General features: G+C 41.7%; 55 protein-coding genes (2 of these 55 cut by a window edge). 24 read left to right on the top strand and 31 right to left on the bottom strand.

Annotation, left to right across the window (positions count from 1 at the left end; translation table 11 throughout):
• The 4 genes from ACLI1A_RS05345 to ACLI1A_RS05330 all read left to right on the top strand — a co-directional run.
• On the top strand, nt 1–330 hold the end of the coding sequence (locus tag ACLI1A_RS05345; RefSeq protein WP_411406869.1) for an alpha-L-arabinofuranosidase C-terminal domain-containing protein. 1,650 nt of this gene lie to the left of the window's left edge; the window shows 330 of its 1,980 coding nt (coding positions 1,651–1,980); its start codon lies beyond the left edge, outside the window; its stop codon occupies nt 328–330.
• 83 nt (nt 331–413) lie between these two features.
• The gene (locus ACLI1A_RS05340) at nt 414–2,102 is read left to right on the top strand and encodes a ribulokinase (protein ID WP_411406867.1); all 1,689 of its coding nucleotides are present in this window, start codon (nt 414–416) and stop codon (nt 2,100–2,102) included.
• A complete protein-coding gene (locus tag ACLI1A_RS05335) occupies nt 2,089–2,787 on the top strand; it encodes an L-ribulose-5-phosphate 4-epimerase (protein ID WP_411406865.1) in 699 nt (232 codons plus the stop codon). Before ACLI1A_RS05340 ends, ACLI1A_RS05335 begins: the two co-directional genes overlap by 14 nt.
• An 81-nt stretch (nt 2,788–2,868) precedes the next feature.
• Nucleotides 2,869–4,038, top strand: coding sequence for an aldose epimerase family protein (locus ACLI1A_RS05330; RefSeq protein ID WP_411406863.1), 1,170 nt, complete (start codon nt 2,869–2,871; stop codon nt 4,036–4,038).
• A gap of 373 nt (nt 4,039–4,411) precedes the next feature.
• Here ACLI1A_RS05330 and ACLI1A_RS05325 read toward each other — a convergent pair whose 3' ends face one another.
• The 6 genes from ACLI1A_RS05325 to araA form a co-directional block, all read right to left on the bottom strand.
• Complete coding sequence (locus tag ACLI1A_RS05325; RefSeq protein WP_411406861.1) at nt 4,412–6,334, bottom strand: glycoside hydrolase family 97 catalytic domain-containing protein; 1,923 nt, start codon at nt 6,332–6,334, stop codon at nt 4,412–4,414.
• Between the two features lie 123 nt (nt 6,335–6,457).
• The gene (locus tag ACLI1A_RS05320; RefSeq protein ID WP_411406859.1) at nt 6,458–7,414 is read right to left on the bottom strand and encodes a transketolase family protein; all 957 of its coding nucleotides are present in this window, start codon (nt 7,412–7,414) and stop codon (nt 6,458–6,460) included.
• A gap of 100 nt (nt 7,415–7,514) precedes the next feature.
• Nucleotides 7,515–8,357, bottom strand: a complete 843-nt coding sequence (locus ACLI1A_RS05315) for a transketolase (RefSeq protein ID WP_411407217.1) — start codon at nt 8,355–8,357, stop codon at nt 7,515–7,517.
• A gap of 15 nt (nt 8,358–8,372) precedes the next feature.
• Complete coding sequence (gene fsa / locus ACLI1A_RS05310; RefSeq protein WP_411406857.1) at nt 8,373–9,038, bottom strand: fructose-6-phosphate aldolase; 666 nt, start codon at nt 9,036–9,038, stop codon at nt 8,373–8,375.
• A 24-nt stretch (nt 9,039–9,062) separates the two neighbouring features.
• Nucleotides 9,063–10,769 carry a sodium:solute symporter family transporter gene (locus ACLI1A_RS05305; RefSeq protein WP_411406855.1) on the bottom strand — a complete coding sequence of 569 codons (1,707 nt, stop codon included), beginning with the start codon at nt 10,767–10,769 and terminating at the stop codon, nt 9,063–9,065.
• Nucleotides 10,770–10,867: 98 nt separating this feature from the next.
• Nucleotides 10,868–12,358 (bottom strand): L-arabinose isomerase, encoded by a 1,491-nt coding sequence (araA, locus tag ACLI1A_RS05300; protein WP_411406853.1) that lies wholly within the window; start codon nt 12,356–12,358, stop codon nt 10,868–10,870.
• Nucleotides 12,359–12,724: 366 nt separating this feature from the next.
• On the opposite strand from araA, the gene ACLI1A_RS05295 reads away from it, so the two are divergent.
• The gene (locus ACLI1A_RS05295; protein WP_411406851.1) at nt 12,725–13,864 is read left to right on the top strand and encodes an MFS transporter; all 1,140 of its coding nucleotides are present in this window, start codon (nt 12,725–12,727) and stop codon (nt 13,862–13,864) included.
• A gap of 3 nt (nt 13,865–13,867) precedes the next feature.
• On the opposite strand, the gene ACLI1A_RS05290 is transcribed toward ACLI1A_RS05295, so the two are convergent.
• Together ACLI1A_RS05290 and ACLI1A_RS05285 are read right to left on the bottom strand one after the other, a co-directional pair.
• Nucleotides 13,868–14,323, bottom strand: coding sequence for a hypothetical protein (locus ACLI1A_RS05290; RefSeq protein WP_411406849.1), 456 nt, complete (start codon nt 14,321–14,323; stop codon nt 13,868–13,870).
• A 65-nt stretch (nt 14,324–14,388) separates the two neighbouring features.
• The gene (locus ACLI1A_RS05285; RefSeq protein WP_411406847.1) at nt 14,389–15,858 is read right to left on the bottom strand and encodes a TonB-dependent receptor; all 1,470 of its coding nucleotides are present in this window, start codon (nt 15,856–15,858) and stop codon (nt 14,389–14,391) included.
• An 86-nt stretch (nt 15,859–15,944) separates the two neighbouring features.
• Here ACLI1A_RS05285 and ACLI1A_RS05280 point away from each other — a divergent pair, with 86 nt between their 5' ends.
• From ACLI1A_RS05280 to ACLI1A_RS05270, 3 genes are read left to right on the top strand one after another with little or no spacing between them, the layout of a single operon-like run.
• A complete protein-coding gene (locus tag ACLI1A_RS05280) occupies nt 15,945–16,709 on the top strand; it encodes an MBL fold metallo-hydrolase (protein ID WP_411406845.1) in 765 nt (254 codons plus the stop codon).
• Between the two features lies 1 nt (nt 16,710).
• Nucleotides 16,711–17,208 (top strand): hypothetical protein, encoded by a 498-nt coding sequence (locus ACLI1A_RS05275; RefSeq protein ID WP_411406843.1) that lies wholly within the window; start codon nt 16,711–16,713, stop codon nt 17,206–17,208.
• A gap of 33 nt (nt 17,209–17,241) precedes the next feature.
• On the top strand, nt 17,242–17,736 hold the full coding sequence (locus tag ACLI1A_RS05270) for a hypothetical protein (RefSeq protein ID WP_411406841.1): 495 nt from the start codon (nt 17,242–17,244) through the stop codon (nt 17,734–17,736).
• A gap of 74 nt (nt 17,737–17,810) precedes the next feature.
• Here the strand turns inward: ACLI1A_RS05270 and ACLI1A_RS05265 are convergent, their stop codons facing one another.
• On the bottom strand, nt 17,811–18,770 hold the full coding sequence (locus tag ACLI1A_RS05265; RefSeq protein WP_411406839.1) for a hypothetical protein: 960 nt from the start codon (nt 18,768–18,770) through the stop codon (nt 17,811–17,813).
• A 106-nt stretch (nt 18,771–18,876) separates the two neighbouring features.
• On the opposite strand from ACLI1A_RS05265, the gene ACLI1A_RS05260 reads away from it, so the two are divergent.
• Nucleotides 18,877–20,004: a cysteine desulfurase family protein gene (locus ACLI1A_RS05260; RefSeq protein WP_411406837.1), complete on the top strand. Its 1,128-nt coding sequence runs from the start codon at nt 18,877–18,879 to the stop codon at nt 20,002–20,004.
• 231 nt (nt 20,005–20,235) lie between these two features.
• On the opposite strand, the gene ACLI1A_RS05255 is transcribed toward ACLI1A_RS05260, so the two are convergent.
• Nucleotides 20,236–20,922, bottom strand: coding sequence for an OmpW/AlkL family protein (locus ACLI1A_RS05255; protein ID WP_411406835.1), 687 nt, complete (start codon nt 20,920–20,922; stop codon nt 20,236–20,238).
• A gap of 210 nt (nt 20,923–21,132) precedes the next feature.
• Here ACLI1A_RS05255 and ACLI1A_RS05250 point away from each other — a divergent pair, with 210 nt between their 5' ends.
• Together ACLI1A_RS05250 and ACLI1A_RS05245 are read left to right on the top strand one after the other, a co-directional pair.
• Nucleotides 21,133–23,631, top strand: coding sequence for a M14 family zinc carboxypeptidase (locus ACLI1A_RS05250; protein WP_411406833.1), 2,499 nt, complete (start codon nt 21,133–21,135; stop codon nt 23,629–23,631).
• A 2-nt stretch (nt 23,632–23,633) separates the two neighbouring features.
• A complete protein-coding gene (locus tag ACLI1A_RS05245; protein WP_411406831.1) occupies nt 23,634–24,146 on the top strand; it encodes an O-acetyl-ADP-ribose deacetylase in 513 nt (170 codons plus the stop codon).
• On the opposite strand, the gene ACLI1A_RS05240 is transcribed toward ACLI1A_RS05245, so the two are convergent.
• The 8 genes from ACLI1A_RS05240 to ACLI1A_RS05205 all read right to left on the bottom strand — a co-directional run bounded on the left by ACLI1A_RS05240 (nt 24,135) and on the right by ACLI1A_RS05205 (nt 31,019).
• The gene (locus ACLI1A_RS05240; RefSeq protein ID WP_411406829.1) at nt 24,135–24,956 is read right to left on the bottom strand and encodes a M23 family metallopeptidase; all 822 of its coding nucleotides are present in this window, start codon (nt 24,954–24,956) and stop codon (nt 24,135–24,137) included. The genes ACLI1A_RS05245 and ACLI1A_RS05240 overlap by 12 nt on opposite strands.
• A gap of 56 nt (nt 24,957–25,012) precedes the next feature.
• A complete protein-coding gene (locus tag ACLI1A_RS05235) occupies nt 25,013–26,272 on the bottom strand; it encodes a hypothetical protein (protein ID WP_411406827.1) in 1,260 nt (419 codons plus the stop codon).
• Nucleotides 26,273–26,671 carry a hypothetical protein gene (locus ACLI1A_RS05230; RefSeq protein WP_411406825.1) on the bottom strand — a complete coding sequence of 133 codons (399 nt, stop codon included), beginning with the start codon at nt 26,669–26,671 and terminating at the stop codon, nt 26,273–26,275.
• Nucleotides 26,672–26,850: 179 nt separating this feature from the next.
• Nucleotides 26,851–27,027 carry a hypothetical protein gene (locus ACLI1A_RS05225; RefSeq protein WP_411406823.1) on the bottom strand — a complete coding sequence of 59 codons (177 nt, stop codon included), beginning with the start codon at nt 27,025–27,027 and terminating at the stop codon, nt 26,851–26,853.
• Nucleotides 27,028–28,395, bottom strand: coding sequence for a 30S ribosomal protein S6--L-glutamate ligase (gene rimK, locus ACLI1A_RS05220; RefSeq protein ID WP_411406821.1), 1,368 nt, complete (start codon nt 28,393–28,395; stop codon nt 27,028–27,030). It abuts the gene before it with no gap.
• A 181-nt stretch (nt 28,396–28,576) separates the two neighbouring features.
• A complete protein-coding gene (locus ACLI1A_RS05215; protein WP_411406819.1) occupies nt 28,577–29,068 on the bottom strand; it encodes a hypothetical protein in 492 nt (163 codons plus the stop codon).
• A 255-nt stretch (nt 29,069–29,323) separates the two neighbouring features.
• Nucleotides 29,324–30,124 carry a hypothetical protein gene (locus tag ACLI1A_RS05210; protein WP_411406817.1) on the bottom strand — a complete coding sequence of 267 codons (801 nt, stop codon included), beginning with the start codon at nt 30,122–30,124 and terminating at the stop codon, nt 29,324–29,326.
• A 61-nt stretch (nt 30,125–30,185) separates the two neighbouring features.
• Complete coding sequence (locus tag ACLI1A_RS05205) at nt 30,186–31,019, bottom strand: UDP-2,3-diacylglucosamine diphosphatase (RefSeq protein WP_411406815.1); 834 nt, start codon at nt 31,017–31,019, stop codon at nt 30,186–30,188.
• 167 nt (nt 31,020–31,186) lie between these two features.
• On the opposite strand from ACLI1A_RS05205, the gene aroC reads away from it, so the two are divergent.
• The 4 genes from aroC (at nt 31,187) to ACLI1A_RS05185 (ending at nt 36,125) form a co-directional block, all read left to right on the top strand.
• Nucleotides 31,187–32,248, top strand: coding sequence for a chorismate synthase (aroC, locus tag ACLI1A_RS05200; RefSeq protein ID WP_411406813.1), 1,062 nt, complete (start codon nt 31,187–31,189; stop codon nt 32,246–32,248).
• A gap of 150 nt (nt 32,249–32,398) precedes the next feature.
• Nucleotides 32,399–33,916, top strand: coding sequence for a T9SS type A sorting domain-containing protein (locus ACLI1A_RS05195; protein ID WP_411406811.1), 1,518 nt, complete (start codon nt 32,399–32,401; stop codon nt 33,914–33,916).
• Between the two features lie 265 nt (nt 33,917–34,181).
• On the top strand, nt 34,182–35,093 hold the full coding sequence (locus ACLI1A_RS05190; protein WP_411406809.1) for a T9SS type A sorting domain-containing protein: 912 nt from the start codon (nt 34,182–34,184) through the stop codon (nt 35,091–35,093).
• A 138-nt stretch (nt 35,094–35,231) separates the two neighbouring features.
• On the top strand, nt 35,232–36,125 hold the full coding sequence (locus tag ACLI1A_RS05185; RefSeq protein WP_411406807.1) for an OmpA family protein: 894 nt from the start codon (nt 35,232–35,234) through the stop codon (nt 36,123–36,125).
• Here ACLI1A_RS05185 and ACLI1A_RS05180 read toward each other — a convergent pair.
• Entirely contained in the window at nt 36,122–36,496 is a 375-nt protein-coding gene (locus ACLI1A_RS05180; RefSeq protein ID WP_411406805.1) for a VOC family protein, read from the bottom strand. The two genes, ACLI1A_RS05185 and ACLI1A_RS05180, sit on opposite strands and share 4 nt — an antisense overlap.
• Nucleotides 36,496–37,377, bottom strand: coding sequence for an AraC family transcriptional regulator (locus ACLI1A_RS05175; RefSeq protein WP_411406803.1), 882 nt, complete (start codon nt 37,375–37,377; stop codon nt 36,496–36,498). Before ACLI1A_RS05175 ends, ACLI1A_RS05180 begins: the two co-directional genes overlap by 1 nt.
• A 106-nt stretch (nt 37,378–37,483) precedes the next feature.
• Here ACLI1A_RS05175 and ACLI1A_RS05170 point away from each other — a divergent pair, with 106 nt between their 5' ends.
• Both ACLI1A_RS05170 and recN read left to right on the top strand, forming a co-directional pair.
• Nucleotides 37,484–37,843 carry a DUF983 domain-containing protein gene (locus tag ACLI1A_RS05170; RefSeq protein WP_411406801.1) on the top strand — a complete coding sequence of 120 codons (360 nt, stop codon included), beginning with the start codon at nt 37,484–37,486 and terminating at the stop codon, nt 37,841–37,843.
• A 97-nt stretch (nt 37,844–37,940) separates the two neighbouring features.
• Nucleotides 37,941–39,593: a DNA repair protein RecN gene (recN, locus tag ACLI1A_RS05165; RefSeq protein ID WP_411406799.1), complete on the top strand. Its 1,653-nt coding sequence runs from the start codon at nt 37,941–37,943 to the stop codon at nt 39,591–39,593.
• Here recN and ACLI1A_RS05160 read toward each other — a convergent pair.
• Both ACLI1A_RS05160 and ACLI1A_RS05155 read right to left on the bottom strand, forming a co-directional pair.
• Nucleotides 39,582–40,061: a hypothetical protein gene (locus tag ACLI1A_RS05160; RefSeq protein WP_411406797.1), complete on the bottom strand. Its 480-nt coding sequence runs from the start codon at nt 40,059–40,061 to the stop codon at nt 39,582–39,584. The genes recN and ACLI1A_RS05160 overlap by 12 nt on opposite strands.
• Nucleotide 40,062: 1 nt before the next feature.
• A complete protein-coding gene (locus tag ACLI1A_RS05155; protein ID WP_411406795.1) occupies nt 40,063–40,551 on the bottom strand; it encodes a hypothetical protein in 489 nt (162 codons plus the stop codon).
• A 116-nt stretch (nt 40,552–40,667) separates the two neighbouring features.
• Between ACLI1A_RS05155 and fabV the strand changes: the two genes are divergently transcribed.
• From fabV to ACLI1A_RS05125, 6 genes are all read left to right on the top strand, one after another.
• Nucleotides 40,668–41,861 carry an enoyl-ACP reductase FabV gene (gene fabV, locus ACLI1A_RS05150; protein WP_411406793.1) on the top strand — a complete coding sequence of 398 codons (1,194 nt, stop codon included), beginning with the start codon at nt 40,668–40,670 and terminating at the stop codon, nt 41,859–41,861.
• A 409-nt stretch (nt 41,862–42,270) separates the two neighbouring features.
• A complete protein-coding gene (locus ACLI1A_RS05145; RefSeq protein WP_411406791.1) occupies nt 42,271–46,485 on the top strand; it encodes a GEVED domain-containing protein in 4,215 nt (1,404 codons plus the stop codon).
• A 103-nt stretch (nt 46,486–46,588) separates the two neighbouring features.
• Nucleotides 46,589–47,581 carry a glycosyltransferase gene (locus ACLI1A_RS05140; RefSeq protein ID WP_411406789.1) on the top strand — a complete coding sequence of 331 codons (993 nt, stop codon included), beginning with the start codon at nt 46,589–46,591 and terminating at the stop codon, nt 47,579–47,581.
• Nucleotides 47,578–48,171, top strand: coding sequence for a dephospho-CoA kinase (gene coaE, locus ACLI1A_RS05135; RefSeq protein WP_411406787.1), 594 nt, complete (start codon nt 47,578–47,580; stop codon nt 48,169–48,171). The genes ACLI1A_RS05140 and coaE overlap by 4 nt, the downstream gene beginning before the upstream one ends.
• A 102-nt stretch (nt 48,172–48,273) precedes the next feature.
• Nucleotides 48,274–49,758 carry a sensor histidine kinase gene (locus tag ACLI1A_RS05130; RefSeq protein ID WP_411406785.1) on the top strand — a complete coding sequence of 495 codons (1,485 nt, stop codon included), beginning with the start codon at nt 48,274–48,276 and terminating at the stop codon, nt 49,756–49,758.
• A gap of 7 nt (nt 49,759–49,765) precedes the next feature.
• Entirely contained in the window at nt 49,766–50,491 is a 726-nt protein-coding gene (locus tag ACLI1A_RS05125; RefSeq protein ID WP_411406783.1) for a response regulator transcription factor, read from the top strand.
• A 98-nt stretch (nt 50,492–50,589) separates the two neighbouring features.
• Here ACLI1A_RS05125 and ACLI1A_RS05120 read toward each other — a convergent pair whose 3' ends face one another.
• The 3 genes from ACLI1A_RS05120 to ACLI1A_RS05110 form a co-directional block, all read right to left on the bottom strand.
• A complete protein-coding gene (locus tag ACLI1A_RS05120; RefSeq protein WP_411406781.1) occupies nt 50,590–51,159 on the bottom strand; it encodes a DUF1579 domain-containing protein in 570 nt (189 codons plus the stop codon).
• Nucleotides 51,160–51,532: 373 nt separating this feature from the next.
• Nucleotides 51,533–52,222, bottom strand: a complete 690-nt coding sequence (locus tag ACLI1A_RS05115; RefSeq protein WP_411406779.1) for a hypothetical protein — start codon at nt 52,220–52,222, stop codon at nt 51,533–51,535.
• Nucleotides 52,223–52,509: 287 nt separating this feature from the next.
• The gene (locus ACLI1A_RS05110) at nt 52,510–54,381 is read right to left on the bottom strand and encodes a CocE/NonD family hydrolase (protein ID WP_411406777.1); all 1,872 of its coding nucleotides are present in this window, start codon (nt 54,379–54,381) and stop codon (nt 52,510–52,512) included.
• A gap of 155 nt (nt 54,382–54,536) precedes the next feature.
• Here ACLI1A_RS05110 and ACLI1A_RS05105 point away from each other — a divergent pair, with 155 nt between their 5' ends.
• Nucleotides 54,537–54,767 (top strand): hypothetical protein, encoded by a 231-nt coding sequence (locus ACLI1A_RS05105; RefSeq protein ID WP_411406775.1) that lies wholly within the window; start codon nt 54,537–54,539, stop codon nt 54,765–54,767.
• A gap of 35 nt (nt 54,768–54,802) precedes the next feature.
• Here ACLI1A_RS05105 and ACLI1A_RS05100 read toward each other — a convergent pair whose 3' ends face one another.
• The 6 genes from ACLI1A_RS05100 to ACLI1A_RS05075 all read right to left on the bottom strand — a co-directional run.
• Nucleotides 54,803–55,225 carry a hypothetical protein gene (locus ACLI1A_RS05100; protein WP_411406773.1) on the bottom strand — a complete coding sequence of 141 codons (423 nt, stop codon included), beginning with the start codon at nt 55,223–55,225 and terminating at the stop codon, nt 54,803–54,805.
• 56 nt (nt 55,226–55,281) lie between these two features.
• Nucleotides 55,282–55,653 (bottom strand): hypothetical protein, encoded by a 372-nt coding sequence (locus ACLI1A_RS05095; RefSeq protein WP_411406771.1) that lies wholly within the window; start codon nt 55,651–55,653, stop codon nt 55,282–55,284.
• 3 nt (nt 55,654–55,656) lie between these two features.
• Nucleotides 55,657–55,938, bottom strand: coding sequence for a hypothetical protein (locus ACLI1A_RS05090; protein ID WP_411406769.1), 282 nt, complete (start codon nt 55,936–55,938; stop codon nt 55,657–55,659).
• A 62-nt stretch (nt 55,939–56,000) separates the two neighbouring features.
• Nucleotides 56,001–56,681 carry a signal peptidase I gene (gene lepB / locus ACLI1A_RS05085; protein ID WP_411406767.1) on the bottom strand — a complete coding sequence of 227 codons (681 nt, stop codon included), beginning with the start codon at nt 56,679–56,681 and terminating at the stop codon, nt 56,001–56,003.
• 153 nt (nt 56,682–56,834) lie between these two features.
• A complete protein-coding gene (locus ACLI1A_RS05080; protein ID WP_411406765.1) occupies nt 56,835–57,503 on the bottom strand; it encodes a J domain-containing protein in 669 nt (222 codons plus the stop codon).
• A 29-nt stretch (nt 57,504–57,532) separates the two neighbouring features.
• On the bottom strand, nt 57,533–57,671 hold the 3' portion of the coding sequence (locus ACLI1A_RS05075) for a hypothetical protein (protein WP_411406763.1). The gene runs 53 nt beyond the window's last position; only the last 139 of its 192 coding nucleotides appear in the window; its start codon lies beyond the right edge, outside the window; it ends in the stop codon at nt 57,533–57,535.

Below are 57,671 nucleotides of genomic sequence, written 5' to 3'. Positions count from 1 at the left end.
CTGCTTTCGCTTACTGCCGATGGTAAAGCCATAACAGGTCAGAACGGTATGTTTGCCAGTGCTGTGATAGACAAGGCGAGTAACGAGGTGGTAGTAAAGCTTGTAAACACATCTGACAAAGCGCAGACAGCAAAAGTTGATGTAAAAGGTAAGAAGCTTGCCAAGGAGGGCACTATGACAGTGCTTAAAAATGATAATCTTGATGCTGAGAACGACTTTACTAAAGAGACCGTCGCACCTAAAGAAAGCAAGTTTAAAACAGGTAAAAGTAAAATTGAAGCTGAAATACCGGCATATTCTTTCGTGATTTTACGCGTTAAAATTTCTTAAGCAAAATATTAAGTGTAAAAATTACATTTATTAAAATAGAATCTTATATTTGTAAAAAATAAAACACACAATTATAGGCTACGATGAAAAAGTACGTAATAGGACTTGATTACGGTACTGACTCGGTAAGGGCAGTACTTATAGATACAGAAAATGGGGCAGAACTGGCCTCGGAAGTACATTGGTACGCCCGTTGGAAAAAAGGGATGTACTGCGATGCTCCTTCAAACAGGTTTCGTCAGCATCCTTTAGACCACATAGAAGGACTTGAAAAAACTATAAAATCAGTAGTAGCTACCAGCGAGGTAAATCCTGAAAGCGTGGTAGGTATTTGTATAGATACTACTGGTTCTTCTCCGGTACCTGTAACGCAAGATGGTACACCACTAGCTTTGGTTCCGGGATTTGAAGAAAACCCTAACGCCATGATGGTACTTTGGAAAGACCATACTTCTATTAAAGAAGCAGGCGAAATTAATGCGCTTGCGGCTTCATGGGGTGGAGAGGATTTTACAAAATACGAAGGCGGTATCTATTCGTCTGAGTGGTTCTGGGCTAAGATACTTCACATCGTTCGCGAGGACGAAGCAGTGAAAAACGCTGCCTATACATGGATGGAGCACTGCGACCTTATGACGTACCTGCTTGCCGACCAAAAAGATCTTAAAACCTTTAAGCGCAGCCGTTGCGCCGCAGGGCACAAAGCCATGTGGCACGAAAGCTGGAACGGTTTACCGCCTGAAGAATTCCTTTCGCAACTGCACCCGTACCTTGCTACGCTAAGGGGTAACTTATACGATGAAACCTATACCAGCGACCTTGTAGCCGGTAACCTTAACGCAGAGTGGGCTGAAAAGCTTGGCCTTACTACCAAAACGGTTATTGCTGTAGGTACGTTCGATGCGCACTCTGGTGCCGTAGGAGCTAAGGTAGACGAAAACGTACTGGTTCGTATTATGGGTACTTCTACATGCGATATTATGATTGCTCAGGACAGTGCCATTGGTGCTAATACCGTAAAAGGTATCTGCGGACAGGTAGATGGTTCGGTTATACCGGGACTTATCGGTCTTGAAGCGGGTCAGAGTGCCTTTGGCGACGTACTTGCATGGTTTAAGAACGTGCTTTCTTGGCCAATAGACAACCTTGTGCTTACATCAAGCATCCTTACAGATGAGCAAAAAGTAAAACTTGCCGAGGAAGTAGATGCTAACTTTATACGTACACTTACCAAGCAGGCGGAGGCTATTCCGTTGCACGAAGCGGTTCCTGTAGCCCTTGACTGGGTTAACGGTCGCCGTACTCCGGATGCTAACCAGGAGCTAAAAGCTGCCATGACCGGCCTTTCGCTGGGTACTAAGGCGCCACACATTTTCAAGGCGCTTGTAAACGCGATTTGCTTCGGTTCTAAAATGATTGTAGACCGTTTTGAGTCGGAAGGTGTTAAAATTACTTCGGTAATTGGTATTGGTGGTGTGGCACGTAAGTCGCCATTCATTATGCAAACGCTTGCCAACGTGCTTAATATGCCTATTAAAGTTGCCGAAAGCGACCAGGCACCTGCACTTGGTGCTGCTATTTATGCTGCTGTAGCCGGTGGTGTATATGGCGATGTGATTGAAGCAAGCAAAAAAATGGGTTCTGATTTTGAGGCAGAATACTTCCCTCAAACCGATCAGGTAGAAAAATATGAACTGTTTATGCAGCAATATGCCGAACTTGGTAACTTTGTTGAAAACGTAATCAAAAACAAAGAGCATGTCCATATATAAAGACCTGAAACAGGAGTGTTATGAAGCCAATATGCAGCTTGATGCGCTGAAACTGGTTATCTATACTTTTGGTAACGTAAGCGCGGTAGACCGTGAGCGTGGCGTTTTTGCTATTAAGCCAAGCGGAGTGCCTTACGAAATCCTGAAGCCGGAAGATATTGTAATTGTTGATTTTGACAATAACATTATTGAAGGTACCATGAGGCCGTCGTCTGATACCAAAACGCACGCGTATCTTTATAAGCATTGGGAACATATAGGCGGTATTGCCCATACTCACGCAACCTATTCGGTAGCATGGGCTCAGGCACAGCGCGACATCCCTGTGTTTGGTACTACACATGCCGACCACCTTACGGCAGACATACCTTGTGCTGCGCCTATGGCAGACCACCTGATCCAGGGGAACTACGAGCACAACACAGGTATCCAGATTTTGGACTGCTTTAAGGAAAAAGGCCTTTCTTATGAGGAGGTAGAAATGGTACTGTTGGGCAACCACGGTCCGTTTACCTGGGGTAAGACAGCTGCCAAGGCGGTGTACAACAGCAAGGTGCTTGAAGCAGTAGCTGAAATGGCCTACCTTACATTGCAGATAAATCCTGCGGCGCCACGCCTTAAGGATTCGCTGATACAAAAACACTACGACCGTAAGCATGGCAAAGATGCCTATTACGGGCAGTAGTTACATTTAATTACCGGTGCTGCAACCCGCTATAACTGCAGCACCGGTAAATAATGCTATAACACAAACCAAAACTTTATCATGAAAAACGTGAAAATAGCCTTGTGCACGCTAATGGCTACCTCATTGCTGTTTAGCTGCAAGGAAGAAAAAAAAGAAGAACCAATGACCGAACAAACTGCGCCTGCGGCAACCAAAGCAGGGATTGAAAAATCTGATTACGCCACTACTGCCGAAGGGGTGAAAATTGAAAAATACACTCTTACCAATGCTAACGGTATGAAGATGGAAGTAATCACTATGGGCGGCGACATCCTTTCGCTTACCGCTCCTGATAAGGACGGCAAGTTTGAAGATGTTGTGCTTGGTTATACTTCACCGGAGCTATATCTTACGTCTAACCCGTACTTTTTTGGTGCTATCATAGGCCGTTACGGTAACCGTATTGCAAAGGGTAAATTCAGCCTGGATGGTAAGGAATACCAGCTTACCGTTAATGACGGGCCAAACTCGCTGCACGGCGGTAAAGGCTTTGACAAAAGGGTATGGACTGCCGAGCCTGTAGAGGGCGATGCTCCATCTTTAAAGCTTTCTTACATAGCTAAAGATGGCGAAGAAGGCTACCCGGGCAACCTGAAAGTAACCGTTACTTACGTGCTTACTAATGATAATGCCCTTGAAATTAAATACGAGGCCGAAACCGATAAGAAAACCGTGGTTAACCTTACGCAGCACAGCTACTTTAACCTGAGTGGTAAGTACAAAACCATCCTGGATCATGAGCTTGAAATCAAGGCGGATAAATTCCTTCCGGTAGATAAAACACTTATCCCTACTGGCGAACTTAAAGCCGTTGCGGGTACACCGTTTGACTTTACTACAGCTAAGGAAATTGGCAAGGATATTAATGTTAAAGACGACCAGCTTGAAAAAGGCGGCGGTTTTGACCACTGCTGGGTATTTACAGACAGCAGCAAAAAGGTTAAGGAAGTTGCAAGCCTGTACCACAAGGGGTCAGGCCGTTATATGGAAGTATTTACTGATGAGCCTGCAGTGCAGTTTTACAGTGGTAATTTCCTGGATAATACAAAACCAAGCAAAGCAGGGGGCAACTACGAAAAACGCAGTGGTCTTTGCCTTGAAACACAGCACTACCCGGATTCACCAAATGAGCCGAAATTCCCTACTACAGTGCTAAACCCGGGAGAGAAATATACCTCTACCACCATTTACAAGTTTTCTGCTAAATAATAGCATTTAATGATAGTTTGTTAGGTTAGTTACAATAAGTTTGGGTTACTTATTTGCTAATGATACCGGTCTCTGGCAGGGGACCGGTTTTTTTACGCTTTGATTTGACACAAATTTCACAAATTTTTAATTCCCACCCCGGCTTTCAGCCACCCCTCCGAAGGAGGGGAATTGTAGCACTGGAACAGCAGAGTGGCATTCCCCTCCTTCGGAGGGGTGCCCGCAGGGCGGGGTGGGATTTTTTGCTGACACTAATTATCAAGAAATGATGTATGTACTAATTTTTTATTTTGGAAAAATTCGTGAGATTCGTGTCAAATCTGCATAAAAAAACAGCCCCGAAGGGCTGTCTCACAAGATATAATAATTGGTATTAGAATTTCATTACAAAGCCACCATACGGTTTTAGCTTCACAGTCATTTTAGCTGGTTTTACGGTAGTTTTTTCAAAAAGCTGACTATTGCCATCGGTAATCATAAATCCTTCCTTAGAAATGAAAGAAAGGTCTATAGTAACGTCTTTAACCTTGTTTTCACCGTTAACTCCGGTTATAAACCAGGTTTCACCTTTGCGGCGCGCCATTACCACATCTTTACCAGGATAACCTGCCAGGAGCTTGGTTTCGTCCCACGCAACAGGGATGTCTTTAAGGTATTCCTGTACATAGTCGGGCATTTTTGCCATACCTTCCGGTATTTCAGCAAGGTGTTGTATACCTGAAAGGAATAGGGTAGGCAGTGCCAACTCAAATGCACTGGTTGTCCTGCGGTTGATGTTCGGTATTTTATCCAGGGCCATAGGGGTGAAGTCCATAGGGTCGTACAGGTTGCGTGTAAACGGCAGCAATGCCATGTGCGATGGCGACTCATCGGCAACTTTTTGCTCAAACGAAATGAACTCAAAGCCTTTTATAGACTCCATGGTCATCAGGTTAGGGTAGGTGCGTTGCCAGCCGCGCGGCAGGGTAGCCCCGTGGAAGTTAACCAGTATCTGGTGCTTTAGTGCCGACTTCAGTATCTCGTGGTAATAGGCAATCATGCTTTGCCCGTCGCCACCAAAGAAATCAATTTTTACTCCAGCAATACCTATATCGTGCAGCCATTTAAATTCCTTTTCGCGGCTTTCGGCAGTAAGGAATTTATCTTTAGGTCCGTACGGAACAGTATTCCAGCTTCCGGCCGAGTTGTACCAAAGTATCAGCTTTACATTACGCTCTTTGCCATACGCCACAAGCTCTTTTATCTTGTCGATACCAATACGCTTGTGCCAGTCGGCATCAATAAGGCAATACGGCCAGTGCATTTTCTGCGCATAGTCTATAAACTGTTTGGTAGTTTCGTAGTTAACCGAATTGTCCTTAAGTATCGCCCAGCTCCAAGACGAAATGCCTGGGTGTACAAACGCGGTATCGTCGGTTACGGCCTTATCGGCAAGGTCGGTACCCAGGGTAGATTCAGCCACTTCGTTAAGACTACCTATAGCTATGGTGCGCCAAGGGGTTTCCCAAGGTGTTTTCGATTCAGGGTACAACGCCGCATCTTTAGCGAAACGCTCTGCATCCTGCGGGAATACGATTTTAAGTGCACCAAGCTCTTTATTATAATCAAGGTGCGATGCGCAGTAGTTACTGCCCAGGCCGGTTTCGGTAACGGCAAGCCAGGTATCGCCTTCGTTAACCAGCGCAGGGAAAACCCAACCCTGCCCGATAGGCGATTTGGTATCTACAGGAACGCCCATCTGGTAGTATTCCTCGTATGACGGATTGGTGTGTTCCCAACCGGTTTTGGCCTCACTAAGCGGTTGCAGCCATGCTTTGGCATCTTTTATAAAGTTGAATGAGGTCTTCTCTTCGGTAATGTGCTTTACATCGTCTGAAGCTTCGGGGAAAGCATAGCGGAACGCCACACCGTTGTCTGACACGTTAAAGATAACGTCCATCTTTTCACCCTTATCGTTTTCAAGGTGAATCACCTTTTGGTCTGCCGTATAGGTAATGTCGGTTTTTTTACCCTGCAGCATTTTGTAGCTGTCGGTTATTTTACCGTTATCGGTAGCCGATACCAGCTTCAGGTTTTCGAAGAAAGCAGCATCTTTCCTGATGATGCCCATGGCAGAAGTGTCTATAACGACTTTGCCTTCTTTTTTTACCAGGTACCAGGCTCTGTTGTTTTTGTTTACGCCAATTTCGGTAACAAGCTTACCGTTTGGGCTGGTTACGGTTTCGGTGGTTTTACTGCCCGAACTACAGGAAGCCAGTACTAATAGCAGTGTGGCTACGCTCACGTGTTTTTTCATTGTTTTTAAGAGGTTTGATTAATAAAACGTTTGCGTGAGTTTGATAAAATAAAAGCCACTTTAAAGAACCGTTGGTTCAGTAAAATGGCTTTCGGTTGAATTTAATAAATGGTTTTTCGGATATTATTTTTTGCGTGCAATAACTTTTTGTACGGCTTTAATGATGTGTTCTGCATCAAGGCCGTATTTGGTCATTAGCTGTGCAGGCGTTCCGCTTTCGCCAAAACTGTCGTTTACGGCTACGTATTCCTGTGGCACAGGGTTGTTTGTAGCAAGCAATTGTGCTATGCTGTCGCCAAGGCCTCCAAGGCGGTTGTGCTCTTCGGCAGTAACCACGCAGCCTGTTTTGGCAACTGATTTAAGTACTGCTTCGGCATCAAGTGGCTTAATGGTGTGGATGTTGATGATTTCTGCATCAATACCCATTTCAGCCAGTTTTTCGCCTGCCTGTATGGCTTCCCATACAAGGTGGCCTGTAGCGAATATCGATACATCAACACCTTCGTTTACCATCCATGCCTTACCGATTTCAAACTTTTGATCTGCATCGGTAAAGATAGGCACTACCGGACGACCGAAACGCAGGTATACAGGGCCCTCGTGCTCTGCAATAGCTATAGTAGCGGCTTTAGTCTGGTTGTAATCGCATGGGTTTATCACTGTCATACCCGGAAGCATCTTCATAAGACCGATGTCTTCAAGGATTTGGTGGGTTGCACCGTCTTCACCCAGGGTAAGACCTGCGTGAGAAGCACATATTTTTACGTTCTTGTCTGAATAGGCTACAGACTGGCGGATTTGGTCGTAAACACGACCGGTAGAAAAGTTAGCAAAGGTTCCTGTAAACGGAATTTTGCCACCTATGGTAAGGCCCGCCGCAATGCCAATCATGTTTGCTTCGGCAATACCCACCTGTATAAAACGCTCCGGGAACTCGTTAATAAAGTCCTGCATTTTTAGCGAGGCAACGAGGTCTGCACACAGTGCCACCACGTTTTCGTTTTTCCTGCCCGCTTCAAGCAATCCGGCTCCAAAGCCCGAGCGCGTATCTTTTGATTCTGTATAGGTATATTTTTTCATTTGTTCTTCATTTAAGAATTTAATGATTGAAAGATTTAAAAATTCAGGATGTCATCCATCACTGCGAATCTTTCAATGTTTAAATTTTTCAATCTTTAAATTAATAATCTCCAAGTGTTTCCTCAAGTTGTACAAGAGCAGCTTCAAGCTGTGCATCGTTTGGAGCAGCACCGTGCCATTTGTGAGTACCCATCATGTAGTCTACGCCAAAGCCCATTTCGGTTTTTAGGAGTATCATGATTGGTTTACCCTGGCCTGTAAGCGATTTTGCATGAGCAATAGTCTCTACAAGAACCGCCATATCGTTACCGGCACTTTCTATAACCGTCCACCCGAAGGCTTCAAATTTACCTTTAAGGTCGCCCAGAGAAAGTACTTTACTTGTAGGGCCGTCTATTTGTTGTCCGTTGTAGTCTACTGCACAGATAAGGTTGTCTACCTTATTGTGTGGTGCAAACATAGCCGCTTCCCAGATTTGTCCTTCCTGAAGCTCGCCATCGCCAAACAAGGCGTATACAAGCTTGTTATCTCCGTTCAGTTTTTTGGCAAGAGCAGCACCTACGGCTACACTCATACCCTGGCCAAGAGAACCCGATGCAATGCGAACGCCCGGTAGGTGTTCGTGCGTTGTAGGGTGTCCCTGAAGGCGAGAATCCAGTTTACGGAATGTAGCAAGCTCGGCTTTATCAAAGTAGCCTGCGTGGGCAAGAACGCTATAGAACAGGGGAGAGATATGTCCGTTAGAAAGGAAGAAAAGGTCTTCATTAGTGCCGTTCATATCAAAGCCTTCCTTGCGATCCATGGCGTTAAAGTACAGCGCCGTTACGTAGTCGGCACAGCCCAGCGAGCCACCCGGGTGACCACTCTGGCAGCCGTGTACCATACGCACTATATCTCTGCGTACCTGGCTTACTATTGCCTCAAGTTTTTTAATATCAGTTATCTTTTCCATAAAATATTAAGCGTTTTTAGAAGCCGCTGCCGCATGGTCTGCAAGGAATTGTGCAAGTCCATTATCGGTAAGCGGGTGTTTAAGCAGGGCAGTCATTGCACTAAGCGGGCCTGTCATAACATCGGCACCTATCTTAGCACAGTTTACAATGTGCATAGCGTGGCGCACAGAAGCCGCCAGGATTTGCGTTTCGTAACCGTAATTGTCGTATATAAGGCGTATTTCCTCAATCAGGTTAAGGCCATCTGTAGAGATGTCATCCAGCCTGCCCAGGAACGGCGATACATACGTGGCACCTGCCTTAGCGGCAAGTAATGCCTGCCCGGCAGAAAATACAAGGGTTACGTTGGTTTTTATGCCCTTTTCAGAGAAATATTTAGCGGCTTTTACACCGTCTTTTATCATCGGTAGTTTTACCACTATACGCTCGTGCAGTGCAGCAAGGGCTTCACCTTCGCGTATCATGCCTTCAAAATCTGTAGCAATAACTTCGGCACTTACATCGCCATCGGTAATTTCGCAGATTGCCTTGTAGTGGTTAATAATATTTTCGTGGCCTGTTATGCCTTCCTTAGCCATAAGCGAAGGGTTGGTGGTAACGCCGTCCAGAATTCCCATTTCGTGGGCCTCCTTTATCTGGGCAAGGTTAGCGGTGTCAATAAAAAACTTCATATTGTGTGAGTTAAAGTTCGTTAATTACCAGTATTTTACATACAGCGCCGTTAAGCAAAGCAGTGTTACCACGATAAGCGCCAGTGTAGACGGCTCCACACGGAACATTTTGGTATCCAGTTCGAAAGCTTTAGGGTTGATTTTAGGGCCGCTAAGGCTCATAACAATCATAAGCAGCATAGTGAATACAAATGCCCAGCCCATGCAGATAAGGAATGGTATTTCGAATACACCGTCTGCATTTTTATAAGCTGTCCAAAGCAGCGTTTCAGGTCCGAATACATCTACAGCAAAACTGTTGAAGAAGATAGAAAGTGCAAAACCTGCTATTACACCCGCTACAGCTGCTGAGCCTGTAGTACGTTTCCAGAACATACCCAGTAGGAACATGGCGAATACACCCGGGCTAAAGAAGCCTGTGTATTTTTGGATGAAAGTGAAACCACCTTCGCCACCTATGCCCAGTGCATCATTCCAGGTAAGTGCTACTGAGAATACAATTGCAGCAAGTATGGCAAGACGGCCTACAATAACCAGTTTCTTTTCAGAAGCGTCTTTGTTGATATAGCGTTGGTAAATGTCAAGAGTAAAGATGGTAGAAATACTGTTTGCCTTACCTGCAAGCGATGCCACAATAGCAGCAGTAAGCGCCGCTACCGAAAGCCCCTTAAGACCTGTAGGAAGGAAAGTAAGTACTGCAGAGTATGCGTTGTCTGCCTTAAAGGCTTCGCCTATACCCATTTCAGATTGAAGTGCACCGTTTTTATACAGTACATAAGCAGCAATACCCGGTAGCATAACGATAACCGGCATGGCAAGCTTCATGAAACCTGCAAAAAGGATACCTGTACGCGCTGTTTTAAGATCGGCACCAAGGGCACGCTGGGTAATGTATTGGTTACAGCCCCAGTAGTTAAGGTTTACAATCCAGATACCTGCAAAATACATGGCTATGCCCGGAAGCATAAGGTATTTGTTTATATCACCTTGCGGAGATGCAGCAGTTGGCTTGTCCACCATTAGTTTAAAGTGTTCCGGTGCGTCCTGTACCATAGCTTTAAAACCTGCAAGTGCATCTGGGCCAAGGCCGAAATGTTCGCCTACTTTAGTAAGTGCAATGTATGTAGTGGCAAGACCACCTACTACAAGTACTACTACCTGTATTACGTCGGTAAAACCGATTACCTTCATACCACCCAGTGTAATTACAAGTGAGAATATAGCCATAGCTATTACAATGATGTGGAAGTACTCTGGGCCGGCGATACCGGCTATAGCGATTGCGCCCAGGTACAAAATAGAAGTAAGGTTTACGAATACGTAAAGGAACAGCCAAAATACCGACATGATAAGACTGGTAGTTTGGTTATACCTGCTTTCCAGGAATTGCGGCATGGTGAATATCTTGTTTTTAAGATACACCGGGATAAACCATACGGCCACAATAATAAGTGCCAGTGCAGCTATCCATTCGTAAGCTGCTACGGCTACACCCACCACAAAACCGTTACCGCTCATTCCGATAAACTGTTCTGCAGAGATGTTAGACGCAATTAATGAAGCACCGATAGCCCACCATGTAAGTGAGCCTTCGGCAAGGAAGAAGTCTTTTGAATCAGATACGTTTTCTTCTGTGCTTTTCTTGTTACGGTATACCCAGTAGCCATACCCGGCAACAAGGAAAAAGTACACGATAAAAATTACATAATCTATAGTAGCAAAGTTGCCCATAATTTGTGTGTGTTAAGGATTTTGGTTATAGCGGTGCCTAAGATAGTATTAAAATCTATCATAGGCACATAAATATTTTACATAAATACTACAACGTTTTATTTAAACGAAGCATCGTTCCACCTTAACTCATTTTTAATGCTGTCTATAGTAGTGCCTTTACCTATTCGGATAAACTCTATGCCGGCCATTTCTGTAAAGTCCTGTATTATCTCAGCCGAAAGGTTTTGGCTGTAAGCAGTGTGGTGCGCTCCACCGGCGTAGATCCATGCGGCACAACCTGTTTTCATATCAGGAAGCGGTTTCCACAGTACGCGGGCTACCGGTAGTTTTGGTAGTTCGTTTTCTACTTCTACAGCTTCTACTTCGTTTACAATCATACGGAAACGGTTACCCACGTCTATAATAGAAGCGTTTAGGGCAGCACCACCAGCTACGTTAAACACAAGGCGTGCAGGGTCTGCTTTTCCGCCTATGCCCAGTGGGTGTACCTCAAGGCTCGGCTTAGTAGCTGCAAGCGAGGCATCAATTTCAAGCATGTGTGAACCAAGAACAAGCTCATTGTTCGGGTCGAAGTGGTACGTATAGTCTTCCATGAAGCCGTTACCGCCTGCAAGGCCTGCACCCATAACTTTAAATGCACGTACAAGGGCAGCCGTTTTCCAGTCGCCTTCACCGGCAAAGCCAAAGCCTTCTGCAAGAAGCCTTTGTACCGCAAGGCCCGGAAGCTGTACCATACCGTGCAGGTCTTCAAACGTATCTGAGAAACCTACAAAGCCACCGTCTACTAAGAATTTGCGCAGGGCAACTTCAATTCGGGCTGCTTCGTACACTGATGTGTAACGTGCGCCACCTTCTTTAAGATCGTCTGCTACAGTGTACTCTGCGTTGTATACTGCTATTTGTTCTTTTATCTGCTCATCAGTAACCGCATCGATAAGCGCTACAAGGTCGCCAATACCGTAGCTGTTTACAGAGAAACCAAACTGAAGTTCAGCTTCTACTTTATCACCGTCAGTAACGGCTACAAAGCGCATATTATCGCCAAAACGGGCAATTTTAGCACCTTGCCAGTCGTACCAGCCTGCTGCTGCACGGCTCCAGTCACCTATTTGTTTTTCTACTTCTGGGTCTTGCCAGTGGCCTACAACTACCTTACGGTTTTTACGCAGTCGCGATACCATAAAACCAAACTCACGGTCGCCGTGAGCGCTCTGGTTCAGGTTCATGAAGTCCATGTCTATAGAGTTCCACGGAATATCGCGGTTAAACTGTGTGTGCAGGTGCAGTAATGGTTTTTTAAGCGCAGCAAGGCCACGAATCCACATTTTAGCAGGAGAGAAGGTGTGCATCCACGCGATAACACCTATTACATTCTCGGCAGTATTTGCAGCTACAAGGGTGTCATATATTTCCTGAGTAGATTTTACAGTAGGTTTGTATACAACCCTTACCGGTATGTTTCCGCTGGCGTCAAGACCTTTGGCTAATTCCTGTGAGTGTGCTGCAACTTGTTTTAGTGTTTCCTCACCATATAAGTTCTGGCTTCCGGTAACAAACCATACTTCGAATGTTTTTAAGTTTATCATAACTGATGGTAAAAATTTTGATGTTTGTTTATGGGCTAACAGCCCGAAATTTATCTTGTAATTGTGTGTGTATATAACTGTTAAATAAGTTATAAAATAATAAGTGTCGAAATAACACTAATTTTTCCACATAAACAAGTGTTTTACCAAAAAAATATCGACTTTGTAATTTTTAGCCGAATAATTAACATAACGGAAATAATTGGGCGTATTAGTAGTTTTATAATTGTTAATTATACAGTTAGGAATATCTTTATTTCCTGTTTTACTTTAAATAATTTTTTATGAAAGTAGGGAAGTGGGGTAATAATTGTAAAAGTTACACTTGTAATCCTATCTTTGTAGACTCAATATCATTGTTTCAAAATGACAAAAACCTATCAAGCACAAATTGTAAGAAGAGCAGTTGCTGCCATGTTTTTTATGGCAGGGCTTTGCTTTAGCAGTTGGGCATCGCGTATAGCTACCATACAGGAAAAGCTTTCCATATCCGAAGGGCAGTTTGGTGCCGTTCTTTTTGCTATGCCTGTAGGGCTTATGCTTTCGCTTCCTGTTTCGGGTTGGGGGGTAAGCCGTTTTGGTAGCCGCAAAGTGGTTAGCGTAGCGCTGGCAGCTTACGGAATTTCGTTAATAGGATTAGGGTTTATGCCAAATATGTACCTGCTGGCGCTAAACATTATGGTATTTGGATTTTGTAGTAATGCTGTAAACGTATCGGTAAACGCACAGGCGGTAGCTACCGAACTGCTGTATAGAAAACCGATTATGGCATCATTTCACGGGGTGTGGAGCCTTGCCGGTTTTATAGGCGGGGGTATTGGTACGTTTATGATAGGGCAGCAGGTGCCACCGTTTATACACTTTATACTGATATCAATAGTTACGGTAGGTTCGGTGTTTATATGCTGGCGCTACCTTAATGATGATAAGGGGTCGGGAGAGAAAAAGCAATCGGCATTTACCAAACCCGATTCGGCGCTTATTACCTTGGGACTTATCGCTTTTTGCTCAATGGTGGTGGAAGGAACCATGTTTGACTGGACAACGATTTACTTTAAAAAAGTGGTTAACGCAGCAGATGCTTATGCAGGCTTAGGCTTTACGGCAGGTATGTGCATGATGGCTACCGGGCGTTTTGTAGCCGATGGTTTTTCGGCGCGTTTCGGGCTGAAACGTACACTACAGCTTAGCGGGGTACTTAGTCTTAGCGGACTTGCCATAGCTATAGCATTCCCGTACCTGGTGCCTGCAATAATAGGGTTTATGCTTATAGGTGCCGGTATATCAAGCGTAGTACCTTTGGTATATAGCGTAGCAGGCAGGAGTACTACCATGGCTCCGGGACCGGCTATTGCTGCGGTAAGTACCATAAGCTTTTTAGGTTTTCTTATAGGGCCACCCATTATTGGTTTCCTGGCAGAGGCTTTTAGCTTAAGGGTGTCGTTTTTATTTGTGGCGCTTATGGCGCTGCTGGTTATTGTATTTACGACAAGGGCTAAAGTGTAGTGGTTAACAACCGCATTCGCCATAAAAATGTTTTGTGATTTTTTGTCCGGATTTGTCGGTGATAGTTATCGTTCCTGTTTTGGAGCTAAGTTCATAGTCGATTTGCTTTTTATCTTTGGCTTTGATTTCAACTTTAAATCCGTCGCCCGTTGATGTGAATAGGACTGTTGTGCTGTCGATATCTTTATGCTCAATTTCGGTTAGTTTTACCAGTTTTCCATTTATTTTCATGAATGAAGTAGTGGTAAAATCATTAGCATAAATATATTTATCCTTGTTGAATGCTGCTGAGTCTGATGAAAATAAACATGAGCATCCGTCTATTTCCTCAGGTAAATCATTGAAACTATCTATCGTAAGTTTTTCGCTCTTAATCTCCTCAAGTTTTTTATTTTCTTTTCCACAAGAAGAAATCAAAAAGGAAAGAATAAATAGTGTAGAGAACCATTTAGTTTTCATTGGTTGAATTTTAAGCTAAAATAAAAAAGCTGCCCGAATGAGTAGCTTTTAAGCTTTTATATTTTTTATACCTGTCCTGCAGGCTCCTTTTTCGGGTCGTAACCAAAAAGGTGGTTTTGCTTTATCATTTCAGATATACCCGCCGGTAACATAGGTTCCCAGCCCGGTTTACCTTTGCTTATCAGTTTCAGTACCTCACGGCTGAAAATGTTCAGCAGGTCTTCATCTACCTCAGGTATGTCTATTACCTTACCGTTAAACTTAAAGAACTTATACAGTTCTTTCATACGTGGGTGTACCATAAGGCTTTCAGAGTCTATCACATTGCCTTCCTCATCTTTCATGGGGTATAGGTATACTTTAAGGTCGCGGTAAAATAGTTTACCAAAGGCTTCCAGTATACCCCCGCTAAGGTGGCGGTAGTATTTTTCATCAAATATATCTATCAGGTTGCTTACTCCCATGGCAAGTCCCATACGGGCTTTGGTGTATGCGCTAAAGTACTCTACCACGCGGTAGTACTCCTGGAAGTTAGATATCATTACTGTTTGCCCCATGGAGCACAATAACTCGGCACGATCCAAGAAGTCGCGTTCGTCTATCTCGCCTTCGCTGCGTAGGTTGCTTAGGGTTATTTCAAATACCACAAGGGTATTGGCTTTGTCTACTTTGTTTTCTTCAAGGAACATTTGGTATGCTTTTTCGTACATATCCATGTTTACCTTAGTTACCGGACGGAAACTACCCCTAAGTGCCAGTATGTTCTTTTTGTAAAGTACGGCTGCAGGAAGTACGTTGTGCCCCTCCGGGTCAAACATTACAGCATCGGTCATGCCGTTCTTAACCAACTGCAGGCTCATAAGCCTGTTATCTACATCGGCAAAACGTGGTCCGCTAAAGTTAATGGTGTCTATTTCCAGCTGGTCTTTGTCCAGGTGGTCGTATAGGTAACGCAGTAGCTTTTTAGGGTCGTTGTATTTATAAAATGCACCGTATATAAGGTTTACACCCAGTATACCCAGGGTTTCCTGTTGCAGGCGGGCATCGGTTTCCTTAAAACGTATGTGCAGGGTAATTTCATTGTAATCCTCGTCTGGCTCTATCTGGTAACGTATACCTACCCAGCCGTGGCCTTTAAATTGCTTTGCAAAGTCGATAGTGGCTACCGTGTTTGCGTAACTAAAGAAAACTTTGTTCGGGTGTTTTTCACGGTTTAGCCTTTCTTCCATAATACGCACCTCGTGGCCCAGCATTTTTTTCAGTCGGCTTTCGGTAACATAGCGCCCGTCGGTCTCAGTGCCGTAAATCGCATCGCTGAAATCTTTGTCGTAAGCCGACATGGCTTTTGCAATTGTACCCGACGATCCACCGGCTCTGAAAAAGTGCCTTACGGTTTCCTGTCCGGCGCCAATTTCGGCAAAGGTGCCGTAAATATTCTCATTAAGGTTGATACGCAGGGCTTTATCCTTAATAGATGGCACCAGGGTTATTTCGCGGTCGCCTTTTACTTTGATTTCGTTATCTGAAAATTTCATAGCGCTGAAAGATATGTTGCAAAGTTAGGAAATCACTGCGTTTTATAAAACAAATAATACTATTTTTGTAGAAAAAATACACAGTTTTGAACGTTTGGTTTCTTGGTACCGGTACATCGCAGGGTATCCCCATTATAGGGAGTACACATCCTGTATGCCTTAGTAATGACCCAAGGGATAAACGCCTAAGGGTTTCGGTATGGGTAACCTGGGAAAACTACTCGTATGTAATAGACTGCGGACCCGATTTCCGCCAACAAATGCTTACCAGTGGCTGCACCCAGCTTGATGGTATACTGTATACCCACGAGCATGCCGATCACACTGCGGGGCTCGATGACATTCGTCCGTTTTTCTTCCGCCAGGGCGATATTCCCATTTATGCGCACGCCCGTGTAATAGATGGCCTTAAAAAACGTTTTGACTATATATTTAAGGAAGGCGATAAATATCCGGGCGTACCTACGGTGGCCATAAACGAGGTAAAGGATGACGAGCCTTTTACCATAGGCAACAAAAAGGTGGTTCCCATTAACATTATGCATGGTGAGTTGCCCATTTACGGTTACAGGATAGATGGTTTTGCATACCTTACTGATGTGAAAACTATACCCGACAGCGATATTGAAAAACTAAAGGGATTAAAGGTTTTGGTTATCAGTGCGCTGCGTGTAGAACCACACGACAACCACCTGAACCTGGAGGAAGCCCTGGAAATGATAGCCCGTATACAGGCCGAAACAACCTATATTACACACATAAGCCATATGCTGGGTTTTCATGCCGAAGTTTCGGAGCAGTTGCCCGAAAATGTATTTTTAGCTTACGATAACCTTCAAATTACTATATAAAATGAAGCGACATTTATTTATGTACCTGTTTGTTTTTTCGGTATGCATTAACCTGTTTACCTACATGTACCTTACAGGGCAAAACAAACAAGATGCAAAACGAATAGAATCTATACAGAAGAAACTACAGGCATCAAGAGACAGCCTTGCCACACAAACATCGGCGGCTTCATTTTTTTCTCTTGAAAATAATATCTACGCCCAGGGCTACCTTAAAAGTAATGGGATAGAGGATTTTGACAAATTTGCCATTAAGGTAACCGATGGTATTACCCAGCAAAATGGCAACCCGAACGGTAATCCGCTTGTAGGATACGAATCTCTGGACGACCATAAGTATATAATAAACAGGGTTAAACTACTAAATCACCGCTGGGTTATAGCCGATTTTGATAACGGTTCTACATGGGGTGAAGTGCTTATCCGTTATTTTATTAACGAAGACGGTACCATAAGTTATGAGCGTGCAGATAGTTTGCTGTACCCTAATAACCTTTAAGTTTTTTGTATCTTTATATTTTAAAAGAGGATAATGAAAAAGCCTTTGTTATTATTTGCAGCTTGCTTTAGCCTGGTATCCTGCGATTATATTTTGAAAAAGCAGGATGATACTGCCAAAACCGTGCAGACCGATACCACCAAGGTTATGGGAACTGAAACCGAAACCGATAAAAATGGCTGCGTAATTTCGGCGGGCTATAGGTGGAGTGTGTTAAAAAACGACTGCATACGTCCGGTTGAGGATGCATACAGGCTTAATTCGGTAGAAAAAGTGGAAGACGAAAGCGCAGTTAAAAGTGCTTTTGTAGTATTTGATGAAGAAAAGGAAAATGCCGAGTTATACTTACCTGATACCCAAACTTCGGTGATACTGAAAAAGAAAACGGACAACGTTTACATATACGGAGCCTGGTCATTGCATTCAGATAAAGGATATTCCCTTAAGCACAATGGAGTATTGCTTTATGTAGGTGCCGAACCCGTGCAGGAAGGTCAGGTAACCGGAGATGAAAACCCTGAGAGTTAAAAAAACATTGCCCATATAAAAACAGTAAGCCCCGTTATTGACGGGGCTTACTGTTTTTATATGGCTAAGATATTTTAATATATAAATCTACCTATGTAATACACATCTTCTGAGCCACCGGTAGGGTCGCTTATGTTACCTACAGGTTCAAAGGTTTCACCTGTACCCAGCGTATTGTAAAATACAGCATTTTTCAGGTACATAATATGTACAAGCTCACCATCTACTTCCTGTGTATCAATAATTAGCTGTCCTGATTGGGTAAACCATATTTGTTCCGGTACAGGGCTTAGCACGTTACCATCACAAATAATATCGTCGTCAAGCCCCGAACTACTGTACTTAATAAAACGAAAGTATACTCCGTTAGGGTCCAGTGTTATTGGAGGGTTAGTTATGCCTGTAGTTGTAGGTATACTCGTAGTAGGAATGTTTAGTAGTATTACCTCGTCGGTGGTATTTGTATTATTAAGGAAATATTTTTCACTATTACATTCCGAAAAGCGATTTGAGTCTTCAAGATTTTCGGCGAAATCAAAGTAAAAACCTATTGGTTTTTTTATTTGGCCCACATAGGTGTCCTGTATGCGTATGGTTTGTTCACCTTTAGTAAAGCTTACGTCTATAAGGTTTATAGAGTGGTAGTACACCACCTCACCAGTAGTTTCGTCTATTGTTTTAGTGGTGGTTATGGTTGCCGTACCGCTACCATCCCAGCTTTCGCGCACAGACAGGCTGGCATTATCCAGGCTACCACATACATTGCTTGTACTAAGCCCTGTAGCGTTATATACGCGGTATTCTATATCTCCTTCTGCAAATGTTATGGTATCCTCTCCTTCTATGTTCAGCAGGTCGTCATCGGCAAACTTCAGTATCAGTACCTCATTATCATTTACATTAATATAGGTGTTTTCGGCAAAATCACACGGATCGGGGTCACCGTCAAAGTTAAATGTGCTAAAGGTAAGCTCTCCGTCGTCGCAGGCTGTAAGCAACATCATGCAGGCGATAAGCGCGAATATTTTTTTCATAGGGTTTTATTTTAATGGCAAAAATAATGTTTTTAACGGTTTACAGAAAGCTTTTCGCAATTAGCTTCATGTGGGCACAAAACCAAAATTAGCTAACTTTGCAGCAATGAAAAAAGCTTATCTCGATAACGCATCTACTACGGCGCTACGGCCCGAAGTAGTACACGAAATAGCCCATACGCTGGCCGAATACGGCAATGCCTCGTCTACGCACAGTTTTGGGCGCGGTGCTAAGGTACTGCTGGAAACGGCCCGAAAGGACATAGCCCGTTACCTTAACGCCGAAGCACGTGAAATTATTTTTACCAGCGGAGGTACTGAGGCAAATAATTTTTTATTGCGCAGTGCCGTAAAGGCGCTGGGTATTAAACGCATCATTAGCAGTAAAACCGAGCACCATGCTGTGCTGAATACTGTACAGGAACTTTCGGGGGAATTTGGCATTATTGCCGAATATGTAAACCTACTGCCGGGAGGCCTGCCCGACCTAAAGCATCTGGAAGTACTTTTGCAGGAGGATGTGTCTACACTGGTAAGCCTGATGCATGTAAACAACGAAACGGGTGTGGTGCTTGATTTGACTGCTACAGGTAACCTGTGCCACCAATACAAGGCGTATTTCCATAGTGATACGGTACAGTCGGTAGGGAAAACGGAACTCGACCTGAAAAATATTCCTGTAGATTTTATTACGGCAAGTGCCCATAAATTTCATGGTCCTAAGGGAATTGGTTTTGCATTCATCCGTAAAAATCTGCCATTGCAGCCCATACTTTTTGGCGGCGAACAGGAAAAAGGCTTGCGCCCCGGTACAGAGCCCATACACCAGGTAACAGGCATGGCTAAGGCACTAGAACTTTCATACAAGCACCTTAATGAAGAACGCGCTTATATTACGGAACTAAAAGAATACCTGTATGCACAACTTGATACCCATTTTCCTGGGTATAAAATAAACGGGCAGGGGACAGGGGAGCTGTTTTATAACATAGCCAACATACAGTTTCCGTTACCGGATGAAAAAACCGGTATGATACTCTTTAGCCTCGATATGCAGGGTGTGGCAGTATCGCGCGGTAGTGCGTGCCAAAGCGGTAGCATAAGGCCGTCGCACGTACTGAAGGAAATTTTACCTGAAGATGAGGTGAAGAAACCCTCGCTGCGTATTTCCCTAAGCCATTTTAATACTAAAGAAGATATTGATTTGCTGATAGCGGCATTGCACAAGGTGTAAGCCTCTTCCCTCCCGATAGCTATCGGGACTCCAAAAGAGAGGGAGTAGCTTCACTCGGATATAGTTGATTCGCTATCACGTAATTTTGTGTTGTCAAATTGATACATAAACAAATCAACATATCACAACAATCGAATAACCGCATTACCAAATAACCGTATAGCCAAAAAAGCCGCTCCCCATCACAAGAGCGGCTTTCACCTTACACAAAACCATCATATGGCTATAAAACTAAAATCGGTATCCCATACCTACACCCAGTAATAGTGGGTTAATGTCTACCGAAGCAGGAATGTTTAATCCTGTAGCCAGGTTACTGGCATCTACGGTAACATCGGTTTTAAGGAATATTTTTTTGGCATCTACGTTTATAAAAAATCGGTCGTTTATGTTGTAGTCAAATCCCAGCTGGAATGCATACCCAAATGCATTATCATATTTTACATCTTTTACGGTAGTACCGGCTTCGGCATTGTAAAAAATAGTGTAGTTTACACCCGCACCCACATACGGTTTAAAAGCCTGTCCGGCATTAAAATGGTACTGTAGCGTAAGGGTAGGAGGAAGCAGGTATACACTGCCCAGGTTTACATCAGTACTTGTAGGCCCGCCTATGGCCGAAATATCCGAAGCGGTGGTATGCACGTCGTGCTTGGTAGTGCCCAGTATCAACTCTGCGGCTATGTTTTTAGTAAAAAAATAAGTAAAATCCAGTTCCGGTATGTAGCTGTTAGATATGGCAGCGTCGCCTCCTATAATGCCTATGTTAGCACTTTCGGCAGGGATAACCCCTACGGCACGCATGCGTACCTGCCAGCGATAAAAATCAGGTGTTGTGGTGTTTTCCTGTTGTTGTGCCTGAGTAGTGTTAAATCCGAACAACGCTATGGCTGCTACGGCAAGAGATAGTTTTTTCATAAAACCTGTGTTTTGAATTACAGGTCAAAAGTATGCCGCATAATCAGGGAGAAAACTGATTTTAATCATGGGTGGGCAATAATGTTGTTGCTATTATTTTCATGCCTTTTCATGCTATATTGTTCAAATAAATTAAAGTCAGTCCATTACCTGAAACTCGCGGCTTAACATTTAAATCCTTACATTTGGTAAAACTTTTCCCGATACGCAATGAAGCACATTCTGGCCACTTTATTTTTCCTGTATACCCTGGTTTCTTTAGCCCAACCGAAAAGCCCTGATGACTTTTTGCCCGATTACGGCAATCATGTTACGTATTACCACCAGCTTGAAGCCTATTTTGCACAACTGGTTCAAAATTCTGATATGATAAAGCAACAGGTGTATGGGCAAACTGCCGAAGGGCGTAACCTGAATGTGTACTTTATTTCTACACCCGAAAACCTTAAGGAACTTGAAAATATACGTAAAGGTCACCTTACTGCCGCCGGACTGGAAGACCTGAAGGCTGCTGCCCCCGATAAACTTATTGTATGGCTGAGCTTTGATGTGCATGGAAACGAACCTGCCGCTGCCGAAAGCTCTATGAATGTAGCCTATCAGCTTATTAGTCCCGAAAATAAGGATACTAATGAGTGGCTTAAGGATATGATTGTAATACTGGATCCATGCCTTAACCCCGATGGTTTTTCGCGTTATGGCAACTGGCTGCACAGTATTACAGGAACTAATCTACACCCGGATGCAGATGATCGTGAGCACATGGAACCATGGCCACGCGGGCGTGAAAACCACTACCTGTATGACCTGAACCGCGACTGGGCATGGCAGGTACAACCCGAATCGCAGCAGCGTATAACGTTGTACAACCAGTGGATGCCTATGGTGCATGCCGATGTGCACGAAATGGGGTATGACGATCCGTACTTTTTTCCGCCACCGGCAGAGCCTATGCACGATTTTATTACTAAAGGGCAAAAGGATTTCTATGAAGCAATAGGACAAATGACTTCTAAAAAGTTTGACACCAAAGGCTGGAACTACTATTCGCGTGAGGTATTCGACCTGTTTTACCCAAGTTACGGTGATACGTATCCGAGTTTTAATGGCGCGGTGGGCATGACCTTTGAGCAGGGCGGTATAGGCGCAGGCCGTGCCGTAAAGCTAAACAACGGCAGTACGCTTACCCTTCAGGATCGTATAGATCACCATACCGTAGCCATGCTGAGTGTGGTAGAAACTGCTGCCTGGAAAAAGAGCATGTTGCTACGTAACTTCAGAGCATATTTTAAAGACAGCCGAGAAAATCCTAAGGGTAAGTACCGCACCTATGTAGTAAAGAACAACGGGCGTTTGCCGGAGTTGGCTCAGCTGCTTACCCGAAACAAGATAAAATTTGCCTACGCCGATGAAACAAAAAAACTAAACGGCTACCGCTATACTACTGATAAGGATGATGATTTTACGATAGAACCAAACGACCTTATTGTTACCGCCGATCAGCCTAAGGCAATACTGACCCAGATATTGTTTGAGCCGGTGCAACATCTTAGCGATAGCCTGTCTTATGATATTACAGCCTGGGATATTCCGCATGCGTATGGCGCAGAGGCGTATGGACTGAAAAAATACCTGTCTGTAAAAACCAAGAAAGACTACACCTATAAAGGCAAACTGGAGTATGAAAACGTGTTTGCGTTTTACATTCCGTGGTCAGGGCGATCGTCTGTAAAAGTACTTTCGTTGTTGCATCAAAACAAAATAAAAGTACGTAGTGCACGCAAGCCCGCACTTTTTAGGGGAATAAAAATTAATCCCGGCGACCTGATAGTATTGAAAGGAGATAATCCCCAGATTTCAGGTTTTGCACAGACCATGGGCGTAATGCTCGATGGTAAGAAAGACTACGAAGTGCTGGATAGCGGCTATGCCGTAAACGGTAGCGACCTGGGCGGCGAAGCTTATCCGTTATTAAAAGCGCCAAAAGTATTATTGCTTTCAGGTGACGGTATTAGCAGTACTGATTTTGGGCAGGTATGGTTCTATATGGATCAAATGGTTGGTTACCCTGTAAGTATTATAGACATAAAGAATTTTTCGGGTATAAATCTGGAGGATTTTTCTACGATAGTTTTGCCGGAAGGCTACTATGATTTTTCTGACCTGGATAAAACAAGGTTAGACAGCTACGTAAACCAGGGAGGAAAAGTAATAGCTATAGGTACTGCGCTGGACCTTTTTGAAGACCGTGCGGGGTATAACCTTACACGTTTTGCCACCGAGGAAAGCCGCGAAGCTTCTAAAAAGAAACAGGAAACGGCTGCCCTTGATGCCCGTTTTTATACGTTTGACAATATGGTACGCGAACAACTTTCAAACGGGGTTTCGGGTGCTATTATAGAAAACACGCTTGATGTTTCACATCCGCTGAGTTTTGGGTTGAGCAATAAATATTTTAGCCTTAAAACGTCAGGTACTGCTTACCAGTTGTTAAAGGGAGCAGCAAATGTGGCATATGTACCTAAAGGATATAAAAGCTTTGGTTTTGTGGGAGGAAACCTCAAAAAAAGACTCACAGAAACGGTTACTTTTGCCGTAGACTATAAAGGAAACGGTAAAGTAATTTATATGGTAGACAATCCGTTGTTCCGTGGTTTTTGGGAAAGCGGAAACCTGTTGTTTAGTAATGCATTATTCCAAATAAATTAATAATGATAAAGGTTATAAAAGGAGATATAACTAAGATTACAGCCGATGCTATTGTGAATGCGGCCAATTCATCGCTGCTTGGTGGCGGTGGGGTAGACGGTGCCATTCACCGTGCCGGGGGCGCGCAAATACTTGAAGAATGCAGGGCTATAAGGAACAGGCAGGGCAAGTGTAAAACCGGTGAAGCAGTAATTACTACTGCGGGTAACCTTGCCGCAAAATACGTAATACACACCGTGGGGCCTGTGTGGAATGGTGGCCATAAGAACGAGCCCGAACTTTTAGCTAATTGTTACAAAAATAGTCTTTCACTGGCAGTAGAAAACAGTGTGGCTACAATAGCGTTCCCTAACATCAGTACGGGTATTTACGGTTATCCTAAAGAGGGTGCGGCCCGCGTGGCTGTTGCTGCTGTTAAAGAGTTTTTAGAGCAGGAGAGCGGTATAGAAACCGTAACCTTTGTGTGTTTTGACGACGACAATTATAACCTGTATAAAGTGCTTTTAGAAGTCTGACGCATTAATTACTTCATCATCGCGTTTCAGTGCTGCGCCATCAATACCTCCGTAAAATGTTACAGGAACCGATATCATGCCTTGGTGTACCGCTACAATAGTATTAAAGTGTAAATGGGCAATATCAGTCCAGCCGGTTTTACCCGAAATACCTATGGGCTGACCATGCTTTACGGCGTCGCCTACTTTTACAAGACTGCCGTTATGTTTTAAGTGAACATACTGAGTGTACAACCCGGTGTGCGGATGGTATAGCGTAATATAGTTAGCGTACTTGTCCCATTTTTTGTCGGCTCCGCCATACTTATACCCGCTAATTACTCCCACAACCACACCGTCGTCTGCGGCACACACTGTATCGCCCACTTTCAGGGCAAAATCTATTGCATACTTAGCATACGGACTGTTATGCGAATATTCACCTTCATAAGCCTGTACTACACGATATGTTTTGCCTTTAGGAAAAGGCAGATAAATCTTATTGCGGATTGGTTTGCGGTTAGGGTCGCCAAACCCCGTATTTATTAAAAACGATTTTATCTCGGTACTATCGGCAGCTATGGTTATCAGGCTGTCGGTTAGCGGTGGTATAATTACCTGTTTGTAGGGTTTAAGCCGGGCATTAAAACTACTGTCGCTACTACTTAGGTAATAGCGCATGGGGCATTTCAGCGGATTGTTCAGCTTTAAATGCAGGGTATCGTTTTTAAGGGTGTAGTTCGTTGCCGTTTTTGCCTCAAACAAAATTTTTTCAGGAAGTGATTTACATCCCAGAAAAGCCAGGGAAAGTAGTAGTAAAATTTTTTTCAAGGTAATAGTAACTATTTGTTTTTGGAAACTATGAGCAACTTGTCTATTTCCAGGATTTAGGATGATTGACAAGGTTGAATGGTTTTTAATATTAGCTTATTCTCACTGATGTAAAAACACATATTATCGTGCATTGTGTAAGGTGTGTTATAATCCCGATTAAACACATAGAGCCGTTTTGCAGACATCACATCAAAAACTTCAATCCTATTATAAAAAATCAGGTAAATTGTATCTTCCCCCTGAAAAACCATATCAGCAGGTACAGATCTTTCATTAAGTGTAACATTAAATGTAATTGCATTTTCAAACCCATCTTGAGACAGTTCTCTAATAATAACATCCCCTTTGTCAAATTCCCGCGCAATGAAATTTACAATTTTAGTACCGGTGCTATTAATTACCGAATAGTATAAATAGTTGTCTGTTTTATGGTTAAATAACAATTCGGGGTGGTTTACATCGTCTATTTTGAAAATGCTGTACCTTCCCCGGGGATTGTTTCCGTCTTTATCAAAAAAAGTAATACCAAATAAGTTTTTATGGCTGAGTGTAAATAACGAATACCCTTCCATATAGCGTATGTAAAAAAAATCATCATCATCAAAAAAATCCGTGATAAAGTTGTCAAGGCTGTGTTTTTCGAAACTTTCCAAATCAAGGAATTCAAAATCGTCGGTAACATAATATTTACCTGTGAAACCAACGAAAGACGGACGATGAGAGCCGGGTTTATAATCCTGTTTTACAATTTCCCGGCGGTTTATGATATTTCCTTCAAAATCAAAGGTAATATCGAAACTTTGAGCTGATATGATCTTTAGATAAAAATATTTTTCAGAAAAAATGTAGAATCGCGATACATGGTTTACAAGGCTTCCGTTTAAGGGAGGGGGAGGGTATTCATACTTAATTTTGTCACTTTTATTAAAGTTATCAATTGTTTTATAAAACTTCTCTTTAAAAATAACATTTTCTGAAGTGTTTTTTTCAAAATCGATTACTTCTATAAAAAGTTCATAAGACGAATTGACCCTAAGTAAAGCTAATTTATTTGAATTCGGGATAGCGGCAATTTTAAGTATACTCTCATACGAAATCCTAATGTTTTCAGTTAATTCGTATGTATATACTCCATTTAATTCAATATCCCCATGTTCGACTGTTTTACTTTTGTTATATGTTTTGGGATTGGATATAATTACATCACCTCCGTTACGCCGAATATTTTTCTCTTTAAAAATGTAATTATAAATAATCCCGGAAATAAAGGCAATTATGATGATTGAACGAATAGTGTTGTCAAAATTCTCCATCTACTTAGAAGGCTCTACTAAAAACACCTCGTCTATCCTTCGGTACTTAGGGTTGCTGGCTACAGTAACACGCTGTATATACGAGTGTTCTTTTACTTTGGTGATTTTTACCAGCATGGTTCCGGCTTTTTGCAGGGTTTCATTTCGTGCAGCGGTAGCAGCTGTAGGGGTAATAGTATAGGTGCAATCGTCTACCCAAACCACATCAAAATCGTACACCTCTTCGGCATCTTCCATTTTTTCGGTTTGTTTGTTGCCACTACGCGTAATGATGCTCGTTTTTTTTGTTGCCGGATCGGTTACCTTAAAGGTACCATCCTTAAACTTCGTACAGCCCTCCTGGCCGTAAAGGGCTAAATTTAATAGTAAGGCAAAAGCAAATAGTAATGTTGTTTTCATGGCGGAGAGGTTATAAAATTTTTAGACCTTTACTTCACGATAAATATAGACAAAGCACTTGTTAAAACCAATATGCACTTTAGTTAATTAACGTAAAACTGTTTATAAAAATTGTATTACAAAAACAGTAAAGGCCACCTTATACAGGTAGCCTTTACTGTTTTATATCTTGTCGGTTATCAGTCTCCCTTCTTAAAAAGGTTTACAAAAATAAGCATCACGCTTACCAGTACCAGTATACCGCCTGTTAATAGCAGATTGTGCCCGCCCGGCCAATGCATTATACTTAGGTAATAGCCTATTATAGTAATGAATGTGCCTATTACCGCCGGTACTAATATGAGTGTTTTATTCACTTATTTCCATTTAAAGTTTTTCTCTATGGCCTTAATCATTTCTCCGGCTATGTCTTTTTGGGTAGCACCTTCTATACCTTCAAGCCCCGGAGACGAGTTTACCTCCAGCAACAGCGGCCCTTTTGAAGAACGGATAATATCTACGCCGGCTACTTTAAGGTTCATGGCCTTGGCAGCTTTTATGGCGATACGTTTTTCGTCGGGGGTAGCTTTTATAACGCTGGCGGTTCCGCCCAGGTGAATGTTTGCCCTAAACTCTCCCGGTAGTGCTTCACGCTGAATGGAAGCCACCACTTTGCCGTCTATAACAAAGCAGCGGATGTCCTTGCCGTTTGCTTCCTTAATAAATTCCTGTACCAGTATGTTTGCGTTAAGGCTCTTAAATGCGTTTATAACACTTTCGGCGGCTTTTTTGGTTTCGGCCAGTACCACACCTTTGCCTTGTGTGCCTTCAAGCAATTTTACAATAAGCGGACTTCCGCCTACCATTTTTATTAGGTCGTTAGTATCCAGTGGCGAGTTAGCAAACCCTGTGGTAGGGATGTCTATACCGCTGTTTAGCAATAATTGTAATGAATATAATTTGTCGCGGCTTTGGCTTATAGCTGCTGCCGAGTTTAGGCAAAATACCTTAAGCGCCTCAAAATGGCGGGTCAGGGCACAGCCATAAAACGTCATACTGGGGCGTATGCGGGGTATTATGGCGTCGAAGTCGTTTAGTACGCGTCCGCCACGGTAGTGTATTTCGGGCTTATCGGCATCCAGCTTCATGTAGCAGTACTTAAGGTTCAGGAAATGCATTTCGTGTCCGCGCATTTCGCCTGCCTCCATAATACGGCGGTTGCTGTACAGCTCCGGGTTGCTGGCGAGTACACCTATGCGCAGGCCGCGTTTTTCTTCGTCGCCTTTTTCGTAGTACTCCTTTAATTTTTCCTTCGTAGGCTGACCCAGCAGGTATTTCTGCTCAGGGTCTACCAATATACGGCCACTCATAGCCTCACGACCCAGCAGCATCCGGAAACCCATAGAGTCGCGGTTGGTCAGGGTCATTTCTATTTCCCAGTCCTGGTCGCCTACCTGTATGCGGGTTTTTATTACATAGCGTTGTTCGCGGTAGCCGCTACTGCTTTTTACCACGCGCTTGTCTATAAGCGGGGCTTCGCTGTGTATTACAGCCTTGGTGTTATTTTGTATGGGGTGAATGTCAAATTTTACCCAGCTTTCACCGTCCTTTTCAAAGGGTACAATGTTTAGGGCGTGAAGGGCAGAGGTTTTTGCGCCCGAATCTACACGGGCTTTTATAGTAGGTATTCCTAGTTCAGGAAAAGCGCACCATTCTTCGCTTCCTACAATTACTTTTTCGAGCATTTCAGTAAAAAATTGTAAAAACTAATTTACATCTTTTTTCATTCGGCAGTATATGTGGTGGTTTATTTATCATAAATTTAATGTTAGCCCGCTGTAAACTGATTTTCAGAGATACAAACCCCGTTTTAAACAAAAAATCCCGATAGCTAATGCTATCGGGACAGTTTATGGTGTTTTATTTTTAGAATTTGTAACGTACACCCAGACCAAAATCGGCACCAAAGTTATCACCTCGGTATTCGTCGTTAAAATATACTTCCGGCCTTAGGTCAAGGGAAATTTGTAGTGGAATATCAAAGTTATATTCTATACCTATGTCACCGGCAGCAAATATAAATGCTCCGCTGTCATCACCGTCATAAGGACCATAATCGTCATGGCTCCATGATCCTACACCACCACCTACACCGGCATACCAGTCAAATCCGTTTTCTATGTTCCATACCCACTGGTACAAACCGGCAAGCTTTACAGCGTTCCAGTGATCTGAATCTCTCCATCCTAAATCCAGCTCCAGCCTGTGGTTACTTGATAAATCCCTTTGGTAAGAAACTTCAGCACCAAAACCATCGTTGCTACCCAACCTTACACCAAGTGCATTTTTGCGATCCTGTGCTTGTGCGCTTAGAGCAATCCCTGCTAACAAAAACGCTGTAAATAATACTTTTTTCATAATGATAGTAGTCGTTTTATTTTCCTTATCCAAAATTATAACTACTGTATTAGTAAGAATTGTATTATGTTAAAGTTTTAACAGTTAGATTTTTGTTAAAAATTCTAAGGCCTTTGTTGTAGGGCTTTTAACAATTAAAAATAAAAAAAGTAATAATAACCACGCTTTTTAAAAGCTTTTAGTGGCTATTATTACTTTTTTGCTATTTTATTAATAATAAAGGCTTTGCCAAGTAGGGGCCTTTATAGTTGCTGCTTAATCTACACTATAGGTGTCCAATACTTCGTCTTGGTGGGCGCTTCCGCTTTGCGGTATAGGTAGTGTAATGCCCAGAGACGAGAAGTCGGCCAGGTTGTAGGTAATGTCTGTTGAGGTTTTTACTACGCCCACACCTTGAGCAAAATATTGTGTAGACACTACCACATCTTGTTGTGGTAGCATAGTAAGGCTGAAGGTGTCAAGAGTTATTTTTAGGGTAAGTGTAGTAAGTACCGTTTTAATATTGGTATAGTTACTGCCATTTACAGTAAGGCTCTCGGCATCGTCACCTGCGGTAGTTTTTAAGGTGTAGGTAAATGTTAGTGGAAGACCCTCTATAGTTTGCTGAAATGAACCTGAGGTGCTGCCTATTTGCTGGCCCGACGTGGCATTAGCATCAAAAAAAGCAAAATCAGTAATGGCTATGCTAAACGGTATGTCTGCCGATACGGCTACCGATGTACTTCCGGTAACCAGTAGCTTGCCATCAGAAAGTCTTACACCGTTTCCGCTAAGTGAACCTGAGTAGAAGCCGGTGGCTGCAGCCAGGGTTTTAAATTTCTTATAGGTGTTAGTGCCTATTACGGTATCGTTAGCTACATATAAAGAGTCACGACCCGATGAATCTGCGCTACCATCAGTACTTTCGGTAGTGGTGTCGTATACCCAGTAATTTCCATTATCCAGTGGAAGGTACACATCAGTATTATTTCCGCCGTTTCCGGCATCGTCGTCGCTGCCGCATGAAAAAGCCATTACAGCCATAAGAGCAGTAAGCGTGTAAGCAATTTTTTTCATTAGTGTTAGGGTCATATTAAGTTTTGCGCTAATATAACTAACATTTTAAGATATTTCCTGATTAATTTTTGTTAAATATTAGAGTAGCAACAAGTTGGTGTTCCAGCTGTAACTCAGCTTCTGGTTCTTCCTCAATAGTTTGAATTTTAGGAGCTTCCTCGCTGTAGCGGTACAGTTTCCATTTTTTCTTGTGGTATTCCAGTGCGGTAAGGTTTTCTATCCAGTCGCCCGAATTAAGGTAGGCAACACTTCCTTTCTTGTTTTCTTTAACCGTCATAGAGGGTTCGTGTATGTGCCCGCACACTACGTAGTCGTAGTTGTTTTCTATGGCAATGTCTGCGGCGGTGGTTTCAAAATCTGAAATAAACTTAACAGCCTGTTTTACTCCCGACTTTATTTTTTTGGAAAGAGAATATGGTTCACGGCCCATTTTTACCAATATCCAGTTTACAAAACGGTTTAATAATATAAGGTAGTCATATCCCAGGCCTCCCAGCTTGGCTATCCACTTAGCAGAGTGTACTGAGCTATCGAAAACATCACCGTGGAAGAACCATGCTTTTTTACCATCGAGTTCCAATACTACCTTATTTACTATGCTAAAGTTGCCCATGGTAGTATCTGCAAATTTGCGCAGCATTTCGTCGTGGTTACCGGTTATGTAATACACACGGGTGCCTTTGGCGGCAAAGTCTAGCAGTTTTTTTACTACTTTAAGGTGTGATTTAGGAAAATACGATTTTCTGAATTGCCAGATGTCTATAATATCTCCGTTTAGGATAAGTGTTTTGGGTTTAATGCTTGAAAGGTAGTGTAGTAGTTCTTTGGCGTGGCAGCCGTATGTGCCAAGATGGATATCGGACAATACTACAATATCTACAACTCTTTTTTTCATCTGTCGTGTTTCTTGCAAAAGAAGGGTGTGGTTATAATCTGTTGGTTACTATAAGATTAATAAAATGTTTTGCCGTTGCAATACTATATTATGGTATTGTTTCTAAAAATTTTATTCTGTAAAAGGGTGAGTATTTGTTACATTTGTTTAAAATCAATACAGGAAACATGGCAGGGAATACCTACGGAACACTTTTCAGGCTTACAACATTTGGCGAATCGCATGGCGTTGCTGTAGGCGGCGTAATAGACGGCTGCCCGGCGGGCATAACGCTGGATATGGATGCTATACAATATGAGCTTAACCGCCGTAAGCCCGGCCAAAGTGCTATAGTAACACAACGTAAGGAGCCCGATGAGGTGCAGTTTCTTTCAGGAATATTTGAAGGGAGAACTACAGGTGCGCCTATAGGATTTATGGTGCCTAATACTAACCAGAAGAGTAACGACTATTCTCATATTAAAGATGTGTACCGCCCGTCGCATGCTGATTATACCTATGATAAAAAGTATGGGGTAGGGGTGCGCGACTACCGTGGAGGCGGACGCAGTAGCGCCCGCGAAACCATAAGCAGGGTAGTGGGAGGTGCTATAGCCCGCCAAGTGTTACCGGGTATTACCATACAGGCTTACACATCATCTGTGGGAGATCTTTTTTTAGAGAAGCCTTACCAGGATATTGATTTTAGCCTTGTAGAAAGTAATGCGGTGCGCTGCCCGGATGCTGAGGTGGCGGCAAAAATGGAAGACTATATTAAGGAGGTACGTAAAGACGGTGATACCGTAGGTGGTACTGTAACCTGTGTTATAAAAAATGTACCTGCCGGACTGGGCGAGCCTGTTTTTGATAAACTACATGCCGAACTGGGTAAAGCAATGCTAAGCATTAATGCCGTAAAAGGTTTTGAATATGGTAGTGGTTTTTGTGGTGCTAAGATGCGCGGCAGTGACCATAACGATATTTTTAATGTAGATGGTACTACCAAAACGAACCTTTCAGGCGGGATACAGGGTGGTATTAGTAACGGTATGGATATTTACTTTAGGGTAGCTTTTAAGCCGGTGGCTACCATTATGCAGGCCCAGCAGACTATAGACAGTGCCGGAAATGTAGTGGAAATGCATGGCAAAGGCAGGCACGATCCTTGTGTGGTGCCGCGTGCAGTGCCTATTGTAGAAGCAATGGCGGCACTGGTACTGGCTGATTTTAAGTTAATTTCGGGTTTGTAAGGCGGTTTTTACAATTAATAGTGTTAATTTTTTTACACTCATATTATTGAAATACTACATATTACACCAGTTTTTTGTATAAATTTAATATAAATAAATTGTAACGTATATATTTTTTACTATTTTTGGGGAAAAATAAAAACTATCATCATGAAAAGACATTTACTTCTTGGAGCTTTACTTTTCGGCTCTATCCTTGGGGCCAATGCACAAGGGAATACATGTGCTACTGCTACGGTACCTAACCAGGGTCTTAACGTAGTTGACGCTATTAACGGTACTTACCAAACTGGCTGCTGGTCTCAGGCTGCTTCTTCTCCAAACGGAGAGTGGTATGTTTACTACGCAGAAAACAGCGGTGTTGTAACCATTGCATCTAACATTGCAGAAACACCTCTAAACAACGACGTTAATGACACAAGGGTGAGTGTTTATGAAGCAACAGGTGAATGTACAGGTCTTACTTGTTTAACAGGTAATGACGACGTTAGTACTTCTGACTACCGTTCTTACGTTACTTTTGAGGCTATTGCTGATACTTACTACTACATTGTATGGGATGACAGGTGGTTAGCTACAGGTTTTACATGGTCTTTTGACTTTACTGAGGCTACATGTTTCTCTGCTACTACATTTACTTACCTTTCTACTCCTACTTACAATGAGGTGTCTATAGGATGGACTGCTCCTGTAAACGGTGAGCCGGTAGGTTATCAGTATGTTTATGTGCTTTCTGGTGAAGATATGTCTACAGGTGACGTGTATGATACTGATGCTGAGCAAGCTGACTTATCAGGCCTTCAGTCTGGTACTGACTATGATTTCTACATCAGGACTAACTGTGATAACGGTGACTACAGTACTTGGACTGGCCCTATCACTTTTACAACTGCATTTGAGCCGGCTGATCTTGCTTACGGTAACTCATTCGAAGATAACAACCTTAACGGTTGGGAAAGTGTAACTGCTGCTGGTAACTCTTGGGGTCAGTACGGTACAATCACTTCGCCTTCAACTGTAACTCCTACAGATGGTGATCTTCAAATGGCTGTAGTAGGTTCTACTTCTGCTGCTAGTGATGTGTACTTTGTATCTCGTCCTATCAACTTGCCTGCAACTAGCGTTACTCTTAGCTTTGACATAGCTTCACTTGCGCTTACTTCAGGTGCTTCTCCTGCTGAGTCTAACCTAATTGTACTTTACGGTACTGAACTAGATCCTACAACAATGGAAGTTGCTGCTGAAATCACTGGATTTACAGGGACTGATTACGAGTCTTTCACTTACGATTTTACTCCATCTGCTGCTGGTGTATACTATTTCCTATTTGAGTACACTACTGATGCTGCTCAAACTTCAGCTACACAAACTGCACTTTTCCTTGATAACGTATGGATTGATGTAACTGCTGGTGTTAAAGGTAACGAAGTTTCTAAACTTACTGTATACCCTAACCCTGCTACTAACGTAGTTAACATTTCTAACACAGGTGCTGCTCTTATCAACGGTGTTAACGTAACTGATATCAACGGCCGTACAGTAAAAGCTCTTAGCTTTGACGGTGTTGCTAACGCTCAGGTAAACGTTTCAGACCTTGCTACTGGTGTTTACATGATGACTATCAACTCTGATAAAGGTTCAGTAACTAAGAAAGTTGTTAAAAACTAATTAGTATACCTTTAAAATATACTTTGAAGCCCCGGATTATCCGGGGCTTTTTTTTGTTTACTGCTGTTTTAATTATAGTACTGTTTAATTAGCTCTACGAGGTGATGAGCTTTTTTGTAATAAGAGTCTTAATTTGACGTAGTTTTTTATACCCCCGTTTTTTTTAGGAGGTAATCCCGCTATTTTGTGCGGTAAACGGCCTTTTAGGGGTTTTTTAAGCAGGATGGTTTTTGTTTTCTTTACAGAAATTAAAACTATCACTATAATGAAAAGATTTTTACTTGCAGGCTGTTTGTTTCTAGCATTTTTTACAGCCAATGCTCAGCTTACATTTTCGTTTGAAGAAGCTGAAGGATTTACTACAGGAGATATTACGGGCCAAAGCAGTTACTGGGGAACTTTCTCTGATACTGACCCAATGGAAGTGTCTAGTGACTATGCCAACGATGGAGAAAATTCACTAAAGTTCTCTGCTCCTACCACAAATGATTATACGGGGGGGTACCTTTATTTTAACAACCCTTATACTAATTACAGTATTTCTATGGATGTGCTTACCGATGCTATTTCTTCATCGGGTACAGGTTTCCAAATCAGCGGTCTTAACTACGCTTCATCTGTATACACTACGGCTTCTACATTGTATTTTTACTATGCCAGTGGTGGTATTTATGTATTCTATGGTGATGGCGACTCTGATTACCAACTTATAGGTAGCGTAGATGCTGAAGTGTGGACTAACATAAAGGTAGAATATAACGTAGATAACAATGAAATCTATTATTATGTAAACGAAGAGTTAGTATTTACCAGTGCATTCTATGAAGGTGTACCTGTAGCTGTTAACCTGGTTCAGTTTTTAGCTGATGACGGAGATACTTCTTGGTACATAGATAATGTGGTTGTAGCGGAAGCTACTGCTGCAGTAGCTGTTAATACTAAGCCTGCTTTCTCTGTGTATCCTAACCCTGCAACAGATGTTGTTAACGTATCTGCAGGTAATGCTACTATAAATGCAGTGTCGTTTACAGATATTAACGGACGTGTAGTAAAAACTCAACAAATGAGCGCTACTACTACTGCCCAGGTTAGTATAGCTGATCTTGCTACCGGAGTATATGTTATGAATATTACATCTGATAGCGGTACGATTAGCAAAAAGGTAATCAAGAACTAATTGCCGTTTTTTATTTTTATATTTTGTCCCCTAAACCAGTGGTTTGGGGGATTTTTTTATGTTATCATTTTATAAATATCCTGTGGCGGTAATAAAATAAAGTTTACCTTCGTTTACAGTAAAATCATTTTATAGTCTATGAACCGTATTTGTTTTGTATTGCTGTGTTTTTTTGCTACTGTGACAGGTTACGCCCAGGAGCAGTTTTCGGTATATTTTGAAACCAATAAACATGAACTGAGTAGTGCCGAACAGTCACGCCTGCGCGAATGGATGGCTTCTAACAAAACATCTAAGATACTTGCTATAAACGGTTATACAGACGAAGATGGCTCTGTAGGGCTAAACGATACACTTGCACAGCGTAGGGTAAGTTTTGTATATGATATAGTTAAGGGTAACATGAAAATCCGCCAGGATTTTAAAACCCGCAGCTTTGGTAAACTGCACAAGCAGGATGCCGTAAAGGCCAAGAACCGTAAGGCTACAATCTACTATTTGCTAGAGAAAGACCTGGATAAGGAAAACCAGATATTAGGAATACAAATTCAGCCGTCTAAACCGGTAGAAACAGTTAAGCCTATAGAGTTTCCGGCAACTATAAAAGTGGCTAATATGCGTGGCGGATACGATGATATGAAACTCGATGTGGCGTTTATGAACCGTATAAACACGGCTAAAACCGGCGAAACGATTGTGATACCCAATCTTAATTTTCAGGAAAATACGTTTGCTGTAATGCCTGATTCACGCCCAAGGCTATTTGAACTATTAGAGGTAATGCGTTCTAATCCTGCCTTAAAAATAAAACTACAGGGCCACGTATGCTGCATGACCAAAGACCGTCAAGACCTTTCTACCCAGCGTGCCAAGGCGGTAATGATGTTCCTTTTTCAGAATGGTATAGAAAAAAGCCGCCTTTCTTTTGAAGGCTTCGGTGTGTCTAAACCTATTTACACTATCCCTGAAAAGACACCTGCAGAGCGCGAGGCAAACCGTAGGGTAGAGGTATTTATTATTGCTAATAATTAGTCATCTATAAGTATCCTGTAGCCGTTATTATCTTCTATAGTAAATTCGCGGCTTCCGTATGGGCGGAGTGCTATTTCGGTTATTATAGTTGCGCCACGTTGCTTTATTTCGTTATAAAACGCATCAATTTCGGGTATCCATAAAATGAAATCCGGCAAGTCATTCCTGTGTTTGCTGTTGGGCGTATGTACTTCGGTTTTTCCAAAATGCACTTGGAAACCATTACGCTGTACCATTCCGTATACCGGAGGTTGCAGTAAGGTAGCTATAAGCTCAAATCCCAGTTTTTCTATATAATAGTTTACTGTTTCCTGTACATCGGTTACGGCCAGTATGGGGGCGCTGCCTATAACGTTTGGTGTTTTTGTCATTATGCTTTTGTATATCGTTTTGCAAAATCGCTTGGGGTTTCTCCGGTCTTATTTTTAAATATCCTCGAAAAATAGGCGTAATCTGTGTAGCCCAACACTTCGGCTATACTTTTAAAGTTGCCCCGCCGTAGTACCAGTTCTTTTTTAGCTTCCAGTAAAACCCGGTCCAGTATGGCATCGGTTGCTGTTTTTCCTGTGGTTATTTGTGCTATGCGGTTTAGGTGACGTGGTGTTATGTGCATTTTTTCAGCATAGAATACCGGCAGCTTTTCCTGTATAAAATGCTCTTCGACCAGGCTTTCAAACTGCCTGAATTTTGTATAGTAATTGCTGTTATTATGGTTATGCTCTGTGTTTGCTGTCTCCTGAAATGTCCTTGATGCGGTAATGTATATAAGGTTTATATAACTCATTATTGCAGGTTTCTTAAAACTGTTGCCTGATAAGCTTTCCTGCAAAATACTATTGAAGTAGCTTTCTGTTTGTCGAAGTTCTTTTCCTTCAAGATATATGCACGGGCTGCTGTGCATGCTAAAAAAGAAAGGAAAGACCGATAGTTTGTTCTGTGTATAATACTGTTCATAGTAGTCGCGCGTATGAAAAAAGATATACCCTTCTGTATCGGGCGAAAGTGTCCAGTGGTGGGTTTGCCCCGGGTTCAGGAAGAACAGTGCTCCGGACTTCACCTCATAATCGGCAAAGTCTATTTCATGCCGTCCGGTACCTTTTGTAAATAGTATGGCCAGGTAAAAGTTATGACTGTGGGGTTCGGCTATGTCCTTATGGCGCGTTTGCAAATGGTTTTCCAGTGTATTTGTATGGAAATCCTCTTTATCATCGTTGCTAAACTGGTTTATATTGAGTACGTGTACAGGTTTCATCAGGGTGGAGCATCTTAATGTCCTAAAAGTACAAATTTTTGCGTATATGTGCTATTGCCCCAAGTTGTGTTTTTGGGGTAAATTTGTATATCAAAATTTTATGAGTATGTCACATTTTCATGATATTATTACTGAAAAATGCCCTAAATGCGGAGAAGGCCAGGTGTTTGAAACCAAAGGGAATGTTTTTTTGTTCAGGATGCCTAAAATGTACAAAACTTGTAGTTGCTGCGGGCATCACTTTCATAAGGAAACAGGCTATTTTTTTGGAGCTATGTATGTAAGCTATGCGCTTGCCGTAGCCGAAATGGTGGCACTGTTTATAGTAATGCAGTTTTTTACAAAAAACTTTGGAGCCATGATAGGAGGCGTTGCTGTAATGGCTGTAGTACTGAGTATGTTTAACTTCCGGCTATCGCGCATGTTATGGATTTATATGTTCGACGGTAGAGACCGTAACCTATAAATGTTTGGAAAGTAATGGTTTGGGCGTAAATTGATGTTGTAGCATATTTGCCCTGAAATTTACCTATATTTGTAAAGCAATTTGCACCTGAACCCTTATGCTGCAAACACTTCAAATTAAAAATTTTGCGCTCATAGAGCACCTTCATATCGATTTTTCGGGCAGTTTTTCCATCATTACAGGAGAAACGGGCGCCGGTAAATCCATTCTGCTTGGGGCGCTGGGTTTGGTATCGGGTAACCGTGCCGACCTTGGTTCGCTTAAAGACAAGGAACAGAAATGCGTGGTAGAAGCGCATTTTAAAATTTCCGGGTACAACCTCCGTGATTTTTTTGAGCAAAACGACCTCGACTATGAGGATGTAACTATTATTCGCCGCGAAATACTTCCTTCGGGTAAAAGCCGCGCGTTTATAAACGACAGCCCTGTAAACCTTGCAGAAGTGCAGGAACTGGGTAATTTCCTTATAGATATACACAGCCAGCAACAAACCCGTGAGCTTAGCGACGAGCAATACCAGATGCAAATACTGGATGCCGTGGCCGGCAATGCGGCTTTATTAGAGGTGTACAAAAAACAATTGGCAGTATATAAGTCGGCGCAGAGTGCGCTTAAAAAGTTAACTGAGCAAAAAGCTACTATAAACAGGGAGCAGGACTATAATACGTTTTTGCTAAACGAGCTGGAGGCTGCAAAGCTTAAAGCGGGTGAACAGGCCGAGCTTGAGTCCGAACTTGAAAAGCTGAGTAATGTGGAGTTTATCCGCGAAAATATGGCTAAGGCCATAGCAGTGGCTACAGAGGAGCAGGTAGGCGCTGTGCAAAACCTGAAAGAAATTCGCCAGGCATTGCAAAAAATAAGTGGCTTGTCTGAAGAATATGCTGTATATTACGACAGGGTAAACAGCCTTATTATAGAGCTTGATGATGTGTCTGAAAGTCTTTCGCAGGAATATGAGGGGCTGGTAAACGACCCCGAAGCCCTGGAGCAGGTAAACCAGAAGCTACAGCTTATTTATTCGTTACAAAAAAAACACAGCGTGGCTAGCGTAGAGGAGCTTATGGCCATACAGCAGGAGTTAAGCGAAAAAGTAGTTTTTGCGGAAGGGCTGGATGAGGCTATTGCCGAAAAAGAAGCCGAGGTACAACGTACAAAAACAGAAGCTGATGCAACAGCCGAAGCTCTGCATGAAAAAAGGGTAGCGGCAGTGCCGGTATTGGTAGATAAAATTACGGAGATACTCGTGCAACTGGGTATGCCGAACTCACGTTTTAAATTTGAAATAGGGCAGGGCGAAACCTATTATGCAAACGGTAAGGATAGCATTAACCTGTTGTTCTCTGCTAATAAAGGTACTGATTTCGGGTTGCTGAAAAAGGTAGCTTCGGGTGGCGAGATGTCGCGTATTATGCTTGCGGTAAAGGCGGTATTGGCTACGTATTCTAAACTGCCTACCATTATTTTTGACGAAATAGACACCGGTGTTTCGGGTGAAATAGCCATAAAAATGGGCGATATTATGAAGGGCATGAGTAACGATATGCAGGTATTTGCCATAACGCACCTGCCGCAGATTGCTGCTAAAGGTACTACCCACTACAAAGTATTTAAGAAAACCCAGGGTGATACTACGGTAAGTGAACTGAAACTACTAACAGGCGACGAACGCATCCGCGAAATAGCCGAAATGCTTAGCGGCAAGGATGTAAGCGAATCGGCATTAACGCATGCCAGGGCGTTATTGGGGTAGTTTATTTATTCTTTGGGCTCTTTTTAGTATTGGGATTATTATTGCCATTGAAATACCATAAACAATTGCATATATGGCTAACATTAAAAGAATAACAAGTGCAGTATATTTGAGGGTTTCTAAATTTAGCTCTGAGTGTATTAATGGTTTTATCAACCCTAAAGCTAAAATTACAGTGCAACAAAATATATTGAGTAGTAAAATTTTATAAGCAACGGTACGGGGCTTCAATTGTAACAGGATTTCTCTTTTTGGTAAAATCATGATCAGTGACAAAATAAGAGGTACCAAAAATGTAAAAATTATTGTTATTGTTGCCGTAGTATTTGTAAATAAGCTCCTGTAATACCTTACCATACCAAACCCTATCAGCGATAACAGGCAAGCCACAATGTGAAATTTTACAAACCATCCCTTTGGATTATACTCTTTCGGTAAAAATTCTTCTTCATTAAGCAGGTCGTTCATTTTATGATTGCATTGGTTTGTTTTTAATTTTCTGTACGCGGTTTACTATAGGTAATATAATTGCTATGGCTATTATATAATTCACTACTATACTAAACAAAGGGCTTATAGCATAGATAACTATTATTTCTGTATCTACATCTTGCGAAAATATTGTGTTATATATCTTTATGTATGACATTACGATAATAGGAGAGAGATAGCATAATTGAAGTATTAATACAGCCAATGCGATTGTGCCCTTTTTATTGTGAATTAGCACTTCTTTTTTGCCAAATACCATCATCATAGAAATAGCAAGGGGTAGAATAAAGTTATTTGAGATGCCTACCAGCCTTGATACGGTTTCGCTTGAAAAATGAATGACGTACTTAAAAATCAGTAATATAGTTACTTCTCCTAAAAAAGAATATATAAAAAACTGCCAAAACCACCATCTTGTATTGTGTTCTTTCGGTAAAAACTCGTCTTCGTTTAGCAGGTCGTTCATGTAGTTGATTAGTTTATTGGCTAAAATTACATAATATACTACATAGTTATTTTAGTTTTTTATCTTTGCTTGTCGAAAACGATAAGTACGAATAAAAAATACTGAATTAAACAGTTATGATCATAGAACCAAGAATGCGTGGCTTTATATGCCTTACGGCTCACCCTGTGGGTGCCGCGCAAAGCGTAAAAAACCAAATCGAATACGTAAAATCACATGGCGAAATAGCTAATGGTCCTAAAAAAGTACTTGTTGTAGGTGCTTCTACAGGCTTTGGCCTTGCTTCGCGTATTACAGCGGCCTTTGGTAGCAGTGCCGCTACACTGGGTGTTTTCTTTGAAAAAGAACCTGCCGAAGGTAAAACTGCTACTGCAGGATGGTACAACAGTGCTGCTTTTGAAAACGAAGCCCACGCTGCCGGCCTTTATGCAAAAAGCATTAACGGAGATGCGTTTAGCAACGAAGTAAAACAACAGGCCATAGATATTATTAAAGCCGACCTTGGCCAGGTAGACCTTGTGGTATACAGCCTTGCTTCTCCGGTGCGCCAGCATCCGGTTACAGGTGTGCTGCACCGCAGTGTGCTTAAGCCTATTGGTGGCGTATTCAGTAACAAAACCGTAGATTTTCATACGGGTAAGGTTTCTGAGGTTACTATTCAACCGGCTGTTGAAGGCGATGTAGAGAACACCATTACCGTAATGGGTGGTGAAGACTGGGCTATGTGGATAGACGCTCTTAAAGCGGCGGGTGTACTTGCCGAAGGCGCTACTACTGTGGCATACTCTTATATAGGGCCATCGGTTACTGAAGCGGTTTACCGTAAAGGTACCATCGGTCAGGCTAAAGACCATCTTGAGGCTACTGCTTTTGAAATTTCAGATAGCCTTAAGGATATTAACGGTAAAGCATACGTTTCGGTAAACAAAGCACTGGTTACTCAGGCAAGTTCTGCAATACCGGTTATTCCTTTATATATATCACTACTGTACAAGACCATGAAAGAAATGGGCTTGCACGAGGGTACTATAGAGCAAATAGACCGTCTGTATCGCGAAAGGCTTTATACCGGAGGTGAAGTACCTGTAGATGATAAAGGCCGTATACGAATAGACGACTGGGAAATGCGTGATGATGTTCAGGCAAAAGTATCTGAGCTTTGGACAAAAGCCGATACCGAAAACCTTGCTGAAATAGGCGACCTTGAAGGTTACCGCAAAGATTTTTATAATCTTTTTGGATTTGAAATTCCGGGTGTAGATTATACAGCTGAGACCAATGAAGTAGTTAATATAGAAAGTATAGGTTAATACTTTTAACAGATGCAATGAAAGGCCTCCCTTTAAGGGAGGCCTTTTTGTTTATGATAATTATTAATTCATTTTCATATGTTGTGTTAATGTAATGTGAATAACCAAAAAGTGGTTTTAGTGCTCTGGGTTAAAACTGTAACTTTTTAACATTAAAAAAAATATTTCATATAAGATTAAGCAAATAAATGCTTGTATTAACACAATTTTATTAATGATTTTCTTTAAATGAATTGTGTTTAATAATGTTAAATTAACATAATAAATAAGAATAATATAAGTATTGTTGTGGTTGTTTTGGGTATTTTTTTTTGTTTAACATTTAGTTTGATGTTCTTTTAAAATAATTGCGAAAAATGTAATATTGTTATTATTTTACTATATTTCGTGAATATTAAACTACTGTTAAATGAGAAAAATTACTTTTTTGACGCGTTTTACTGATTATTTTCATTTAAAACGCTGTTACACAGCATTCCTGATGTTGTGTGCGCTTTCTTTTGTTCAGTTTGGGTATTCCCAAACAGGTACAATCGGTATTGGTTCGGGTACTGCTAATAGTAGTGCCAACATACCTGTAACCGCTTACTATGGTTATACCTATTCACAGCAGATTGTAAAAGCTAGTGAGTATGCAACCGGAGGAGGTGTAGCGGGAAACATTACTAAGATTAGGTTTTACGTAAGTAATGCTTCGGCCACTATTTCAACCTGGAATAACTGGACAGTGTATTTGGGGCATACGAGTAAAACAAGTTTTTCGTCTAGTACAGACTGGGAACCTGTAGCTAACCTAACGCAGGTATTTACGGGCACAGTAACTCCTGTAGATAACAGCTGGATGGAAATAACGCTTACTACGCCTTTTAACTACGATGCTACCAGCAATCTTATTGTGGCTGTAGATGAAAACGCTCCTTCGTATTCTAATAGTAATGTGTATTTTGGTTCTTATACAGGGGCTTCAAATACCGGTATTTATTACAGAAGCGATTCTAATAACCCTGATCCGGCCTCACCGCCTTCAGGCACACGTACTGCTACGCTGGCTCGTATTCAGTTTGAAGGAACGTTAGCTTCATGTCTTCCTCCTACAGGATTGGTGGCAGATAATACTGATTTTACAAATGGTAGCTTCAGCTTTACAGCACCACAGGTAGCGCCAAGTGGTTATGACTATTATGTTTCTACAACCAATACTGCTCCTACTGCGGTTACAGATGAAACAGGTTCGCTTCCTGTAACTTCTACAAGTTATAACCTTAGTGGGCTTACTGCAAATACAAACTACTATATTTGGGTAAGGTCTACATGTTCTGATTCGCAAACCAGTTCATGGGTTGGTCCTGTAAGTTTTTATACAGGATACTGTACACCGGCTCCTACATCTGTAGATGGAAGTGGTATTACAAATGTTACCATGGGTACTATTAATAACACTACCACAGGTGAAACAGGTAACTATGCAAACTACACAACACAGTCTACATCAGCAGATGCAGGTTCTACTGTAAACTTTAGTATTACTTATGCTACAGGATATACTTACGGTACTAAAATATGGGTAGACTGGAATAACGATGCAGATTTTGATGATGATGGTGAGCAGGTTTACTTTGGTCTTTCTACTAATGCTAACCCTACAACACTATCTGGTTCATTCCAGGTACCGGCTCTTGCCTCAGTTATAGGTTCTCATACAATGAGGATTGGTGGTACAGATAATGATACTGGTGGAACTACATGTTACGCAGGTGCATACGGTAGCTATGAAGATTATACACTTGTAGTAACTATGCCGGCTGCTCCTGTAATTACAGGCTTTACACCAGCCAGTTACTGTGCTGCAGATGGTGTAATTACCATTACAGGTACTGCCATTGGCAATGCCTCTCTTACAATAGGTGGTACAGCTGTACCTGTTACTACAAATACTACTACACAAATTACTGCTAATGTACCTGCGGGTGTTAGTGGAGTTGTTAGTGTAACAACAGTAGCCGGAGTGGCTACTACTGTTGATACTTTCTCTGTTGCTACACCGGCTGCATTTGCTATCAGTGCTGCTTCAGACACAGTATGTGCAGGTTCAAACACTGTTACTGTTACTGTAACCGAAGGCCTTTCTTCATACGATACTTACGCTTGGTCACCTGCCGAAGGTGTTAGTGGTTCTGCTGCTACCGGCTGGGTATTTAACCCTACTGTAACTACTGAGTATGTTCTTACAGCTTCGCAGTCTGCGGGTCCTTGTGTGGTAAATGCTACATTTGCGGTTTCTGTAAACCCTTTACCTACAGATGTTACTGTTACACCGGCTACATCTGAAGTATGCTATAACTCTGTAGTGGCCCTAACGGGTAATGGTGGGGTTTCTGCTGTACCGCTTACTTACTGTACACCTACTGTTTCAAGCGGTGGCCAGTCTGGAGACTACATAAACAACTTTAGTTTTGGCGGTATTACAAACAATGGTTCGGGAGATACTGCGGCAGATTATACGTATTATAGCGCCCTTACAGCGACAGCGGTTGCTGGTACTGATATGACAATTTCACTACAAGCAGGTTCTGCTTACTCTCAAACATTCAGGGTTTGGATAGACCTTAACCAGGACGGTGTATTTAGTGACTCTGAAAGTGTATATAGCACTACTACTGCGTCTACAGCGGTACAAACAGGTACTATTAACATACCTACATCTGCTTACAACGGTACTACCAGAATGAGGGTTATGTGTAAGTGGAACTCTGCAAGTACTGCAACAGAAGGTTGTGCACTTTCTGGATTCGGTGAGTTTGAAGACTATAATGTTACTATTTCGGGCGCTACAGATAACGTGTTGTATACTTGGGCTCCTGTAGCCGGCCTTTATGCTGATGCTGCAGCAACACAGCCTTATACAGGTCAGCTTATAAAAACAGTTTATGCACTTGCAACTGCAGATGCGACCTATACAGCTACAGCCACAAATACTGATGGTTGTACCGCATCAGGTCAGGGTTCTTATTCGGTAATAATTACTCCGGCTCCTACTGGTGCTTCTACTCAAGTACTATGTGCAGGATCACCGGTAGGTGATGTTGTTGCCGAAGGTACTTCACTACAATACTATACAACTGCTACTGGTGGTACAGCAATAGATGCTTCAACAGTTGCAACAGTTGGTTCTTACTACATTTCTCAAACTGCAAACGGATGTGAAAGTACAGAAAGGCTTGCTGTGTTTGTAGCGCTTAACTATATTGATGCTCCAACAGTAGAAAACAGTGTAGTAACTTTCTGTAATACTGCTACTGTAGCAGATCTTTCAGCTGAAGGTACTGATGTTAAGTGGTATGCTACGGCTACCGGTGGCGATGAGCTTTCTGCTGATGCTGCTCTTGCAGTAGGTACTAACGTATACTATGCTTCTCAAACAGTAAATGGATGCGAAAGCCAGGCAAGGGCTGCGGTATCTGTAACACTTAATGTTACTGCTGCACCGGCTGCTCAAACAGACCAGGTATTCTGTAACTCTGCTATGCTTTCTGATATAGCTATAGAGGGTGATAACATAATGTGGTATACAACAGCCGAAGGTGGCGAAGCTCTTACAGCTGATGCTGCTCTTGAAACTGGTGTTTATTTTGCAAGTCAAACCATAAACGGCTGTACAAGTGCTACCCGTACACAGGTAAACGTTACTGTAAATGTAACTCCGGCTCCTGAGGCAGGCGCAGAACAAGTATTCTGTAATGCTGCTACAGTAGCTTCTATAGATGTTGTGGGTACAGATGTACAATGGTATACTACTGCCGAAGGTGGTGAAGCACTTGCTGCTGATGCTGCCCTGGAAAGTGGTGTTTACTATGCAAGCCAAACGCTTAACGGTTGTGAAAGTGCTACACGTACTGCTGTAGGTGTTATTATCAACGCTGTTATGGTTCCTGCTGTAGCTGATGTTCTTGCTTGCGATAGCTTTGTGCTTCCTGAACTTCCTGAAGGTGTTGCTTACTATACTGCTGCTCAAGGTGGTGGTGATATGATAGCTGCGGGTACTGAAATTACTGAGACTACATTACTTTATGTATTTGCTCAGGTAGGTGAGTGTACTGCTGAGGCTAACTTTGTAGTAACTATAAACGAAACTCCTGTTATTTCTGCAGAGTCTCCACAATCAGTAGGTTATACCGGAACTGTTGCTACAGTGGCTGATATTGTTGTTACTTCAAATGCTGATGTTACCTGGTATGCCTCTGAAGAAGATGCTATGACAGGATCTAATGCTCTTACTGCAGATGCAGAAATCCAGGCTGGTGCTACTTACTATGCTGCTGCTTCTAACGGTTTCTGTGTGGCTTATGCTGCTGTAGAAATTAGCGAACTGCTTGGTAACGATAAGTTTGATGCACGTAGCTTCTCTTACTATCCTAACCCGGTTAATGGCGAGCTGAACATTAAGTACAGCACCGATATTACTTCGGTTGAAGTTTACAACCTGTTAGGCCAGCTGGTACTTACTACTGCACCAAATGCTACAGCTGTTAAGGTAGATACTAATAAACTTGCCGAAGGTACTTATGTAGTTACTGTTAAGGCAGGTGCTGTAAACCATACATTTAAAATTGTGAAAAAACAGTAATAGTTTTTAGCAGATAGCTTAAATTATCTTTAATAAAAACGGAAAGCCGCCAATTTTGGCGGCTTTCTTATTTAGAAAGAGTATCTTTGTTAAAAAAGATTGCATGTTTTTTTCGCTGATAATACCGGTATACAATAGGCCGGATGAAATTGACGAATTGCTGGATAGTCTTACCCGGCAGGATTTTTCCGCTGCTTATGAAGTAGTGGTTGTAGAAGACGGATCTACAATACCGTGCGGAGATATTATAGAAAAGTACAAGGCTGTACTTAATATTTCCTATTTCTTTAAGCCCAATAGTGGCCCGGGCGATTCCCGTAACTACGGTATGGGCGTAGCTAAAGGCAATTACTTTATCATATTAGATTCAGACTGCCTGCTGCCTCCGCATTACCTAAGCAGTATAAATGACAGCCTTACGGCGCATTATGTAGACTGTTTTGGTGGTGCCGATGCTGCCCTGGACAGTTTTAGTGATGTGCAAAAAGCCATCAACTTTGCCATGACCTCATTCCTTACTACAGGAGGTATACGAGGAAAATCAGAAAAAATAGAAAAATTTCAGCCCCGCAGCTTCAATATGGGCATCAGTAAAAAAGCCTTTGAAGCCTCTCAGGGTTTTGGACACATACATCCCGGCGAAGATCCTGATCTTTCTATAAGGCTGTGGAAACTGGGCTTTGAAACCCGCTTGTTTGCCCATTCATACGTATACCACAAACGCCGTATAGACTGGCAAAAGTTTAACAAGCAGGTAAGCAAGTTTGGTAAGGCGCGCCCTATATTAGACAAATGGCACCCTGAGTATAAGAAAATCACTTTTCTTTTTCCTACAGTATTTATGTTGGGCTTGTTTTTAGCTGTTTTACTGGCGTTTACCGGCATACCACTACTCTTATATTTTTATGTTGCTTATTTTGTTGCTGTGCTTGTACTGGCATCGGTACAAAATGGTATTAAGGTAGGTTTACTGGCGCTTGTTGCTGTATTTATGCAGTTTTACGGTTACGGTTTTGGTTACCTGGAGTCGTTTACAAAAGTGCACCTGCTTAAACAGGATCCTAAAAAAGCGTTTCCTGAACTATTCTTCAAATGAAAACAAAGGTAATAGGGCTTACGGGCGGTATAGGCAGTGGTAAAACTACAGTGGCTAAAATGTTTGAAACGCTGGGAGTGCCGGTTTACTATGCCGATGACGAGGCCAAAAAAATATTATATCTGCCCGAAGTTGTGGAGGAACTTATAACTGTTTTTGGTGCGGAAATACTACAAAACGGACAGCCTGACCGCGCGCGCATAGCTGCATTGGTTTTTAATGATAAAGAAAAATTAGCAGCGCTTAACGGTATCATTCATCCCAAGGTAGGGGAGCATTTCAGCAATTGGGCTGCACAGCATGCCACGCATCCTTTTGTGATTAAAGAAGCTGCAATACTCTTTGAAAGTGGTAGTTATAAATTATGCGATGCTGTAATACTGGTTACAGCGCCCATAGAAGAACGCATTAGCCGTGTAATGCAACGCGACGGCACTACTAGGGATCAGGTGCTTCAACGCATGGCTAACCAATGGACTGATGAGCAAAAAAAGCCGCTTAGTCAATTTATAATTGAGAGTAGCGCGCTTGAAGCCACTCAGATGCAAGTAAGTGAGATCTTTAATTTTCTGAATATAATTGAAAAATAACGCCTGCTGTTAATATTTGGTTAATGGTTTTTAGCTTTAAGTGTTAAAATGTTAATTTTGTAAGTGATGAATAAAACCAGGTTTCGATTGTTGGTAATTTTTATGAGCCTATCTCTTTTAGGCATAATAGTTGTGCAATTGTACTGGGTAGATTCTTCATTAAAAAATAGTGACGAACAATTTCGCTATCACATAAAGCAAGTTCTGGGCAGGGTAGCGGGCCAGCTGGAAAACCTTGAAGCAGAGGAGTTTTATAAAGTGTACCAAAAATACGCTGATAGCGTAGGTACTAATCCTTCAAGGGCAGACATGAGGATGTTTTATGATAGCCATCATCAGCGCAAGACGCGAAATGTGGTGTATTCAGGACAACTTACGCCACCCAGTTTTGATGATATGCTCTTTGATAAAGCGGAAGTGGAAGCGTATGTAAAGCGCAAAACCAGTAAGTCGGTGCCCCATAGCAGGGAAGCTGTTGCAGAGCAGGCCGAAGCTGACAGGTATCTAAACTTTCAAATGGAAACGCTCCTTAAAGATTTTAGGGAGTATTACGGGCTCGATTCCTGGCTTAGTTCGCAGCGGCTAAAAGAAGTTATAGCGCGCGAATTAGACCAAAGCGGTGTAAATACACCTTTTGAATTTAGTATTTACTACAACGGTATGCCTACGCGTATTTCATCGGGAGGGTTAAGCCACGAGCCGCAAATGAACGAGCATGTGCTCTTTGAAAACAATAACGGTTATTCTAAATACAGGTTATTTGTTAGTTTTCCGCATAAGGAACGCTATCTATTGTCCTCTATACTGGGTATAACACTGCTGTCATTGGTATTTACACTGGTAATTATTATTGCCTATCTAAGTGCCATAAACCAGCTGATAACCCAGAAGAACATATCGGAAATTAAAACCGATTTCATTAATAACATGACCCACGAGTTTAAAACGCCCATAGCCACGATAAACCTGGCGCTGGATGCGATTAAGAACCCGAAAATTTTTGAAGATAAAGACAGGGTACAGTATTACCTGCAAATGATTCGCGAGGAGAACAAAAGGATGCACTCGCAGGTAGAAAACGTATTGCAGATATCGAGGCTTGACAGGAAGGAATTAGACATTTCTAAGGAAGCTACAGATGTAAATGAAATCCTTGAAAACGCTATAGAACACATTTTATTGCTCATAGAAAACAGGGATGGTGTTTTAACACGACACTTTAGTGCGCTGAGAACCACGGCTTTGTTAAATGAGGTTCATTTCACTAATGTAATTGTTAATATTTTAGACAATGCAATCAAATATTCTCCGGATAAACCCGTTATAGATATTTATACCGAGAATGTTAAAGATTTTATTTTGATAAAAATTCAGGATCAGGGCATGGGGATGAATAAGAATACCCAGAAGATGATTTTTGAAAAATTTTACCGCGAGCACACCGGCGACCGCCATGATGTAAAAGGGCACGGACTGGGGCTTGCATACGTAAAACGCATTATAGACGACCATAATTGCCACATATACGTAGAAAGTGAAAAAGGGAAGGGCAGTACCTTTATTATAAAAATGCCACTAATAAATTAAAATAAATATGGAAGAAGTAAACAAAAAAATTCTTTTAGTGGAAGACGATCCTAACTTTGGTGCCGTACTAAAAGATTACCTGCTGATTAACGATTTTGATGTTACCCTTGCCAAAAATGGTATGGAAGGGTTTGAAAAGTTTAAAAAAGATAATTTCGACCTGTGCATACTGGATGTAATGATGCCTTACAAGGATGGTTACACACTGGCCAGGGAAATCAGGGAAAAAAACAAAGATGTGCCTATTATTTTCCTTACAGCAAAGTCTATGAAAGAAGACGTGCTGAAAGGGTACAAGGTAGGTGCTGATGATTACCTTAACAAGCCATTTGACTCTGAAGTGCTACTGATGAAGATTAAGGCTATTATACAAAGGAAATCAAGCGAAACCAAAACTGATAATTCTAAATTTGAGTTCCAGATAGGTAAATTCCACTTAAACTCTAAGCTGCGTTTCCTTACTTTTGAAAATGATGAGCCTATAAAGCTTTCGCCAAAAGAAAACGAACTGCTTAAAATGCTTGCTCTGCACGAAAATGACCTAATGCCACGCGAACTTGCCCTTACCAAAATATGGAGGGATGACAATTACTTTACATCGCGTAGTATGGATGTTTATATTGCTAAGCTGCGTAAGTACCTAAAACCGGATGAAGAAGTAGAAATACTTAACATACACGGCGAAGGTTTCAGGCTGGTTATAAAAAATAAAGTAGCCGCTGAAGAGAAGTAACAAAAAACGAAACCTATAAAAAAACCTCTGTTCCTAATGTAAGGAACAGAGGTTTTTTAGCTTAGACGGTTAATAGAATGGCTTTTATAGATAACATTTTAGTTGCTGCGCTTCATAATAATCTCATAGCTTTTCCATTCCTTACCATCTTTAGAGTCGTACATTTCTACTTTTCGTGTATTGCTATCAACTATGGTATATACCTCCCTAGCTGGGTTTGTTTTTCCGTCTACGGGGTTTACTATATTACCTTTATAAATTATGGTTTTTCCATCGTTACCGGCTGTCCCCTCCATAGTGATTACTCCTGTGGCCATATTATCCATATATATAGAAGTATAGTGTTTTAAAGCATTATCGTAAGCTACTATTCTTTTTGCTTCAAATAGCATTCCCAAAATGTCGCCGGTGTATGTTATTTCCTGGTAGCGCCCGTCCATTATCATTTTTATTACACAAGTAGTTGTAGATTCTAAAGGAAGACTCTGCGGGTCACTAAAAAATTTCATTGTACATGTCCAGCGCCCTTCTTCGGCTGCAAGTTTTTTATGCTGTGGGCCGGGTGTCATGTAGTCCATCCAGGCTTTTTCTTCAGCTTCGGTCTGTGAAAAGGTAATCTGACAAAACATGCTTACGGCAAGTAGTGCTAAAAAGTTAATTTTTCTCATTATTCAAGTGGTTAATTGTTTATATAAATAAATATAGTAAAATAATTAATATGAATTGATAATGAGTAAAGTACTTATAGCTATGTGTAGTAATAGTTGCTATGTTTTTAAAAAAGCAAGCCCCGCTATTCCGGGCGGAATAAGCGGGACTTAACAAACCAACCAACCAATTATTAACAAACCTCAAAAATTGAGATTTATATAATAAACTTTTAGCAACTTGCGTGCCAAAGCACAAATGTATATCTAATTTTTTTATTTGCAAGGGTTTATGTTCAATAATTTCCTATAAAATTGTGTTAAAATCAAGAAACCCCCGAAAATACTGGTACTTTCGGAGGTTTTCTTAAAACTAACTCAACTTAACTCAAAATTATTTATTGTTGCGTCGGCCTTCTGTAGCCTCAGCTTTCTTGTCTTTGTCTTCACCCTGACGGTAGTAGTAGTTGTCGTTGTAACCACCATCATTGTTGTTATATCCGTTACCATAACCGTTACCATAACTGTTATCGTATTCGCTACCATTATAGCTTCCGCTTGTATTTTGGCAAGGATCGTAATCATAGCCGCGGCTGTTACTGTTTACATATCCCCTGGCATCTATTATACGTCCATAACGGTCATAGTACAGTGTTAACAGGCCTATTTGGCTTAGTGCAAACCTGTTGTAGGTCATATACACGCTGCCTATCCTTTTTACACGACCCACGTTATCATAGTTTATGTATACGTTACCTACGCGGCGTACACGACCGTTATAATCGTGTTCTACAACTACTCCTTGTGGGGCATTGTTGTAGCCTGGGGCACCATAAGTATTGTTAGCACGGCTGCCGGTGCGGTAGTAATTAGTACCGGTAGTGGCAGGCTGAGTGTTAAAGTCCATTTGCCCGTCAGGGAACACCATAAATTCTATTCCACGCTCCATAAAAATCACAGGCTCTGCATTGCGGTAATCTACAGGAGTGTGATAAGCAGCAACAGTTACAACTTTTGTTTCTGTGGCTGAGGCCAGGCTACCAGCAAAAAGTAATCCGGCAACTAAAAGAGTAATTTTTTTCATGACCTTAATAATTTATTTTTTTATGCCTACTCTTGCTTTTCGGCTTCCGCAATCGGCTTTTAAAATTGTGCCTTTGATTACAATATTACAAGTGCCGTGCCAAACTTTTCTAAAACGATATAGTAATTTTTATGTGTTGATTTAAAATATTGTTTATCAGTGTTTTAATGGTTTGTTTTTTCTCTTTTTTGAATTGTGAAAAAGGCGGTTTTATAAACTCTCAAAATCAAGCAATAAAAAAAGATGCACGTAACAGTGCATCTTTAGTGTATTTATGTGTACAATCTTTATCTCTTGCCTACCTCTATCACAGAGCTACCATAGATTCGGATTGTAGATTTTATAAAGTCTTCTTCGTTTGCCTCAAAAATATTATCTACATACTTCTGTGGGTTGCGGTCTATATAAGGGAACCACGTGCTGTGAATTTGCACCATTATTTTATGGCCTTTTTTAAAGGTGTGCAGCAGGTCTTGTAGCGGCACATTTACACGCGTAACCTGATTTGGTACAAACGGTTCAGGTTTTTCAAAACTATTACGGAAACGGCCTCTAAACACCTCAGAGCGTACCAGCTGCTGGTAGCCACCCATGATTATGTTCTTAGGGTTGCCACTATAGTTTGGGGTATCATCTGGGTATACGTCTATTATTTTTACCACAAAGTCGGCATCGGTACCCGTCATCGATACATCCAACTTTGCCAGTATTTCACCTGCAAGGGTATAGTCTTCAGTGAGTACGGATGTTTCAAAGGTAAGTACATCGGGTCTGCGTGAAGCATAACGCTGGTCGTCGCTCATAAAATTACGCGGACTAAACTGAATAGCTTCTATCTGCGAGGTGTACGGTACCGGTTTTGCGGGGTCGCTGGTGTATTCAAAAACGGTTTTATTATCTAGTGGCTTATTTACGCTTAAGGCTTCTTTTGCGCCCAGGTACAGTTTTACATTATCAGCCTTTGGCGGCCATACGTCAAAATTTTTCCATTCCTTAAGCCCGGTATCATACATATAGGCTTCAGGCAGTTTTGGGTTGGCACCATCTTTAAGGTAGTAGGCAAAGAATTTGCTTTCTACATCCTTCAGGAAATTGTCTGAAATGTTTTCGCCAAAATAAATATGGTTGTGTGTAAGCGTACCTACACTACGTGCCCATCCGCCATGTAGCCAGGGCCCCATAACCAAGGTACTGTTGTTTTTTGGCGTAGTGCTTTCTATGCGTTTATAAATGTTTAGTGGGCCGTAAAGGTCTTCGGCATCAAACCAGCCGCCTACGGTAAGCACAGCGGGCTTAATGTCCTTTAGGTGGGGTAGTATGCTGCGCTTTTGCCAAAATGCATCGTAGTTAGGGTGCTCTATGGTTTCTTTCCAGAAAAAATTGTCAGGGTAGTATTTTTTGGTAACGTTTTTCAGAGGGCCAAGGTTCATGTAAAACAGGTACGAATCCGGTATTGGGGTAGAAAAGAACTGCGCTATATCTTTAGCGAACCAATTTTCTTTAGTAGGCCCGTTACTCTTGATGCCAAAAACCGGAAAGGTAGCAGTGTAGCTCTCCAGGTAGGCGCCGTTGTGGTGGAAGTCGTCAAAAAAGAAATCGGATATGGGTGCCTGTGGCGATACCGCCTTAAGTGCCGGGTGTGCATCGGGGAGGGCTGCGGCCGAATAAAACCCGGGGTATGAAATACCGAAGATACCCGCCTTACCATTGTTACCCTTAACGTTTTTTAGCAGCCATTCAATAGTATCGTAGGTGTCTGAGCTTTCGTCGATGTCTTTTTTGTTTTTCGGGTTGTTGCCCGGTATGTTCGGGGTCATGTTTGTAAACTCGCCTTCAGACTGGTAACGCCCGCGCACGTCCTGGAACACAAAAATATAGCCATCTTCTACAAGGTATTTAGACGGATGCCCAAAGGTTTTAAAATCAGTATACCTTGCTACGCTGTAGCAGGTACGGTTTATAAGGAACGGGAATTTTTTGGTTTTATCCTTTGGGGTATACACTACAGTATACAGCTTAGCACCGTCGCGCATGGGTATGCGGTATTCGGCTAAGTCGTAGTTATTACGCATGTATATAGAGTCGGGCTTAAAATCCCTTTCCTGGGCGTTTATTGTTATACATACAAATAAACAGAAGAAAAGATATAAATGTTTCATGAGGCAAGTGTGTTGTAGCCCAAAGATACTGCAAATTATAGAATCTTCTTTTTAAATTATAAAGTGTTGATATTTTTGAAGTTATGCTGTGTAATGTGGCATGCGATTTGTTTTGATATTCTCAAATAGGCAATAATATTTTAATTTACAGAGCTATGATGGATATGATTACAAATGTGGTGATGCAAAACGCTAATGTATCGCACAAGCAGGCCCGCGAGGCCATTGAAGCTGTATTGGCATATATAGCCAATGAAATGCCGGAAACAGGAAAAGCTGTTAGTGATTATGTCCTTTCCAGTAATGGAACTTCAGTGGGTGGGTTTATGGTAGACCAAATATTAGACTCGTATAAAGCTAATTTTGGTGAGGTGCCAAAGAATTAAATGAAGCTGCCGGAGACAATATCGGCAGCTTTATTTTAAATGTATTTATTCTTTTTGAAATTTTTCGCCCAGGAAAAATCAGCATCGCTTATATATTTATTTAAATAAGTATGAATAATTTCCCTGTGAGAATCATAAAAACTTAATCCCTTTTTCCCACAATAATCTTCAAGCAATTCCATAAATTTTAGATTACACAGTTTTTCAAGCATTGAATTAATTGTAAAAACCTCACCGTTAGATTTATTTTTATATACAATTGATGATAAACTTAAATGACCAAACCTTAATCCATAACTATCGAAATCAAATATTAATTCTGAATAATTATTCTCGTATATAATTAAAGGAATTTCTAATGATTTTAATTTAAAATCATGTTCACTAAAATAGGAAGCGAAAGAGCTTTCTATTTTTTCGAATTGCTCTTTAAAATCTAACTTGTAATTCTTTTCCATATAAATTTATATTCAAAAATTTATGATGATTTTCTTTTAAAAAAGGTATTGATATCCTACATTTCCCATACACCTTCTAAGTACAGCTTATATCTTGCCGGTTGCGATTCTCCAAACGAAAAAATATACAACACGCTGTTGCTAATGATATAATATAGTTCCAAACCTTCGTTTGAGAGATAAAATTCTCCAAAATCAAAATCTTTAAAGTGCTTTGCAAAATCATCGTTGGCATTTGTCCTAAATCCACACTCTGCGGTAATCTTTAAAAAAACTTCTTGGGAGATACGACCTTTTAGTTTCTCAATCCTGTTTTCAATAATATCTTTAATGTTAAACACCAGTCCGGTAATATCATGGTTACGTTGGTAAAACCCGTCCGTGTCCATACCGTCATACAGTAATCTTTTACTTTCTAAACGTTTCATATTTTAGTCAACCTGAATTACAACATTTTTAATGGTCCACACGGCATGGCCGTTTGCGCTTACTTCTATGTTGTACGCACCGGTAGCATTGGGTACAAAGCTTTTGGTAAGAGTGTGGTCGTTCTGAACTTTATCGTAGATATACATAAAAACGGTGTCAGTACTTTCGTTTGTTACAATAATGGCCTTTGATGAAATAGCATCTACATCTTTCAGCTTGGCCTTAATTTCCACCACTTGCCCCAATGTAAATACTTGCCCTTCAGTAGGGGAGATGATTTGCACTTCGGGTGCAGGTTCATCACAGGAAACGAGAAGCAGCGGGAATAGTATGATGAATATTTTTTTTATAATTGTATCAATACTTTTCCGGTAATGTCTTGTTTGTCAATAAGCCCGATATAACGCGAATCTTCAGCATTATGGCGGTTATCGCCTAATACGAAATACTTGTTTTCGGGTAGGGTAAGCGGCCCGAAGTTATCCACGTTCCAGTATTTGCGATAAGTGGTGAGAATATATTTATCAGAGATATTCTTTTCCATTACATATCTTTTATCTGTCAACTTATTAAGTGCAGCAAAATCATCGTCTAAAAATACCTTGTAAGCACCACCGTCAGTAATCATTGCGTCGGTGGGTTTAATAAACTTCTGGTTAATAAGCTGCTTTGTTAAGGCATGACTGAGTATGTATATATGTTTAAGATTTAGTGCTGCATCGGTATTTTTTCCGTTAATGTAAAGTACGCCTTTTTTTAGTTCTAACACATCGCCCGGGCTGCCTACGAGACGGTAAACGCGGGTATGGTATCCAAACATCTTGTCGTTATAGTTAAAGGTAATAAAATCGCCGTTATGATATTCCGGTACGTTAGATACCAGCATAGGGGCTTCATATTTAAGTCCGGGTTCATTAGCTGTAGAATTGCAGCTATACTTGCGCAGCATACCGTTTTTTTGTACTGTTATAAGAACTGAAAAGAATACAGCTGCAGCAATAAGTGGTATTTTAATAGATTTTTTCATTGGTTTCTGTTGGTTATTTTCTCCTGCAAACTATGTTTTCTTTAATGTGATAAAGAGTCATAGAATTTATAACTAAAATTTACTGGTTTGGTGATTATAAATGTAGTAAACTAATTTGACATACTGTTTATTACACAAAAACCAACCTAAAAATTAGCGTAGTAGCAGCAACAGCAGCACAACCAGCGCCAGCAACCCGAATATGAGCAATGCAGCAGTACGGGGTATGCTTTCATCTTTTTTAGGTTCGGGTTTGGGGAGTGGGGTGGCAGTGTGGTTTTCCAGCGCGTGTACTTTATCCTTAAAACCGTGGTAGTGCGTGGCCAGTTTTTCCAGTCGGGTATACACATCTGATTTTAAAGGCTCGTGCAAAAAAATACAGCACGTAAGTACCTCGTCTACAATAAGGTTATTGGTAGTGCTATCGCGTTCGGCCAGCAGGTGGCTTATGTTTTCGTCGCTCAGCAGGCTGTTTATAAGGTTAAAAAGCTCCTGCCGGTTTACCTGTCCGCCATTGGTAAGCACCCTGTTTTTTATGGCCTTTATCTGCAACAGGTATTGTATTGGCGACGGCTTGCCCGAAAGCGTACCACGCCCTTTGTACACCGATTTGTAGCCACGGTTGTAGTCGTACTCGTTACGGGCGGCAACATCGTTTAATACCACATACGCCTCGGCTATAAGCTTAAAGCGTTCCTCGCTTTTCTTGTCGCCGGGGTTTTTATCTGGGTGGTGCTTGACTGCCAGCTGCCGGTACGCCTTTTTTATTTCGGCCTGCGGGCAATGCGGGTCAACACCCAGTATGTGGTAGTAGTCTTTCATCCGTGCTTAAAGTGGATGCAAGTTAGGGATTATTTCTCGTTATTTTTTCTGCGTCTGCGGGCGGCTGCTACTATAATTACCCCTGTAGTGGCACCCACCGCCGCCGGTACTATTGAGGTTGGTGATGATTTTTCTTCTTTTGGTTTTTGCTCTGCTTTTTGTGCAATA

Origin of the sequence: Flavobacterium sp. RHBU_3 (genome assembly GCF_046613565.1) — a bacterium.
Lineage (GTDB): Bacteria > Bacteroidota > Bacteroidia > Flavobacteriales > Flavobacteriaceae > Flavobacterium.
Note: the sequence above shows the minus strand (reverse complement) of the source record. Positions and strands in the feature narration are given on the sequence as shown.

Excerpts from the sequence above, each read along its gene's own strand:
- ACLI1A_RS05340 (WP_411406867.1), top strand. The coding sequence starts at position 414 with ATGAAAAAGTACGTAATAGGACTTGATTACGGTACTGACTCGGTAAGG.
- ACLI1A_RS05335 (WP_411406865.1), top strand. The coding sequence starts at position 2,089 with ATGTCCATATATAAAGACCTGAAACAGGAGTGTTATGAAGCCAATATG.
- ACLI1A_RS05330 (WP_411406863.1), top strand. The coding sequence starts at position 2,869 with ATGAAAAACGTGAAAATAGCCTTGTGCACGCTAATGGCTACCTCATTG.
- ACLI1A_RS05325 (WP_411406861.1), bottom strand. The coding sequence starts at position 6,334 with ATGAAAAAACACGTGAGCGTAGCCACACTGCTATTAGTACTGGCTTCC.
- ACLI1A_RS05320 (WP_411406859.1), bottom strand. The coding sequence starts at position 7,414 with ATGAAAAAATATACCTATACAGAATCAAAAGATACGCGCTCGGGCTTT.
- fsa (WP_411406857.1), bottom strand. The coding sequence starts at position 9,038 with ATGAAGTTTTTTATTGACACCGCTAACCTTGCCCAGATAAAGGAGGCC.
- ACLI1A_RS05305 (WP_411406855.1), bottom strand. The coding sequence starts at position 10,769 with ATGGGCAACTTTGCTACTATAGATTATGTAATTTTTATCGTGTACTTT.
- araA (WP_411406853.1), bottom strand. The coding sequence starts at position 12,358 with ATGATAAACTTAAAAACATTCGAAGTATGGTTTGTTACCGGAAGCCAG.
- ACLI1A_RS05295 (WP_411406851.1), top strand. The coding sequence starts at position 12,725 with ATGACAAAAACCTATCAAGCACAAATTGTAAGAAGAGCAGTTGCTGCC.
- ACLI1A_RS05290 (WP_411406849.1), bottom strand. The coding sequence starts at position 14,323 with ATGAAAACTAAATGGTTCTCTACACTATTTATTCTTTCCTTTTTGATT.
- ACLI1A_RS05285 (WP_411406847.1), bottom strand. The coding sequence starts at position 15,858 with ATGAAATTTTCAGATAACGAAATCAAAGTAAAAGGCGACCGCGAAATA.
- ACLI1A_RS05275 (WP_411406843.1), top strand. The coding sequence starts at position 16,711 with ATGAAGCGACATTTATTTATGTACCTGTTTGTTTTTTCGGTATGCATT.
- ACLI1A_RS05270 (WP_411406841.1), top strand. The coding sequence starts at position 17,242 with ATGAAAAAGCCTTTGTTATTATTTGCAGCTTGCTTTAGCCTGGTATCC.
- ACLI1A_RS05265 (WP_411406839.1), bottom strand. The coding sequence starts at position 18,770 with ATGAAAAAAATATTCGCGCTTATCGCCTGCATGATGTTGCTTACAGCC.
- ACLI1A_RS05260 (WP_411406837.1), top strand. The coding sequence starts at position 18,877 with ATGAAAAAAGCTTATCTCGATAACGCATCTACTACGGCGCTACGGCCC.
- ACLI1A_RS05255 (WP_411406835.1), bottom strand. The coding sequence starts at position 20,922 with ATGAAAAAACTATCTCTTGCCGTAGCAGCCATAGCGTTGTTCGGATTT.
- ACLI1A_RS05250 (WP_411406833.1), top strand. The coding sequence starts at position 21,133 with ATGAAGCACATTCTGGCCACTTTATTTTTCCTGTATACCCTGGTTTCT.
- ACLI1A_RS05245 (WP_411406831.1), top strand. The coding sequence starts at position 23,634 with ATGATAAAGGTTATAAAAGGAGATATAACTAAGATTACAGCCGATGCT.
- ACLI1A_RS05235 (WP_411406827.1), bottom strand. The coding sequence starts at position 26,272 with ATGGAGAATTTTGACAACACTATTCGTTCAATCATCATAATTGCCTTT.
- ACLI1A_RS05230 (WP_411406825.1), bottom strand. The coding sequence starts at position 26,671 with ATGAAAACAACATTACTATTTGCTTTTGCCTTACTATTAAATTTAGCC.
- rimK (WP_411406821.1), bottom strand. The coding sequence starts at position 28,395 with ATGCTCGAAAAAGTAATTGTAGGAAGCGAAGAATGGTGCGCTTTTCCT.
- ACLI1A_RS05215 (WP_411406819.1), bottom strand. The coding sequence starts at position 29,068 with ATGAAAAAAGTATTATTTACAGCGTTTTTGTTAGCAGGGATTGCTCTA.
- ACLI1A_RS05210 (WP_411406817.1), bottom strand. The coding sequence starts at position 30,124 with ATGAAAAAAATTGCTTACACGCTTACTGCTCTTATGGCTGTAATGGCT.
- ACLI1A_RS05205 (WP_411406815.1), bottom strand. The coding sequence starts at position 31,019 with ATGAAAAAAAGAGTTGTAGATATTGTAGTATTGTCCGATATCCATCTT.
- aroC (WP_411406813.1), top strand. The coding sequence starts at position 31,187 with ATGGCAGGGAATACCTACGGAACACTTTTCAGGCTTACAACATTTGGC.
- ACLI1A_RS05195 (WP_411406811.1), top strand. The coding sequence starts at position 32,399 with ATGAAAAGACATTTACTTCTTGGAGCTTTACTTTTCGGCTCTATCCTT.
- ACLI1A_RS05190 (WP_411406809.1), top strand. The coding sequence starts at position 34,182 with ATGAAAAGATTTTTACTTGCAGGCTGTTTGTTTCTAGCATTTTTTACA.
- ACLI1A_RS05185 (WP_411406807.1), top strand. The coding sequence starts at position 35,232 with ATGAACCGTATTTGTTTTGTATTGCTGTGTTTTTTTGCTACTGTGACA.
- ACLI1A_RS05180 (WP_411406805.1), bottom strand. The coding sequence starts at position 36,496 with ATGACAAAAACACCAAACGTTATAGGCAGCGCCCCCATACTGGCCGTA.
- ACLI1A_RS05175 (WP_411406803.1), bottom strand. The coding sequence starts at position 37,377 with ATGAAACCTGTACACGTACTCAATATAAACCAGTTTAGCAACGATGAT.
- ACLI1A_RS05170 (WP_411406801.1), top strand. The coding sequence starts at position 37,484 with ATGTCACATTTTCATGATATTATTACTGAAAAATGCCCTAAATGCGGA.
- recN (WP_411406799.1), top strand. The coding sequence starts at position 37,941 with ATGCTGCAAACACTTCAAATTAAAAATTTTGCGCTCATAGAGCACCTT.
- ACLI1A_RS05160 (WP_411406797.1), bottom strand. The coding sequence starts at position 40,061 with ATGAACGACCTGCTTAATGAAGAAGAATTTTTACCGAAAGAGTATAAT.
- ACLI1A_RS05155 (WP_411406795.1), bottom strand. The coding sequence starts at position 40,551 with ATGAACGACCTGCTAAACGAAGACGAGTTTTTACCGAAAGAACACAAT.
- fabV (WP_411406793.1), top strand. The coding sequence starts at position 40,668 with ATGATCATAGAACCAAGAATGCGTGGCTTTATATGCCTTACGGCTCAC.
- ACLI1A_RS05145 (WP_411406791.1), top strand. The coding sequence starts at position 42,271 with ATGAGAAAAATTACTTTTTTGACGCGTTTTACTGATTATTTTCATTTA.
- ACLI1A_RS05140 (WP_411406789.1), top strand. The coding sequence starts at position 46,589 with ATGTTTTTTTCGCTGATAATACCGGTATACAATAGGCCGGATGAAATT.
- coaE (WP_411406787.1), top strand. The coding sequence starts at position 47,578 with ATGAAAACAAAGGTAATAGGGCTTACGGGCGGTATAGGCAGTGGTAAA.
- ACLI1A_RS05130 (WP_411406785.1), top strand. The coding sequence starts at position 48,274 with ATGAGCCTATCTCTTTTAGGCATAATAGTTGTGCAATTGTACTGGGTA.
- ACLI1A_RS05125 (WP_411406783.1), top strand. The coding sequence starts at position 49,766 with ATGGAAGAAGTAAACAAAAAAATTCTTTTAGTGGAAGACGATCCTAAC.
- ACLI1A_RS05120 (WP_411406781.1), bottom strand. The coding sequence starts at position 51,159 with ATGAGAAAAATTAACTTTTTAGCACTACTTGCCGTAAGCATGTTTTGT.
- ACLI1A_RS05115 (WP_411406779.1), bottom strand. The coding sequence starts at position 52,222 with ATGAAAAAAATTACTCTTTTAGTTGCCGGATTACTTTTTGCTGGTAGC.
- ACLI1A_RS05110 (WP_411406777.1), bottom strand. The coding sequence starts at position 54,381 with ATGAAACATTTATATCTTTTCTTCTGTTTATTTGTATGTATAACAATA.
- ACLI1A_RS05105 (WP_411406775.1), top strand. The coding sequence starts at position 54,537 with ATGATGGATATGATTACAAATGTGGTGATGCAAAACGCTAATGTATCG.
- ACLI1A_RS05100 (WP_411406773.1), bottom strand. The coding sequence starts at position 55,225 with ATGGAAAAGAATTACAAGTTAGATTTTAAAGAGCAATTCGAAAAAATA.
- ACLI1A_RS05095 (WP_411406771.1), bottom strand. The coding sequence starts at position 55,653 with ATGAAACGTTTAGAAAGTAAAAGATTACTGTATGACGGTATGGACACG.
- lepB (WP_411406767.1), bottom strand. The coding sequence starts at position 56,681 with ATGAAAAAATCTATTAAAATACCACTTATTGCTGCAGCTGTATTCTTT.
- ACLI1A_RS05080 (WP_411406765.1), bottom strand. The coding sequence starts at position 57,503 with ATGAAAGACTACTACCACATACTGGGTGTTGACCCGCATTGCCCGCAG.